Below are 56,459 nucleotides of genomic sequence, written 5' to 3'. Positions count from 1 at the left end.
TACGCCGCGAGACCGAACTCGGTGTCGTTGGCGAGGCGCACGACTTCATCGTCGGACGAGAATTTGAAGATCGGCGCGAGTGGGCCGAAGGTTTCCTCTTTCGCGACTTTCATGTCGGTCGTGACGCCGGTCAGCACGGTCGGCTCGAAGAAACCGTGACCGAGCGCGTGACGCTTGCCGCCCGTGGCGAGCGCGGCGCCTTTCGCGAGCGCGTCGTCGATATGCGACTCCACTTTCTGCACGGCCGCTTCGTTGATGAGCGGACCGAGCGCCACGCCGCTCTCGGTGCCGAGCCCGACCTTGAGGCCGCCGACCGCTGCCGCCAGCTTTTGCGCGAACGCATCGTAGACGCGCTCGTGCACGTAGAAGCGATTCGTACACACGCAGGTCTGCCCGCTGTTGCGATATTTCGATGCAATCGCGCCTTCCACGGCGGCGTCGAGATCGGCGTCGTCGAACACGATGAACGGTGCGTTGCCACCGAGTTCCAGCGTCACTTTCTTGACCGTCGGCGCGCTTTGCGCCATCAGCAAGCGGCCCACGCCGGTCGAGCCGGTGAACGAGAGCTTGCGCACGATCGGGTTGCTCGTCATTTCGCCGCCGATCGCCTTCGGATCGCCGGTGAGGATGTTGAGCACGCCCTTCGGCAGGCCTGCGCGCTCGGCGAGCACGGCCATCGCGAACGCGGAGAAGGGCGTTGCTTCGGCGGGCTTCACGACGATCGGGCAGCCAGCCGCGAGCGCCGGGCCGACCTTGCGCGTGATCATCGCGGCCGGGAAGTTCCACGGCGTGATGGCGGCGCAAACGCCGATCGGTTCCTTCGTCACGACGATGCGCTTGTCGGCGGCGGGCGTCGCGAGCGTATCGCCGGCCACGCGCTTGCCTTCCTCCGCGAACCATTCGATGAACGAGGCAGCATACGTGATTTCGCCTTTTGCCTCGGCGAGCGGCTTGCCTTGCTCGGTCGTGAGGATGAGCGCGAGATCGTCGGCGTTCGCCATCATCAGGTCGAACCAGCGGCGCAGGATGACGGCGCGTTCTTTTGCGGTCTTCTTGCGCCATGCCGGCCACGCGGCGTTGGCTGCATCGATGGCGCGGCGCGTTTCGTTCGCGCCCATCTTTGGTACTGCGCCGAGGGATTCGCCGTTGGCGGGGTTCGTGACTTCGAAGGTTTCGCCGTTGTCCGATTGCTGCCATTCACCGTCGATGTAGGCGGTGTGACGCAGCAGCGTCGGGTCTTTCAGTTGGTCTTTCAAGCTCATGTCTTTGCTGTTCCTTTTTGGGGCTTCTCTATTGTCGCTGGATCCCGTATTCGCGTCGGTCTATTAGCACTGCCCCTGTGCGGGGCGGCAGTCACTTTCTTTGCTGCTGCAAAGAAAGTAACCAAAGAAAGCAGCTCGTTGAGGCCCGCGGTCACACGCAGTTTGGCCATGCTTGCCAGCCGTCAATGGCCCTCGCCTAAGTGTCGCCCTCGAAGGCCCAATCGGGCTTGGCTCGCGCACGGTCTGACACATCGCACTGCTTCACTGACTGGTTCAGCACCAAATAGCTCCGGCCTGCTTCGCGGCCGACCGGTCAATCGGGTTTGCGCACGCTTCTTCGCTGGTGTCCCTTGCATACCCAACGGCAGCGCGTAGCGCTGTGCCGAAGCTATTTCGTGCTGAACCAGCGCGCTCGAACTACTGGCTCGTCAGACCGTGCGCGATCCAAGCCGGATAGGGCCTTTGAGGGCGACACTTAGGCGAGTGCCACGGGCGGCTGGCAAGCGTGACCAAACTGCGTGTGACTGCGGGCGGTGAGAAGCTGCTTTCTTTGGTTACTTTCTTTGCAGCAGCAAAGAAAGTGACCCCCGCCCCGGGGAGGGGCAGTGCCAATAGACCACCGCGAAATCAGGATTCCACAAAATCCGAAGCAACAAACAAACGAAAAAATATACACCGCGAGGCACCGGAAGAACCCGCGCCTCGCGCATAAAAAACCAAACGTTAGACCGCAGCGCCGACAGTCTCCGTCAGCACCTCTTCAAGAATCCCGATAGCCTCATCGAAAACCTCTTCCTGAATGGTGAGCGGAAACAGGAACCGAACAACGTTCGAATAAACCCCGCAAACAAGCAGCAACAACCCGCGCTCCAGCGCGCGCGTCTGCACGAGCTTGGCGAAAGCCGCGTCCGCATCATGCGAACCGGGCTTGCAGAACTCGACGGCGATCATCGCGCCGGGCCCTCGCACATCGGCGATTTGCGGCACATCGGCCTTGAGCGCTTCGAGCTTCGCTTTGAGCTTGTCGCCGAGCACGGTCGCGCGCTCGCAGAGCTTTTCATCGTCGATGATATCGAGCACCGCGTGCGCCGCCGCCACCGCGAGCGGATTGCCCGCATACGTGCCGCCCAGCCCGCCGGGCGCCGCCGCATCCATGATCTCCGCGCGTCCGACGACGCCCGACAGCGGCATGCCGCCCGCGAGCGACTTCGCGATCGTCATCAGATCCGGCACGACGCCATGATGCTCCATCGCGAAGAGCTTGCCGGTGCGCGCAAAGCCGGTCTGCACTTCATCGGCGATGAGCAGAATGCCGTGCTCGTCGCAAATCTTGCGCAGGCCGCGCACGAAATCCGCCGGCGCCGCATTGAAACCGCCTTCGCCCTGCACCGGCTCGAAGATGATCGCGGCGACGCGCGTCGCTTCGATATCCGCCTTGAACAGATGCTCGATCGCGCGCAGCGAATCCGCGACCGACACGCCGTGCAGCGCATTCGGGAACGGCGCGTGATAGACGTCCGACGGGAACGGCCCGAAGCCGATCTTGTACGGCGCGACCTTGCCGGTGAGCGCCATGCCCATTAGCGTGCGGCCGTGGAAGCCGCCCGTGAAGGCGATCACGCCAGGACGGCCCGTCGCCGCGCGCGCGATCTTCACCGCGTTCTCGACGGCTTCCGCGCCGGTCGTGAAAAACGCCGTCTTCTTCGCGTGCGAGCCCGGCGCGCGGGCGCTGATCTTCTCTGCGAGCGACACATACGACTCGTACGGCACGATCTGATACGCGGTGTGCGTGAAGCAGTCGAGCTGCGCGCGGATCGCCTCGACGATCTTCGGATGACGATGCCCCGTGTTGCACACCGCGATGCCCGCCGCGAAATCGATGAAACGACGGCCCTCGACATCCCACAGTTCCGCATTCTCGGCGCGCGCCGCGTAGAAATCGCACATCACGCCCACGCCGCGCGGGGTCGCGGCATTCTTGCGGGCGTGCAGGTCGGCGTTCTTGAGGTTGGTGCTCACAGGGAAATCTCCTTCGCGCGAGGGCGCATGTCGTGGTGGCCGCATCGGCCGACTGAATTCAAAGACGACTATAGTAAGATTTGGCCCTTAAGTTCAGAGCCATTTCAATAAATCTATAGGAGCCAATCCGATGTCCACCCGTGCGAGCGTGCTTTCCGACTGGCTGGCGCAGCGCATCGACCGCACGAACGGCCAGCCGATCTACCGGCAACTGCATCGGCTCCTGCAGCAGGCGATCCTGACGCGCGAGCTCGCGGCGGGCGCGAAAGTGCCGTCGTCGCGGCTGCTCGCGACCGAACTGGGCGTCGGGCGCAATACCGTGACGCAGGTTTACGAGCAGCTCGCGCTCGAAGGCTACGTTTCATCGGCGACGGGACGCGGCACGTTCGTCGCGGACAGCGCGCCCGATGAAATCGTCTTCGACGACGCGCCGCCCGCGGCCATCGTTCCCGCCGATACGCAATCGACACTCTCCACGCGCGGCGCGCGGCTGATTTCGGGCGCGGGCGTGTCGAAACGCCAGGGCGGCGCGTTCATGCCGGGCGTGCCGGACGTGTCGCGCTTTCCGTCGCGCGTGTGGAACCGGCTGCACGCGAAATACTGGCGCAAGCCGCTGCCCGACCTGCTCACCTACGCGCCCGGCGGCGGACATACGGGGTTACGCCACGCGCTTGCGCACTATCTGCGCACGTCGCGCTCGGTGCGCTGCACGCCAGAGCAGATCGTCGTGACGACGGGCATTCATCAGTCGATCGACCTCGCCGCGCGTCTGCTCGCCGATTCGGGCGACACGATCTGGACCGAAGATCCGTGCTACTGGGGCGTGCGCAGCGTGTTGCAGGTGTCGGGGCTCGATCTGAAGGCAATTCCCGTCGATGCCGAGGGCATCGCGCCGACGCCCGACGATCTCGCGTCGCCACCGAGGCTGATTCTCGTCACGCCGTCGCACCAGTATCCGCTCGGCATGGTGATGAGCCTCGCGCGCCGCCGCATGCTGCTCGAATACGCGCGCCAGCACCGCTGCTGGATCATCGAGGACGATTACGACAGCGAGTTCCGCTACGGCAGCCGGCCGCTCGCGTCGCTGCAGGGCATGGACCCGGCGGGGCAGGTGATCTATGTCGGGAGCTTTGGCAAGACGCTGTTTCCGGGGCTGCGCATCGGCTATGTCGTCGTGCCGGAAGCGCTCGCGGACAGTTTCGCGACGGCGAGCGCCGAGCTTTATCGCGAAGGGCAGCTATTGCAGCAGGCGGTGCTCGCGGAGTTCATCGAACAGGGCCATTTCACTTCGCATATTCGACGGATGCGCGCGCTCTACGGCCAGCGCCGCGATGTGATGCTCGCGACGATTGCCGGGCGCTACGGTAACGCGCTGGCGATCGCCGGCGGCGATGCGGGGCTGCATCTTGTATTGAAACTGCCTCAGGATGTCGATGATCGCGCGGTTGCTGCTGCGGCGCTCGCTGAGGATATTGTTGTGCGGCCGCTGTCGGGGTACTACGCGCGTCGGCCGGATGCGGAATCGGGGTTGCTGATTGGTTATGCGTGTGTGCCGGATGAGGAGATTGGGCCGGCTTTTGCGAAACTTGCGGGGGTGATCGACCGGTTTTTGCGCTAGAACCCGGTCGAAACTTCACGATTGGCTTTCGTCCACCCAAAAAAATCGCTCAGGGAACTGGAAAGCGCGGCCCATGTGGAGGATCATGTGCGCCGTTTTCCACGTATCCGCATCACCTCAGCAAAGGCTCCCCCATGACGACTCCCTCCAACCCCCACTTCACCGTCATCGCCGATCTCTCCGAGGACGCACCCTCGCTGCGCGAAATTCGCCACGACATCCACCGTCATCCGGAGCTGTCCTACGAGGAGACGCGCACCGCGGCGCTCGTCGCGGACCGGCTGGAAGAGTGGGGCTGGCAGGTGACGCGTGGTATCGGCGGCACGGGCGTCGTCGGTACGTTGAAAGCGGGCGACGGCACGAAGAGCATCGGCCTGCGCGCCGACATGGACGCGCTGCCGATCATCGAACAGACCGGCAAGCCCTACGCGAGCGAAACGCACGGCAAGATGCACGCGTGCGGCCACGACGGCCACACGACGATGCTGCTCGGCGCCGCACGTCATCTCGCGCGCACGCGGCGCTTCAACGGCACGGCGCATCTGTATTTTCAGCCGGCGGAAGAGCACGGCGTGCCGAGCGGCGCGCAGAAGATGATCGCGGAAGGCCTGTTCGAGCGCTTTCATTGCGACGCCGTATTCGGCGTGCACAACCATCCCGGCGCGCAGCCCGGCACGTTCCTGTTCCGCAAGGGGCCGTTCATGGCGGCGGGCGATCAGGTGTCGATCGCGATCGAAGGCGTCGGCGGGCACGCGGCGCGGCCGCATCTCTCCGTCGATCCAGTCGTCGTGACGGCGAGCATCGTGATGGCGCTGCAGACGATCGTCGCGCGCAATGTCGATCCGGCGCAGCCCGCTGTCGTCACTGTCGGTTCGATGCACGCCGGCACGGTGAACAACGTCATCCCCAGCCGCGCGACGCTCGAACTCTCGGTGCGCTCGTTCGATCCGAAAATACGCGAACTGCTGAAGCGGCGCATCAAGGAACTGGTCGAATCGCAGGCCGCGAGCTACGGCGCGACGGCGACGGTGAAGTATCTGGAAGGCTATCCGGTCGTCGTCAATTCGGACGCGGAAACGGAGTTCGCGATTCAGGTCGCGCGCGAACTGGTCGGCGAACAAAACGTCGTCGCGCACGCGGATCTGCTGATGGGCAGCGAGGATTTCGCGTTCATGCTGCAGCAGCGGCCGGGCTCGTTTCTGCGCCTGGGCAACGGTGCGGGCGAGGACGGCTGCATGGTCCACAACCCGCACTACGATTTCAACGACAAGAATCTGCCGGTCGGCGCTGCGTACTGGGCGCGGCTCGTCGAACGATTCCTCGCGTGATCGAAAGCCTTACGCCGGCAGCCTGAAACTCCCGATCGCCTCGCGCAGCACATCCACCTGATCCTTCAGCGAATGCGCTGCGGCGGCTGCCTCTTCGACGAGAGCGGCGTTCTGCTGCGTCACCTGATCCATCTCGACGACCGCGCGGTTCACCTGCTCGATGCCCGCGCTCTGCTCGTGCGACGCGTGGCTGATCTCGTCGAGAATCTCGTTCACGCGGCGCACCGATTGCACGATCTCGGTCATCGTCGCGCCCGCGTTCGTCACGAGCGACGCGCCTTGCTGCACCGTCTGCGTCGATGTCTCGATGAGCGCCTTGATCTCCTTCGCCGCCGTCGCCGAGCGCTGCGCGAGGCTGCGCACTTCGGCCGCCACGACCGCGAAGCCGCGTCCCTGTTCGCCCGCGCGCGCTGCTTCGACGGCCGCATTGAGCGCAAGAATGTTCGTCTGGAACGCGATGCCGTCGATCACGCCGATGATGTCGCCGATCTGCTGCGAGCTCGCGGTGATGCGCGTCATCGTGTCGATCACGTCATCGACGACGCCGCTGCCGCGCGTCGCCACATCCGCCGCCTGCTCCGCGAGCCGGGCCGCCTGCGCCGCGCTTTCCGCGTTGTTCTTCACGTTGGCGGTCATCTGGTCCATGCTCGACGCCGTCTGCACGAGCGCCGCCGCCTGCTCCTCGGTGCGCTGCGACAGATCGGTATTGCCCGCCGCGATCTCGGACGCGCCCACGTTGATGTTCTCGGTGCCGTTGCGCACGCGTGAAACCGTCTCGACGAGACCGCGCTGCATCGTGTTGAGCGCGTGCAGGAGACTCGTCGTGTCGTTCGGGTGAATGTCGACGGTGCTCGTCAGGTCGCCGCGCGCGATACGGTGCGCCGCGCCGACCGCCAGTTCCAGCTCGCCGCCCAGATTGCGTTTGATGCTGCGCAGGACGATCAGCATCGCGGCCGTCGCGATGCCGCCGAGGACCGCCGTGATCGCGAGCCAGCGCAGCGCGCTCGCCCAGAACGCGCTCTGCACGTCGTCCATGTACATGCCGGTGACGAGATACCAGTCCCACGGCGCGAAGCGCTGCGCATAGGAGAGTTTGCCGACCGGCTTGTCGCTGCCGGGCTTCGGCCACAGATAACTGATGAAGCCGCCGCCTTGCTGATCGCCCGCCTTCACGATATCGACGAACAGGCGATTGCCCGCCGGATCGGTATAAGTCGAGAGATCCTTGCCGTTCATGGCGGGCTTGATTGGATGCATCACCATCGTCGGATGCGAATCGTTGATCGACAGATAGCCGTCCGTGCCGTAACGGATCGCGCCGACCACCTCGAGCGCGCGCTTCTTTGCTTCCTCTTCGGTGAGCGTCTTGTCGGCGGCAAGCGCGGCGTAGTGCGCCGTGACGGCGTACGCCTCGTTGACGAGGGTCTTCAACTGCTCCTTGCGGTCATCGATCATCGACGTCCGGTTTTGCCACGCCCCGATGATCCCGATCGCGATCAGGCCGATCCACAGCACGGCGATCAGCGAGCCGAGCTTCTTGTTCAACGTCATTCTGTTCATGTTGCCCCGTCGCCTCTTTGCGTTGTCTGGTGCGACGGCGCATGCCGCCGCATGCCCGCTTTACGGCAGGCAAAGGCGGCGGATGTAGGGCGGGGATTACCCGTAGCTTTTAGAAACGGCGGATCGGGTCCTTGTCGGGCGGCGCGTCGGGATGCTGCGGCTCGTCCGGGCGATGACCCGGCGAAGGCGGCGTGAGCGGATCGGCTTCCGGATCGCGGTTCGGGTCCGCGATGGGATCCGGAACGGGACTGGTCTGCATATCGAATTTCATGATGTTCCCCGCAAGGTGGAGCGGCGCTACACGGACTCGTGCGGCGCCGGCATGTGCAGCGTGAACGGCTCGCCCGGATGCGCGCCGCCGGTGTTCGAGAGCGCGGCGCGGGCGCGGGCGACGATCGCGTCGCTGCCGGTGTCGCGCGGATGCTCGTCGAGCACGATATGCGGCGTGCCGAGCGCGCGCGCCGTGGCGACGGGCGATGACGCGGCGGCGTCGTCGGAGACGAGCAGGCGCGCGTTGGCGATCAGGCGCGGCAGCGCGGCCGGCGCGACGGCGCCCGCGAGAAAGAGCGCGGCCGTCTGCATCGCGCCGAGGACGCCCGCGGTGCGCTCGGGATCGGGCGCGTCCCCGACGATCGCGATCTGCCAGCCATCGGCGGCAAGCTGGTCGGCGACATCGGCGTAACGTTGCGCGGGCCACACGGGCGCGGCGTGGTGGCTGCCCGGATGAATCAGCACCAGGCGCTCGCGCTCGATGCCGTGGAATGCGGCGAGCTCGTCGTAAGCGCCGGCTTCGTCGCGATCGGCGGCGGGCGGCGTGGCGTGTGCGCATGGCGTCGCGCCCGGCTCGTCGGGGACGAGCGCGGTCGCGAGGTCGTCGCTCAACGTCGAAAGGGGATTGGCTCGCATCCTGGCTCCTGCAATTGGCGTGGGCCTCGTTCGATTTCCGCAAATCCGCGGGGGCGGGCGCTTGGCAAGCACCCGCCATGCCCGGGGCGTGTCGGCGCGTCCTGCCTGAGAAGATGCCTGAGAAGCGCGGGCGGCGGACACAGATTGCGTCCGCAACCGTGACAGTTTGATCGCCGGTTGCGGCATCTGTCACGTATTGAAGGAGGCGCAGCGACGCTCGTCAAGGCGCGAGGTTGGCAGGGTCGATGTAAAAAAGCCGCCGCCTCGCGATGGCGAGGCGGCGGCTTTTGTGCTGCTTTCGTGGACTAGCGCGGCGCGCGGCGCGCTCAGGTTTCCGCGTTGCCGTCGTCGGCGGGCAGGGTCTTCGGCGTGAACGCTTCGGCGCGGCGACGGATATGGTCGACTTCGCCGGTCACGAACGTGCGCTGGTCGGCGGCGAGCGCCTGCTGATACGACGTGCCTTCCGGCACCCGATGCAGCAGCGCGCGCAATTCGCCTTGCGTCGTCTGCTCGACGGGTTCGTAGTCGTACAGGCCGAGTTCGAGTTCGGCGCGTTCATGCAGGATGAACAGGCACGACGCGAACACCGCGACGCCGAGCACTTCCTGCACGCCGAAGCGGAATTCGTGCGGCACCGGCGAGAACGGCAGCCACGCGATGAGCGCGACGCCCGCGAGCGCCACCGCGATGGTCACGTTCAGCAGGATTTGCAGACGCGCGATGATGCGCTCGCGTTCGGTCTTCAGTTGCCCGGCGGTTTTCGGCACGAGCGCGACGAGAGATTGTTGACGGCGGAGTTCTTCGAGCGGGAGAGCGGCCATGGAGGTTGTCGTCGGTCCATCAGTGAGCGCCAAAGCGGCGCGACACCGGTATAACGCGCGGCTTACAGGAACGTTGACGGCGCTTTCTTCTTGTTTCGCCCTGTTTCTTCCTGTTGCATTTAGCGCGTCCGGCTGGCGACCGGCGTGCGGATGGTCGCGGTGCCTTCCGCGATCTGCCGCGCGAAGACGAGCGCTTCGACGATCGTCCCGAAAACTTCCGCGCGCACCTTGTCGTCGGTGAGGCGCATCAGATACGACGGGTGATAGGTCGGCACGATGATATGCCCCTTGTGCTCGATGGTCTTGCCGAGATATTCGGACAGCGCCGTGCGATGTCCCGTCAGCGCCTTGAGCGCTGTAGCCCCGAGCGCGACGACGACCTTCGGCGCGATGCGTCTCAGCTCTTCCTCCAGCCAGTAGCGGCAGGCCTCGCGTTCGCGCTGCGCGGGCGCGAGATGCGCGCGCTCCTCGCCGTGCGCCTCCCATTTGAAGTGCTTCACCGCGTTCGTCAGATAGAGCGATTCGCGGGCAAGCGCGGCCTCGGCGAGCACTTCGTCGAGCAGCTTGCCCGCCGGACCGACGAACGGCGTGCCTTCACGATCTTCCTGATCGCCCGGCTGCTCGCCGACCAGCATCACGCGCGCATCGGCGGGGCCGACGCCCGGCACGGGCTGCGTCGCGTTGCGCCAGAGCGCACAGCGCCTGCACGCGTCGAGCGACGGCGGCTCCGTCAGCAGCGTGCCCTTGATCGGCTCCAGATCCGTGTTGATGGTCACGTCCATCTCGGGCGGCACGTTGCGCGGATGGCGGTCGCGCCGCGAGTAAGGATCGGCGCGGGAGATCAGCGCGGGATCGGTGCGCGCGTTCGCCGGGCTTTTCCAGTAGCGCACCGGCATATGTGACGCCATTTCGGCGGCGTTCGCCTGCGCGGGCGCGAAAGTGCTCTCGTAGTACGCGAGCCAGAGCGCCTCGATGGCGTCGCCGCTCACCGCCTCGCCGCTCATCGCGGTGTCGCCGAAGTCCATCGGCTTTTCCTCCGGCTCGCTCGTGCGGTCCACGCGCAGCAGCGCGCCGTCCCAGAAGGCGGCGCCGTGCGGCGTGGCGATCATCCACGTGGCGTTGCCCATGCGGGTTGCGAAATGCATCGCGGCGTGCTCCAGCAGGTCGTGCTCCGGCTCGAACCAGCTGATGAACTCGGGCGGCCCGAGCGAGGAATCGCGATGCCGGAAGCGCAGCTTGTTGCGCATCTCGCGCTCCTCGGCTTCGACCGATTCGATCATCCGCCGCAGCCGAAGACCGTCCTCGTCATCCGCCGATGCGATCGCGCGATCGCCCTGCGTCCAGCGCCACAGCGCCTTGTAGAGAAACGGCCAGCGATCCGGCGCGCGGTAGCACGCCGCCGTTTCGAGCATGGCGAGGAATTCGCGCGCGACCCTGACCGGCTTCTTCGCGTTCGGGTCCACCGAGCCGGGCGCGGGCGGATAAATGGAGCCGAACACCGTGGCCGAGGCATCGGTTTCGCGCCATTGCACGTCCGCGGGCTGCGCGCCCTCCATGAGGAGCGTGCGCGCTTCGGTACGCCAGGAAGCGAACGACGGATCGATGGTGACGCATTTCATCGGCGGGCGGAATCAGAAAAGTACTGTATATCCATACAGTGATTCTAACGACGCCGACTGGCTTCCGGCAACTATTTGGCGACGATCGTGCCCTTTCACGCCCGGTGTGGCGGGCGCTGAATCATGGGAACGGTCATTGCTGAAATTCATCCATCGCGGCGTTCGATTGCCTGCGGACACATTCACACACGGAGCCGACATGCTTGCCATCGTCATTCCCGCTCACAACGAAGCCGCGCATATCGGCGCGTGCGTGGCGGCTGCGCGTCGCGCGGCGGATCATCATCAATTGCTCGGCGAGGCGACGCGCGTGATCGTCGTCGCCGACAGTTGCGTCGACGAAACCGCCGGCATCGCGCGGGCGATGGGCGCGGAGGTGTCGTGCATCGACGCGCGCAACGTCGGCTTGGCGCGCGCGCATGGCGCGGAGCGGGCGCTGGCGCTCGGCGCGCGCTGGCTCGCATTCACCGACGCCGACACGACCGTCGCCGAAGACTGGCTCGTGCGCCAGCTCGACTGCTGCGCGGACGTGGTGTGCGGCGTGATCGGCGTGCACGACTGGTCGCCGCATCTCGGCGCGGTGCGCGAACATTTCGGGCGCACCTACACCGACGCGGACGGGCATCGGCATATTCACGGCGCAAATCTGGGCGTGTCGGCGAGGGCGTATGTGCAGGCGGGCGGGTTCGCCCCGCTGGAATCGAGCGAGGACGTGGCGCTCGTCGAGGCGTTGATGGCGATCGGCGCGAATATCGAATGGAGCGCATCGCCGCGCGTGGTGACGAGCGCGAGAACAGATTTTCGGGCGAAGAAAGGATTCGGCGCGACGCTGCTCGAAGTCGGCAAGCGTTATCTGCCGATTGGCAGCGACGATGCGGATTCAGCAGATTCCGTGGCGATTGCGGCGTGACGGCGGCCGAGCTTCAAACCTGTCCGAGATCGCTCGGCAAATCGACATCGAGCAGCACGTTCGAATCATCGACTTCGATGACGAACGGCGTGTGCGTCGAAAAGATGCCGCGCGCGCCCGCATCGCCGTCGAGCGCGGCGAGCGCCTCGCGATGCGCCATGCCGAATCCCACCGGATGCCCGCGCTTGCCGTGATAAAACGGCGCGACGAGTTCAGCGCCTTGATCGAGTTGCCGCGCGACGGCTTCATACGTCGAGGCTTCGATCCACGGCATGTCGCCCAGCGCGACGAGCCAGCCATCGGCTTCGGACGTCGCCCGCACGGCCGCAGCGAGCGCCGCGCCCATGCCGCGTTCGGCGTCAGTGCTGAAGATGACGCTGCAACCCGCTTCGTTCAGGACATCGGCAAGCTTTTCGGCGCCCGGCCGGATCACCGCGATTACTTCGGCTGAAACCGCGAGCAGCTTGCGCGCCGACTGGAACACGACGGGCGTGCCGCCGGGCAGCGTGGCGAGCAGCTTGTTGTGGCGTCCGGAGGGATCGAAGCGGGTGCCGAGACCCGCCGCCAGCAGGATGCCGGTCGCGTTCGACGAATAGGTCATCGGAGCTGCTCGCGTGGGAGTTGAATGGGGATTGTGCGGCGCATCGAAGATCGTCGCAAGCATAAAAAAAGCACGCGGCGGTCGTTCAAACGGCCAGCCGCGTGCTTCGTTTCAAGTCACACCATCGTCGGCGGCAAAACCTTGTCGAGCGTGATCGGCAAATCGCGCACGCGCACGCCCGTCGCGTGATACACCGCGTTGCCGAGCGCGCCCGCCACGCCCGTTATCCCGATCTCGCCGATACCCCGCGCGCCGTGCGGATTGATATGCGGATCGGGCTGACCGACGAACGAAATATCCAGCATGCCGATATCCGCGTTCACCGGCACGTGATACTCCGCGAGATTCGCGTTCGTGTAGCGCCCGTAACGCGCATCCATCTCGCTTTTCTCGAAGAGCGCTGAACCGACGCCCCACACGATGCCGCCCATTAACTGGCTGTGCGCGGTTTTCTCGTTGAAGAGCGTGCCGACGTCGTACACCCCGACGATGCGCGGCACGCGAATGATCCCGAGATCGGCATCGACATGCACTTCCGCGAACACCGCGCCGAACGAGTGGAACGCGTACTGCTTTTTCTCGTCACCGGGGCGCGTCGTCGCGACGGCTTCGATCGCACGGCCGCCGTTGCGCGCGATCACGGCGGCCGCCGGATCGCGCCTGTCCGGATTCGACACGCTCACGACCCAGCCGTTGGACACCGTCACGTCCTCGCGCGCGAGACCGGCGACGGGCGATCCGCGATCCGCGAGCGCCATCGCGATGAGCTGATCGCGCGCCTGCATCGACGCCGCGCGCACCGCGGGCGACACGCTCGCCGCCGATTGCGAGCCGCCTGACACCGGCGCTTTCGGCAGCGACGAATCGCCGAGCGCGAAGCGCACGTAATCGAGCGGAAAGCCGAGCGCGTCGGCGGCGACCTGCGTCATGATCGTGTAGGTGCCGGTGCCGAGATCCTGCGTGCCGGAGGCGACCATCGCGGTGCCGTCGGGCAGGATGCGCGCCACCGCCGACGCCTCGCTGCGGTTCGCCGGATACGTCGCCGTGCCGACGCCCCAGCCGACGAGCGAATTGCCTTCGCGCATCGAGCGCGGCGCAGCGTTGCGCCGCGCCCAGCCGAACTTCTCCGCGCCGCGCGTGTAGCACTCCATCAGCGCCTTGCTCGACCAGGGCTTCTTCTCCTGCGGCTCCATGTTCGCGTAGTTCTTGAGGCGAAACGCGAGCGGGTCCATCTTCAACTGATACGCCATCTCGTCCATCGCCGATTCGAGCGCGAACGAGCCGCTCGTCTCGCCGGGCGCGCGCATGAAGGTCGGCGTGCCGATGTCGAGCTTCACGAGCCTGTGCGACGTCGACTGATTCGGCACCGCGTAGAGCATGCGCGTGACGATCGCCGAGGTTTCGGTCCAGTCCTCGAATGTCGATGTGGTGGATATGACGTCGTGACGCATGCCGGTCATGATGCCGTCGTCGCGGGCGCTGACCTGGATGCGCTGCTCGGTGTACGGGCGGTTGCCGATCATGCCGAACATCTGCGGACGTTCGAGCACGAGCTTGACGGGCCGGCCGGTCTGCTTCGACGCCATCGCCGCCAGCACGACATGCGACCACACCGAGCCCTTGCAGCCGAAGCCGCCGCCGACGAACGGGCAGATCACGCGCACGTTGTCATCGGAGATGCCGAAGAACTTCGCCACCGCGCTGCGCGCGCCGGACACGCCTTGCGTCGCGTCGTAGAGCGTGAGCTTCGGACCGTCCCAGCGGGCGACGGTCGCGTGCGGCTCCATCGGATTGTGATGCTCGTAGGGTGTCGTATAGACGGCGTCGAGGCGCGTCGGGCCTTGCCGCAAGCCCGCATCGACGTCGCCGCGCTTCGTCGTAACCGCGCGGCCCATCATCTTTTCCGGCTGATACGCGGATGCCTTCGCGCGTTCGAAATCGGCAGTGGGCATTGCGGCTTCATAGCGCACGTCGACGTAACGCGCGGCGCCCCGCGCGTGCTCCAGCGAATCGGCGACGACGACCGCCACCGGCTCGTTGCTGTAACGCACCTGGTCGGTTTGCAGCAGCGTGAGCTTGCGCACGGCGGGCGGCTGCGCGTCGGGGACGCCGCCGTTGGGCAGACGCATCGCGTTCTGATACGTCATCACGAGCAGCACGCCGGGCATCGATTGCGCGCGGCTCGTGTCGATCGAGGCGATGCGGCCGCTCGCGACCGTGCTCGTGACGAGCACCGCGTGCGCGAGCTTGGCGTCGGTGTTGTCGGCCGAATAGCGCGCCTGGCCGGTGACCTTCAGCACGCCGTCGGTGCGATCGAGCGGTTTTCCGATAAAAGTCATGCGACACCTCCGGCCTGTTGAAGCGCGCGCACGATCGCACGCTGCGCGAGCGCGACCTTGAACGCGTTGTCGCGCTGCGGCGTCGCGCCCTGCACGGCGAGCGCGGCGGCGGTTTGCAGCGTCGCCTTGTCGAGCGATTTGCCGACGAGCGCCTGTTCGGTCGCGTTCGCGCGCCACGGTTTGTGCGCGACGCCGCCCAACGCGATGCGCGCGCTTTTGACGGTGCCGCCGTCCATCTGCAACGCCGCCGCGACGGACACGAGCGCAAACGCATAGCTCGCGCGGTCGCGCACCTTCAGATATTTCGAGTGATCCGCGAAGAGGGGCGGCGGCAGATCGACCGACGTGATCAGCTCGCCCGGCTGCAAGGTGGTGTCGAGGTCGGGCCTGTCGCCGGGCAGACGATGAAACTCCGCGAACGGAATCGCCCGCTCGCCGTTCGGGCCGGTGACGCGCACGACGGCATCGAGCGCGGCGAGCGCGACGCTCATGTCGGATGGATTCGTCGCGATGCATTGACGGCTCGCGCCGAGAATCGCGTGCATGCGATTGTTCCCGTCGATGGCCGCGCAGCCGCTGCCGGGCGCGCGCTTGTTGCACTGGGGAAAGCCGGTGTCATAAAAGTACGCGCAGCGCGTGCGCTGCATCAGATTGCCGCCGACCGTCGCCATGTTGCGCAATTGCGCCGACGCCCCCGCGAGCAGCGCCTGCGACAAGAGCGGATAGCGCTCGCGCACCCACGCGTGATTCGCCGCGTCGCTGTTGCGCACGAGCGCGCCGAGCCGCAGGCCGCCGTCGGGCAGGGCGGTGATGCCGTTGAGCGCATCGATGTGCGTGATGTCGACGAGCTTCATCGGCCGCATCACGCCGCCTTTCATGAGATCGAGCAGATTCGTGCCGCCGCCGATGAACATCGCGCCCGGCTGGCTCGCCGCCGAGAGCGCCGCGCCGATGTCGGCGGCGCGCTGATAGGAGATCGCGTCCATGTGCGCCTCCTTTAGGCGTTGCCCGACGCGACGGCTTTCACTGCCGCGACGATGTTCGGATATGCGCCGCAGCGGCAGATGTTGCCGCTCATGCGCTCGCGGATTTCATCGTCGGAGAGTTGCGCCGGGCGAAAGCGCACGTCGGCGGTGACGGCGCTCGCATCGCCTTTGCGATATTCGTCGATGAGCGCCGTCGCCGAGCACAATTGCCCGGGCGTACAGTAGCCGCACTGAAACGCGTCCTTCTCGATGAACGCACGCTGGATGGGCGCGAGCGTGTCGCCGTCGGGCGCGAGGCCTTCGACGGTCGTGACGGATTCGCCGTCGTGCATCACCGCGAGCGTGAGACACGAATTGATGCGCCGTCCCGCCACGATCACCGTGCACGCGCCGCACTGTCCGCGGTCGCAGCCTTTCTTCGTTCCGGTGAGGTTCGCGTATTCGCGCAGCGCGTCGAGCAGCGTCGTGCGCGCCTCGACCTGCAATTCATACGGATGGCCGTTGATGGTGAGCTTCACGGGCATCATCGGCACGCTGGCGGGCGGCGGCGCTACGGCGGGCGTCGCAGCGCTCTGCTGTTGCGCGTGCGCGAGCGGCGCGGCGCTCACGGCCGCTGCCGCCGCGGCCGACTGGAGGAAACGCCGGCGCGACGGCTTTTGCGCCGCATCGCTGACGTCGTGGGGATGGCTATCGGCTGGTGACATAGGAATCGGTTCTCCTCGCTCGTTCGGAAGAGCGCCGGTCGGACTCGAATCTTCGTGGCTTTTGCTCGCGACCGATTGCGACGGATCGGGCGGAGCGCCGATGCTCGAGTTCACGGGCGGCGCGTGAGGCGCGAGCTCGTGAGCGTCCGTCAACTGTAAGGGAACCGAACGTTCGTCGACCCGCAACCGGTGATGTCTAGCAAATCGGATGCCATGCGGCGGTGTCCCGCATCGAATTCCTGCGCTCGTGCACGTCCACGCTGCAAAGCACAGGAGATCGTTTCGCTGACCGATCCGGCGTAGGTCACGCTTTGTGACGTCAGCGAGCGCGCGCGAGGTTCAAAATTGCATGATTTCGTCGCCGCTATCGTCGAAAAGCGATATCGCGGCCCGGAAGCATCCTTTCAATTCCTGAAGTCAGTCATGTTTGTCGATACGTATCAACGCGCGGCCCAGCTTTACTCGCTGAACCAGCACGCCGACGCACTGGCCGTCTTGTCGCCGCTGCTCGATCGCCCAGACGCCGATGCCGAGGCGCTCAATCTCGCGGCAGCATGCGCTTACGCGATGAATCGCGCGGATCTGGCGCAGGCGTACTGGCAGCGCGCGGTCGACGGGCATCCGGCGCACGCGGGAGTCCGCAACAACCTCGGTAACCTGTACGAGCAACTCAACGGTTTCCTGAAGCGGAAGCGATGTATCGGCGCGCGATCGATCTGAACGCCGATTCCGCCGAAGCGCACTACAACCTCGGGAACGTGCTGGCGCTGCAGGACCGCATCGTGGACGCGGAGCGGTCGTTGCGCAGGGCGCTCGAACTGCGGACGGATCTGGCGCCGGCACATTACAGCCTGGGCAAGTTGCTGATGACGCAGGCGCGCGCCGACGAAGCGCAAACGCATTTTCGCCTCGCAATCGAAGTCCGCCCTGACTGGGCCGACGCGCATTTCAATCTGGGCAACGCACTCGCCGCCTTGCAGCGCCGGGACGAAGCCGAGCGCGCCTATCGCGCGGCCATCGAACTGAATCCCCGCCTGACGAGCGCGTATCAGGCACTGGCGGAACTGCTCGAAACGGATGGACGCGAAGCGGACCTCGAGCGCGTGTATCGCCGTCTGGCCGAACAATTGCCCGAGTTGAGCGCCGCGCATTACAACCTGGGGCAGGTGATCTATCGGATGACGGCCGTCGCCGGGCTCGAGCGCATCGACGAGGCCGAAGCGGCGTACCGTCGCGCGATCGAGATTCAGCCGGATTACACGCAGGCATACATCGCGCTCGGCAACCTGCTCAAGGAGCACCCTGGGCGCGCGCACGAGATGCTGACGACGTTTCGGCGCGCCGTGGAAGTCGATCCGAATTCCGCGGAAGCCAGGATCAATCTGGCCGCAGGGCTCTTGCGCGTCGGAGCGTATGACGAAGCGTGGCCGTTGATGGAATACCGCTACGGCGACGATTCGTCGGGGCGGCGCATCCGCGTGCCGGACTTGCCGTTTCCGCGGTGGCGAGGCGAGCCGCTCGCCGGAAAATCGATGCTCGTTATCCACGAACAGGGATTCGGCGACTCGTTTCAGTTCTGCCGCTATCTGCCGCTGCTGAAGTCGCAAGGGCTCGCGACGCTGTCGGTAGCATGGCCGCAAAAGGATACGCTGCTCGCCTCTGTCGATGGCGTCGACGCCTGTATCAGCGACGATGCATTGCACACTTCGCTGCGACACGACTACTGGGTTTTCATGATGAGTCTGCCCGCGCTCCTCGAAACCAGGACCATTCCGGACGTCACGCCCTATCTCGCCGCGGATAAAGCGCGCATCGAATACTGGCGCGGCCGGCTGCCCGCGCAGTTGCCGAAGGTGGGGATCGTGGCAATGGCGGAACCTCGTGAGTCATCGTTCGAGGCCCGCCGCTGGGTCGGTGCGCAAGCCTGCATGCCGTTGCTCGGCTTGCCCGGCGTGCGCTTCGTCAATCTGCAAAAGGCGCCTTTCGCGCGCGCGCAAATCGAGACCCTGCCGCCGCATCTGCGGCCGCTCGACCTGATGGACGATGTCGAGGACTTCGCCGATACGGCTGCGATCATTGCTTCGCTCGATCTCGTCATCTCCGTGGATACATCGGTTGCGCATCTCGCGGGCGCGCTCGGCAAGCCGGTGTGGATCCTGCTGCCGTCGAACCCGTGCTGGCGCTGGTTGACCGAAGGCGAAGATTGCGTCTGGTATCCGAAAGCGCGCCTGTTCCGGCAGACCAGACCCAACCAATGGGACGATGTGATCGCGCGCGTCGCGGACGCACTCGCCGAGTGGCGCGATCGCAACTAACCGCCTGCCCACGCAAGCGCCGTGATCATTTGATGAGCGCGAGCGCGTCCCTGAAGCGCGGATGCGTGAAGCTGCCGAGCCAGCCGAAAATCGCCGTCTCGACAGTCGTTATTCGCGCGCCATCCTGCCGCGCCCGTTCGAGCGAGACGGCGCGATCTTCCACGCGGCGCGATGCGACCGCGTCCGCAACGAACTCCACGCGATAGCCGAGCCGCAGCAGCCCGAGCGTGGTCAGCAACACGCACACATGCGCCTCCGCGCCGGCGACCCACAACGTCGCGGGCGCGGGCGGCAGTGCGTCGACGAAAGCGGGCGCGAGCGTCGCATCGAACGTGTGCTTTTCGATCACCTTCGCCAGCCGGACATCGCCCAGCAGGGCTTGCGCTGTCCCCCCGAGCCCTTGCGGATTCTGCTCCGTGACGACCACCGGCACCTCCAGCAGATTCGCCGCGCGCAGCAGCGTGCCGACGCGCGCCGTCAGCCGCCCGGCGCCATCCAGATGCGGCAGCAGCCTCGCCTGCATGTCGATGACGACGAGCATGGCGTTACGCCTCGCTCTCCATGATCTGATCGATGAGCCGCGCGTTCTCGCCCGCCGAGCCGATGCCCGCGTGCCTGGCCATCGGCACGAAGAAATGCGTGGCGATCGGCAGCTTCGAGCGTTCGAGCCAGTTGGTCAGATGCGCGGCCAGGCGTTTCGCCGGCGTCCTCAGTTCCTCGCGCAGCACGCCGGGCAGTTTTTCGAAGTGACGCATCTCGGTCTGATACGGCTCGGGCGCGACGCACAGCGCGTTGGGCCGGCCATCGACATCGACGGGAAGCCGCTCCAGCGCCTGATGCAGCAGCGCGACGCCCAGTCCCTCGCCGCGCCACGGCTTGCGCACTTCCCACAGGCTGATGTAGATCACGCGATGCGCATTGAACACCTCGCACAGCTTTTCGGGGCCGAGCGCCTCGGTGGCGGCGAGCGCGAGCGAGAGCATCTCGCCCGAGTAGGTATCGAGCGTATAGACGAGATCGGCGCTGCTCGTGAGCGGCGGCACCTTGACGAGCTGCAGCCGCACCGCCGCCGCGACGATGTCGCTGCCCGCTTCGTGGAACACGGCGAACGCGGTGCCGAGGCGCTCGTCGTCGACTTGCGGATACTCGTGGCGATAGGTCATCGTGAAGAGAAACGGCCCGATCTTCTCGCGATAGGCGAGCGGCCGGTCGACATCGTAATCGTCGACGCCGTCGAGGCCGTAGGGATCGTAGTCGCGTTTCTCGCGCCGCTCGCCATTTGGCGCGGCCGCGGCGAGCGCCGCGAGCGGGCGGCGCGACTCGGGCACGAGATCTTCCGGCAAACCTTCCCATGTGAGACGCAGGAATTCCCGTCCGCCGCGATAGTGCGTCTCGAAGAGCGAGAGCACCTGCTCGCTCGCGGCCGGATCGAGGATGCGCTGCGCGCAATCGTAGGCGCGGTCGAGGAGTTGATCCGCTTCGGCGGGATCGGGCGCGAGGTGCGGCTCGCTGCCTTGCGGCACGGCGGGCAAGCCTTTTGCGAGACGTTCCCTGTGCGCGAGTTCGAGCCACTCGTCGGCGACGCGTTCGGCGATGAATCCGGCCGCGATCCGATAGCCCGTCAACACGATCGACTGGCCGGTGCGCCCGAGCGGAAACACGTACTCGTCGTTCATGGCGTCCTCGACGGTGACGCCGCGAAAGGTTTCGCGCGGCGCGCTCACGTTCGCCGCCGCATCGAAGCGGTCATGCGACAGCACGTGGGCGAGGAGGTCCGACGCGGCGGGACCGAATTCCGATCCGGCGCCGGGAAGCAGCTTCAGCAGGGACAAGGTACGCGTGGTGCCGGTCGTGCTCGATGTGCTCATGAATGCCATCTCCGATCGTGAAGGGTTATCGTAACAAACCGTCGTACTTACGGGAGAGATCGATGAACGTTCAAAACGATGATGAGCGGGCGGCTACGGTTCATGAAGGAGGATGCGCATGCGGCGCGTTCCGTTTTCGCGCGGCGGGCAAGCCGAAGCGCGTTGGGATGTGCCATTGCATGACGTGCCGTCAAGTGCACGGCTCCGCATTCGGAGCTTATGCGATTTACGCGCGCGGCGACGTGATGATGAGCGGCAGCCTTTCGACGTGGCGCAGTTCCGAGCACGGCCGCCGGCATTTTTGCCCGGTGTGCGGCTCGGTCGCCTACATGGAATACACGACGCACGATGAAGTCGATCTGCCGATCGGCGCCTTCGACGAAACCGGCCTCTTCGAGCCGGACTACGAGCTGTGGTGCAAGCATCGCGAGCCGTGGCTGCCGCAGGGCGCGCGTCCGGAGTACGACGAAGAGCGCGCGCACTAGGCGTCATCGATCAAGGCGCTCGCGCAGGCGCGCGAGCCCGAATCCGATAGAGACATCCCTTTGAAGACCGGGACAGGTTTTGTCTCGCCGGAACTGCATGCTCTCGTCAACGGTCCGAGCAATTGCATTCGCGCCCAGAAAATAAGACGATAAGTAACGTGCGCTGTGGAAGTTGCCAGCGAGCGCCGAAAGCGTCTAAGCGCGGCAGCGGCAGGATCGAGAACCTTTGAACCTCATGGCCAGCGAGGAGCATCGATACCATGACGAAGCAACCGGTCAGCGGCAGCGACAAGATTCATCCCGAAGGCGCGACGTGTGTCGGCGATTGCGATCCCTCCGAGCAGATCGAAGTGATCGTGATGCTGCGGCGCAAGGACGAAGCCGGATTCAAGCAGATGATGTCGCGCATCGACGCCGGCGAGGCGCCCGCGCAAGCCGTCTCGCGCGAAGAATTCGACAAACGTTTCACCGCATCCGCGGAAGACGTCGGGAAGGTGAAGGCCTTCGCCGCGCAATACGGCCTGACGGTGGTGCGCGCCGAAACCGAGACGCGCAGCGTGGTGTTGAAAGGCACCATCGAACAGTTCCAGAAAGCTTTCGACGTCAAGCTCGAACGCTTTCAACATCACAACATCGGCGAATATCGCGGACGCTCGGGGCCGGTGAAGGTGCCCGACGACATGCACGACATGGTCACCGCCGTGCTCGGCCTCGACAGCAAGCCGCAGGCGCGTCCGCATTTTCGTTTTCGTCCGCCGTTCAAGCCAGCGCGCGGCGCGGCGCCCGCGTCGTTCACGCCGGTCGATCTCGCGCGTCTCTACGATTTCCCCGATGGCGACGGCGCCGGCCAGTGCATCGCGATCATCGAGCTGGGCGGCGGTTATCGCGACACCGATCTCTCCGCGTATTTCTCGAAGCTCGGCGTGAAGGCGCCGAAAGTCGTGGCGATCGGCGTCGATAACGCGAAGAACGCGCCCACGGGCAACCCCAACGGACCCGACGGCGAAGTGACGCTCGACATCGAGATCGCGGGCGCCATCGCGCCGGGCGCGAGCATCGCCGTGTACTTCGCGCCGAACAGCGACGCCGGTTTCGTCGATGCCGTCAATCGCGCGCTGCACGATTCCACCAACAAGCCGTCCGTGATATCGATCAGCTGGGGCGGGCCCGAGTCGAACTGGTCCTCGCAGTCGATCGGCGCGTTCAACGACGTGCTGCAAAGCGCGGCGGCGCTCGGCGTGACGGTCTGCGCGGCATCGGGCGACAGCGGTTCGTCCGATGGCGCCGGCGACGGCTCGGATCACGTCGACTTTCCGGCGTCGAGCCCGTATGTGCTCGGCTGCGGCGGCACGAGCCTCGTGGCATCCGGCTCGGGCATCGCGAAGGAAGTCGTGTGGAACGACGGCGATCAGGGCGGGGCGGGCGGCGGCGGCGTCTCGGGCGTGTTCGCGTTGCCGGCGTGGCAGGCGGGGTTGTCGGTCACGCGCAATGGCCAGGCGACGAAGCTCGCGAAGCGCGGCGTGCCGGATGTGTCGGGCGACGCATCGCCGCAAACCGGCTACGAGGTGCTGATCGACGGCGAGGATACGGTCGTCGGCGGCACGAGCGCGGTCGCGCCGCTGTGGGCTGCGCTGATCGCGCGGATCAACGCGATCAACGCGTCGCCGTCGGGCTTCGTCAATCCGAAGCTCTACAAGACGAAGGCGGCGTTCCGCGACATCACGGAAGGCAACAACGGCACCTTCTCGGCGGCGGCGGGCTGGGACGCATGCACCGGCATGGGCAGCCCCGACGGCACGAAGATCGCGGCCGCGCTCGTGCCTGCGAAGAGTTGAGGCAAGTGCAAAGGCGTAAGACAGTGAACAACAACCACGACGACGATTCTGGAGCGACGACGATGAACTCCGATCCACTGGCAGCGAGCGACAAACCTTCCGGCGCGGAAGAACCGGCCATGACGGCCGCCGCGAAGAAAGCGCCGAAGAAGACCACGACGGCGAAAAAGGACCAGCCGTATTTCGATCCGGTCGCTTACGGCAACGGCCCCGACGACGCGGTCGCGGCCACCGAAGCCGACGAGAACGCGGCCATCACCCATCACAGCGTGACGGTCGGCGGCGCGAAGATCGCTTATACGGCGACGGTCGGCCATCTCGTGACGGTCGATCCGAGCAGTTCGAAGCCGAGCGCGAAGATGTTCTATGTCGCGTTCACCAAGGACGGCGCGAAGGAGGAAGCGCGTCCGCTCACGTTCTTCTACAACGGCGGGCCGGGCTCGTCGTCGGTGTTCGTGCTGCTCGGCTCGTTCGCGCCGCGCCGCATCAAGACGGCGATGCCGAGCTTCACGCCGCCCGCGCCGTATCAGATGGAAGACAACCCGGACAGCTTGCTCGATCGCAGCGACCTGATCTTCATCAATCCGGTCGGCACGGGCTATTCCGCCGCGATCGCGCCGAACAAGAACCGCGATTTCTGGGGCGTCGATGAGGACGCGGCTTCGATCGCGCAGTTCATCAAACGCTATCTGACGAAGAACAACCGCTGGAATTCGCCGAAGTTTTTGTTCGGCGAATCGTATGGCACGGCGCGCAGTTGCGTGCTCGCGTACAGGCTGCACGAGGACGGCATCGACCTGAACGGCGTCACGCTGCAATCGTCGATTCTCGATTACCGGCAGGCGGGCAATCCGGTCGGCGCGCTGCCGACGGCGGCGGCGGACGCGTGGTATCACAAGAAACTCGGTGTGCATCCGACGCCGACGAATCTTCTGAACTTTGCCGAGGAAGTCGCGGAATTCGCGCGCACGGACTATCTGAACGCGCTGCGCAAGTTTCCGCAAACCGACGACGAGGTGGTCGAGAAGCTGTCCGAATACACGGGCATCGACAAGGCGACGCTGCTCGCGTGGAGCCTCGATATCGCCGCGTACGACAGCCGTGGCAACTCGCTTTTCCTGACGACTTTGCTGAAGTCCAAAGGCGAATCGCTCGGTTCGTACGACGGCCGCGTGACGGCGATTTCGACGGGCATCGCCGGCAAGATCGACCCGAATTCGGGCGGCAACGACCCGACGATGACGGCGGTGAGCGGCGTCTACACGACGATGTGGAACAGCTATCTGAACGAGCAGCTCAAGTTCACGTCGACGTCATCGTTCACCGATCTGAACGACCAGGCGTTCCTCAACTGGGACTTCAAGCATACCGATCCGACGGGCGCGCAGAAGGGCGTGGATTCGAAGGGCAACATCATCCTCTACACGGCGGGCGATCTCGCCGCGGTGATGGCTTTGAATGTCGACCTGAAAGTGCTTTCCGCGAACGGGATGTATGACTTTGTGACGCCCTTTTACCAGACGATCATCGATTTGCAGCAGATGCCGCTGATCGACAAGACCGTGCGGCAGAATCTGTCGGCGACGTTTTATCCGTCGGGGCATATGGTTTATCTCGACGGCGGGTCGAGGACGCAGCTCAAGGCCGATCTGGCGAAGATGTATGACGAAGCCACGGCGAATCATGCGGCTCTCGGGCGGATCATTGCTTTGCAGAAGGTTACTGCGGATAAGTTGGGGGCGTTGTCGCCGGTGGGTTGAAGGTTTTTTTTGCCGCGGGCGGGCTTTGGTGGTTGGTCCGCCTGTGGGTTCGATGGATCCCGGTTTCTTAGTGGTTTATTAGCACTGCCCCTGTGCGGGGCGGCAGTCACTTTCTTTGCTGCTGCAAAGAAAGTAACCAAAGAAAGCAGCTCGTTGAGGCCCGCGATCACACGCAGTTTGGCCATGCTTGCCAGCCGCCGATGGCCCTCGCCTAAGTGTCGCCCCCAAAGGCCCGGTCGGGCTTGGCTCGCGCACGGTCTGACACATCGCACCACAGAACAAACTGGTTCAGCACTAGATAGCTCCGGCCCGCTTCGCGGCCGATGGGTCCATCGGGTTTGCGTGCGCATGCGTACTTGCAACGCTTCCATCTCACTGCATCCGTGGCTCGTTGGTTTCCCTTGCAGACCCATCGGCAGCGCGTAGCGCTGTGCCGAAACTATTTGGTGCTGAACCAGCGCGCCAAAACATTTGGAGCGGCAGACCGTGCGCGAGCCAAGCCCGGTATGTCCTTCGAGGACGACACTTAGGCGAGTGCCGCCTGCGGCTGGCAAGCATGGCCAACGTGCGTGTGACCGCGGGCGGTGAGAAGCTGTTTCTTTGGTTACTTTCTTTGCAGCAGCAAAGAAAGTGACTGCCGCCCCGCACAGGGGCAGAGCCAATAGACCGACACGAATACGGGACCAACCAACAAAAACTGAAAAAAACCGAGTAGGAACACCACTTGCGGGCGAGTGAGAGCAAAACCTCACCCAAAATCCCCCGGAGGAGTCCCCACAATGGCAACAAAGAAACAGCCGCCCGCGAGCGGCGTCGCCCGCACGCCGTCGCAAAGCAACACCAACAACAAAGTCGAATCCCTCGAAACCTTCCGCAGCGACGCCACCAACCAGGCCCTGACGACGAACCAGGGCGTCAAGGTCGCCGATAACCAGAACACCTTGCGCGCCGGCGAGCGCGGCCCCTCGCTCCTCGAAGACTTCATCATGCGTGAAAAAATCACGCACTTCGACCACGAGCGCATTCCTGAACGTATCGTCCATGCCCGCGGATCGGCGGCGCACGGCGTCTTCAAGGTGTACGAATCGCAGGCCGGACTCACCAAAGCCGCGTTTCTGCAAGACCCGTCGAAGGAAACGCCCGTCTATGTGCGCTTCTCGACCGTGCAAGGCTCGCGCGGCTCCGCCGATACCGTGCGCGACGTGCGCGGCTTCGCCGTCAAGTTCTACACGGAAGAAGGCAACTTCGATCTCGTCGGCAATAACATGCCGGTGTTCTTCATCCAGGACGCGATCAAGTTTCCCGATTTCGTCCACGCCGTCAAACCCGAGCCGCATAACGAAATGCCGCAAGGCGGGTCCGCGCACGACACCTTCTGGGATTTCGTCTCGCTCGTGCCCGAGTCCGCGCACATGGTCCTCTGGACGATGTCCGATCGCGCAATCCCACGCAGTCTGCGCACGATGGAAGGCTTCGGCATCCATACCTTCCGCTTCATCGACGCCCAGGGAAAAGGCCGCTTCGTGAAGTTCCACTGGCGCCCGACGATCGGCTCGGCGTCGCTGTTGTGGGATGAAGCGCAGAAGCTCGCAGGCAAGGACGCGGACTTCCATCGCAGGGATTTGTGGGAAGCGATCGACAACGGCGACTATCCCGAGTGGGAGCTCGGCGTGCAGATCGTCGAGGAAGAGGACGAGCACAAGTTCGACTTCGATCTGCTCGATCCCACCAAGATCATTCCCGAGGAACTCGTGCCGCTGAAGATGATCGGCAAACTCACGCTGAACCGGAATCCGGACAACTTCTTCGCCGAGACCGAGCAGGTCGCGTTCTGTCCGGGGCATATCGTGCCGGGCATCGACTTCACGAACGATCCGCTGCTGCAAGGCCGTCTTTTCTCCTACACCGATACGCAGATCAGCCGGCTCGGCGGTCCGAACTTCCACGAGATTCCGATCAACCGGCCGCTCGCGCCATTGCATAACGGTCAACGCGACGCGATGCATCGCCAGACGATCGACAAGGGTCAGGCATCCTACGAGCCAAATTCGATCGACGGCGGATGGCCGAAGGAAACCGCGCCGGCCGCGGCGGGCGGCGGCTTCGAGAGTTACACGGAGCGCGTCGAAGGATCGAAGATCCGCGTGCGCAGCCCGTCGTTCAGGGATCACTATTCGCAGGCGACGCTCTTCTGGAACAGCATGACCGATCCCGAAAAGGATCACATCGTCGGCGCTTATTCGTTCGAACTCTCGAAGGTCGAGCGCAAGCCCATCCGCGAGCGCCAGCTCGGCATCCTCGCGAATATCGACGAGACGCTTACCGCGCGCGTCGCCGCCAATCTCGGCCTGCCCGCGCCCAAGAAAAACGCGGACGCCGACGAACTCGGCAAGTCGTCGGTGACGGAGTCGCCTGCGCTGTCGATCGTCGCGAAGGCGAAGCCTTCGGTCAAAACGCGCAAAGTCGCGATTCTCGCCGCGCCGGGCGCCGATGCCGCGAGCATCAAGGCCGTGCAGGACGCGCTCAAGGCCGAAGGCGCGCACGCGAAGGTCATCTCGCCGACGCTCGGCTCGCCGGCACAAGGCATCGAGACCGACGCCACCATTCTCGGCATGCCGTCGATCATGTTCGACGGCGTGATCGTCGCGGGCGGCAAGGACAGCGCGAAGACACTGTCGCAGTCCGGCGACGCGCGTCATTTCGTGCTGGAAGCGTTCAAGCATCTGAAGGCGATCGGCGCGATCGGCGACGGAGAGGACTTGCTCGCGGCCGCGCATTTGCCGAACGGCGAAGAAGGCGTGGCGGTCGGGAGCGATGCAAAGCAGGTGCTGAAGAGCTTCATCGAAGCGATGAGCAAGCATCGCGTATGGTCGCGCGCCCAGAAGGCGGAGTCGGTTCCGGCCTGATACGTGCGCTAGTCGTGTTTCGCCGCCTGCGCCGGCATGGGCCACCATGCCGTCGGCAGGCGCGCTTCCCGGTGTTTCTCCCACATCCGAATCATCGACATGACGCGCGTTTCGGGGCCGCGATCAACTCTTCGCGTGCAGCGTGCGTTTCGTGTGTTTTAATTGAACCTCCGATCATCTCAAAAAATGCGCGGCGAACCTTGGCCGCGACGGATGGCGCACAGAGGCATGAGTCGAAGGGATACCCGGTTCATCAAGAAAACGAAGCCAGGCGCGGGCCGCACGAGCCGGAGCGCGCGCGTGGCACTGGCGTGGTGCTGCGCAATGCTCGCGCTGATGCCCGGCGCGCCGCACGCCCAGCGCGCCGACTGGCTCGATACGCGCGTCACGCAGGCGACCATCGTCGATACGATCTGCGTGCCCGGTTATGTGGACCGCGTGCTGCCGTCGTTCGAGCTTCAGATGCGGCAGAAGGAGCGGCTCCTGAAGCAACGCAGCATCGATGCGTCGTTCGCGTCGGAATATGCGCTCGATCACCGTATGCCGGTGCTGCTCGGCGGCTCGCCGAATTCACCCGCGAATCTCGATCTGCGCCGCTGGGAAGGGCGCGCGGGTCAGCGGCGAAAGGAACGGCTCGCCGTCTATCTGAAGCGCTGCGTCTGCACCGGCGACATCACGCTGAAAGATGCGCAGACCGCGATGGTGGGTGACTGGCCCAATCGCTATCCGAATCTTTCCAGCATGACGTGCAGCGGCTTCTGACAATCGATTCCGCCAATTGATTCCAGCCATCCGTCCGATTTAGAACATCTATTGAAAAAGGCGGAATGTCGCAGCACGCGGGTGGCTTACGGTATTAGTATGGAGCTATCTCGAAATTCGCCGTGGAGCTGCCATGATGTTCGCGTACCTGTCCCTTTTCGTCGTCGGCACGCTTGCGGCGCGCGTGATCCTGAAGCAGCGCCCGCAGCCCGTGCGTGTGCGCGCAAGAAGGTGACGCCGATGAACCTGATCGTCTGGAACCTTCCGCAACGCTGCGCCGCGCGCGACGTGCGGCGCTTTCTGGAGCACGAGCTCGGCGGCTATGCGAGCGATATCGAAGTCCACGGCGCGGGCACCGCTCAAGCCTACGCGGTCGCGAGGCTCGCCACCGATGTACCTTACATCGGCGAGGCGATCGCGCAAAAGCTGTGTCATCAGCGCTTTCTCGACGAACCCTTGCGCGCCCGGGCATCTCCATCGGGTGACGCGTCCATCCGTCTGCATTGATTCCCGTGCGCGCCGCGCGCTAGTGGCGCGCCCGGCGGCCGGAATGAACTTTGCTGAAGCTCCTCTGACGAACGTCATGTAGCGGCGAAGCCGGTGTTCGTGCGCACCGGCTTTTTTGTCGATGCGCGCATTCGCGCACGCGCCGCTCGTTGTCAGAACGCAAAGCGGATCATTCATATCGATGCAGCAGGCAGGAAAGAACAAGACGCCGTTCGGCGCAAGGATTTTCGTGGGCGCGGCAGCGGGCGCGCTCGTTTCGATGGCGACAGCGGTTCATGCGCAGCCTCAGGCTGCATCGGGCGCATCGGGGACGGTCGCGCAGGGTAGCGTGACGGCGATGCCCGTCGCGCCCACGCCGCCGATGCCCCATACCGCGAGCATCCCGCACGTCGCGAGTGCTCCCGAGCGCGCGCTTCCGGCGATGCCGGTGCCGATGCCCGCGCAAGCGTCTTCGGAAGCGTCGGCGGCTGCCGAGGCTTCGGCCGCATCGGCGGCGAGTGCGGCGTCGGCGGCGAGCGCCGCGAGCGCGGCATCCGAAGCGCAGGCGCCTGAAGTGCCCTTGCCCGCGGAGCCGCCCGAACCCAACCTCGCGCAGCGCACCGACATGCCGCCAACGGGCGCCTATGCGATGCGGCAGGACTTCGCGCAGCAGGTCGATCGGCGGCTCACGGTGCCCGTCGCGGATCAGCAAGCCTACGGCCGTCTGCTGCAACATACGCTCGACGAAGACGGCCACGGCGATCTCGCCAACGAGTTCGTCGTGCTGGTCGATCGCAGTGCGAACGTGCAGGCGATCTTCGTCTACTTCCGCGGCAAGGCGGGCGATGCATGGTCGATGATCGGCGCGTCGCCGGTATCGACGGGCCGGCCCGGCACCTACGATCACTTCGTCACGCCGCTCGGGGTCTTCCAGCACGTGCCGGGCAACATGGACTTTCGCGCCGAGGGCACGCTGAACGAGTTCAAGATTCGCGGCTACGGCGCGCGCGACATGCGCATCTACGATTTCGGCTGGGCCGACGGCGAGCGCGGCTGGGGCCGTGGCGGCAAGTCGCCGATGCGCTTCCAGATGCACGCCACCGATCCCGAGAAGCTGGAGCCGCTGCTCGGCATGCGCCACTCGAAGGGCTGTGTGCGCATTCCGTCGACGCTCAACACCTTCTTCGATCATCACGGCATTCTCGATGCGCAATACGAGGCGCGCGCATCCGAAGGCGAGTCGATGTGGGTCCTGAAGGCTACGCGCAAGACGACGCCCTGGGCGGGCCACTATCTCGTCGTCGTCGATACGGGCCGGAAGACGCGGCCGGCGTGGTCGCCGGGTCCGGGCAAGGCGGTGCGCGCGCACATCCCGGCGGGCGCGGATACAGTCGATTGAACCGCGTCCGAAGCGCTATTTCGCGCGCGCGAGCAGCACGCCCGCGAGCGCGACGCCGAAGCCCGCGAGTTGCACGGCGTTGAGCGTCTCGCCGAACGCAAGAAAGCTTTCGAGCGCGGCGAGCGGCGGCGCGAGAAAGAGCAGGGCGGTCGCGCGCGATGCGTCGCCGCGCCGGACCATCCACACGAGCAGTGTCGTCGCGACGCCCGAGAGCATCACGATGCCCCATGCGAGTGAGAGCCACGTCGTCATCGACGCAATGAAGCGATGCTCGCCGAGCGCCATCGCGAGCACGAGCGCGACGATCGCAGCGCCCGCGTTCTGCAATGCGCTGGCGCTGCGGATATCGGCGCGTGCGAGCGAGGTCTTCTGATACAGCGTGCCCGCGGTGATCGCGACGATGGACAGCAGCGCGACCATCACGACGATCGATTGCGACGGGTGCCCGCCTCCTGCATGTTCGACGTGCGCGCCGCTCGCCGCGATTTTCGGCGCGAGCACGAGCGCGACACCGGCGAGGCCGAGCGCGAGCCCGCTCCATGCGCGCGGCGAGAGCCGTTCACCGAAGAGCCGCGCGGCGATGGCGGCCGTCAGAAGCGGCTGCAGCGCGCCGAGCAGCGCCATGATGCCCGCGCCGAGTCCTTGCGCGACGGCCCAGTAGCCCGCGCCGAGATAGACCCCTTGCAGCAGCGCGCCGGCGAACAAGTGCCGGCCGATGTCGCGGCCTTTCGGCCAGGGCGCACGCGTGATGATGGCGATCGCGAAAAACAGCAGCGTCGTGCCGGCGAAGCGCGCGAGCAGATACAGATTCGGATCGACGTAAGGCGTGATCGCCCGTGCGACGATGAAGCCCGTCGACCAGAGAAACACGAAGACGGGAGCGGCGAGGATCGAAACCATGTGAGGCATGCGGCAAGACGGGATGCCGCAGTATGCGATCGATGGCTTGCGGGCGTCTTGTCTAACCGTGCACTCGTCGGTGCGGGCTCGTCATTCGATGGTGAAGGTGTCGAGCGGCTGGTTGGCGCGTGCATCGCCCTCGAAGCGTCGCGATAGTTGCGCGTGCAAGCGCTTGGCTTCGTCGAGCGTGAGATCGATCCAGTAGGGATCGCCGGCTGCGTCGTTCAAGCGCCCAGGAGGGAACTGGATTTCGATTACCACGCCTTTTTTGTACATCTTGATGCCTCGTTTGGAGCTTCTTGCGAAGCGAAACAGTCTAGCGGATGAATGTTCGGGGATAGCTTTCCCTGCGGAAAGAATGCATTGCTTTCGGCATGGTTGGGTTTTTGGCTGGATCCCGTTTTCGTGTCGGTCTATTTGTGTTGCCCCTGTGCGGGGCGGCAGTCACTTTCTTTGCTGCTGCAAAGAAAGTGACCCCCGCCCCGCACAGGGGCAGTGCCAATAGACCGACACGAAAACAAGATTCCCCGAAAGCCCAGCAAAAAACCCCCTTCACATCGATGTCACAGACCTCTGCAATGCTTGGGGGTTGAAGGTCACCCCGCCCATCCATCACCTCTACAAGAGACACCCAAAAATGACCCGCGATTTCCGCTTCGCGCGCACCGTGCTGCCGGCGTTCGCCGCCGCCTTCACCCTGTTTGCCGCGATGCCCGTCCACGCCGCCGACGCTGTCGTCCTGTACACCGCCGACGGCCTCGAGAATCTCTACAAGGACGTGCTTCCCGCATTCGAAAAGAAGGAAGGCGTGAAGGTCAACATCGTCACGGCGGGCAGCGGCGAAGTGGTGAATCGCGCGACCGTCGAGAAGGATTCGCCCAAGGCCGACGTGCTCGTCACGCTGCCGCCGTTCATCCAGCAGGCGCAGCAAGGCGGCCTCCTGCAACCCTATCAGAGCGTGAACTACAAGAACGTGCCCGCCATCGCCAAGGCGCAGGACGGCGCATGGGCCACGTTCGTCAACAACTACTTCTCGTTCGCGATCAATCCGGAAGTCACGAAGACCGCGCCGAAAACCTTCGCCGATCTGCTGCATCCGAACTACTCCGGCAAGATCGCGTATTCGAATCCGGCGACGGCAGGCGACGGCATGGCCGTCATCATCCTGACCTCGGCGCTGATGGGCGAGGACAACGCGTTCGACTACCTCAAGTCGCTCGAGCAAAGCGCGAAGTTCCATACGAAGGGCACGGGCTATCTCGACGTGCTGCTCTCGCGTAACGAGATCGCGTTCGCCAACGGCGATCTGCAAATGGACCTCGACGATGCCGCGAACGGCGGTCTCTCGATCAAGCCGCTCTTCCTGTCGCACAAGGCAGGCGAAGCGCCGACCACGTTCCAGTTGCCGTATGCGATCGGCCTCATCAAGAGCGGTCCGAATCAGGCGGCCGGCAAGAAGCTGATCGACTATCTGATGTCGTCGGAGGTGCAGTCGAAAGTGCCCGATATCTACGGCATTCCGGGCCGCACCGACGTGCCGCTCGCCGGCAAGAACGGCGAAGCCGTCAAGCAGGCGATCTCGGGCGTGAAGCTGATTCCCGTCGACTGGAACGAAGTCATGCAGAAGAAGGCGGGCTGGACCGAGCGCTGGAAGACCGAAGTCATCGGCAACACGGGCAAGCAGACCGACGTCGTCAAGCCGAAGTCGTAACGTGAGCGCTCTTCCCAAAGAAATGTCCGGCGTCCACTCGACGCCGGGCGTGCATATCGATCGTCTGACGGTGCGATTCGGTACGCGCACCGTGCTCGACGATCTCTCGCTTCGCATCGGTCGCGGCGAATTTCTCACCGTGCTCGGCCGAAGCGGCTGCGGCAAGACCACGTTGCTGCGCTTCATCGCGGGCTTCGTGAAGGCCGATGCGCTCGCGGGCACGCTCACCGTAGCGGGCCGCGATCTCACGCACGTGCTACCGCATCAGCGCAATCTCGGGCTGCTGTTCCAGAGCTACGCGCTCTTTCCGCATCTGTCCGTGTTCGATAACGTCGCGTTCGGGCTGCGCGCGCGCAAGCTGAAGGCGGGCGAGGTCGCGAGGCGCGTCGCCGATGCGCTCAAGCTCGTGCAGCTTTCCGATGCCGGTCACGTGATGCCCGCGCAGCTTTCCGGCGGCATGCAGCAGCGCGTCGCGCTGGCGCGTGCGCTCGTCATCGAACCGGATGTGCTGCTGCTCGACGAACCGCTCTCCGCACTCGATGCGAACCTGCGCGCGTCGGTGCGCAGCGAGTTGAAGGCGTTGCATGAGCGCTTGCCGAATCTGACGATCGTCTGCGTAACGCACGATCAGGACGATGCGCTCGTGCTCTCCGATCGCACGCTCCTGATGCGCGATGGCCGTATCGCGCAACTCGGTGCGCCGCGCGAGTTGTACGATGCGCCCAACGATGCCTTCGTCGCGCGCTATCTCGGCGCGGCGAACCTGTTGCCGCCGCGCGTGGTGTATCCCGTCGGCGATGCACGGCACGACGAGCGCGAACGTCTCGCGTGCATCCGTCCCGAGCGCTTCACGATCGTGCCGCTGGGCGAAGGTCCGTTGCACGGCACCATCGCGTCCGTCGAATGGTATGGCGCGGCGCTTTCCATTACCGTCGCGCTCGATGCGTCGCCCGACGAGCCCGTGCTCGTGACGACGCAACGCGGCCATTCGCGCATGCCCGATAAAGGCACGCGCGTGTCCCTTCGCTTCGAGGCTGACGATGTCGTCCTTGTTCGTTCCTGACAGCGTCGCGCGCAACGAAGGCGGCATCAGCGATGCGGATCTCTCCGCGCAATTCGCCGCGCATGCCGAAGAAGCGAAGCGCCGCGAGCGCAAAGGGCAATGGCATCTGCTCTTCATACTCGTGTTCGTGCTCGGGCCGCTCGTCGTCTATCCGCTCGCGCGGCTCGTGATGCTCAGCGTGACCGGCACGAACGGTTTCACGCTGCATGCGTACACCGCGTTCTTCGGCAACCCGGAAACGCGCGGCATGATCGGCACGACGCTCGGCATTCTCGTCGCGAGCGCGAGCATCGCTTCGTTGCTCGGCGTCGCGATCGCGTCGATGTTGTTCTTCAGGCCGTTCGCGGGCGCGCGTCTGCTCACGCGCTTCCTCGAATTGTTCGTCGCGTTTCCGTCATTTTTGGTCGCGTTCACGCTGATCTTTCTCTACGGCTCGCAAGGGTCCGTCAGCATCGGCTTGCAGCGGATCTTTTCGCTCGATGCGACGCCGCTCGATTTCCTCTTCGGCATCGGCGGCGTGATTCTCGCGGAAGTCGTGTTCTATGCGCCGTTCGTCGTCCGGCCGACGCTTGCATCGTATGCGACCCTCGACATGCGGCTCGTCGAAGCAGCGAAAAGTCTCGGCGCCGATGGCTGGATGGTCGCGACGAAGGTCGTCTTGCCGCTCGCGTGGCCGGGCATCGCCGCGGGCACGATTCTCTGCTTCCTGCTCACGCTAAACGAATTCGGCATCCTGCTCGTGCTCGGCAGCGCGCATCTGATCACCTTGCCGATCGCGATCTATAGCGCAGCGACCGTCGATCTCGATCTTCCCACCGCGGCCGCCGGCTCGGTCGTGATGCTGCTGATGTCGCTGTCGCTCTATGCGCTATACAGGCGCGTCAATCGTCGCGCGGGAGTCCGCTGACATGCAGCTTTCGGTTTCGTCGCGATTCACGCCCGGCGCGTTCCTGCGCTTCGCGTTCACGGGCTTCGTCGCGCTCTTGTGCTTCTGGCTGTTTGTGCTGCCCGTGGTCGTCGTCGCCTTGTCGAGCGTCGCGTCGCACTGGTCGGGAACGATCCTGCCGGATGGCTTCAGCACGCGCTGGTTCGCGCGGCTTTCGTCGAGCGATCTCGATGCGGTGACCACGAGCCTCGAAGTCGGTCTCGGCGTCGCGTTCATCGGCACGGCGCTCGGCTTGTGGCTTGCGCTCGCGCTGGAAGGGCGCGACCGGCGCGGTCTCGGCGCGCTCGTCGATGCCGTCGCGATGATGGGCAGCGGCGTGCCGAGTGTCGTGCTCGGGCTCGCGGTATTGATCGCGTATCACAAGCGTCCGCTCGATCTGTCCGGATCGGCCGCGATCGTCGTGCTGGTGCAGCTCGCGCTCGTGCTGCCGTTCTGCTATCGCTGCGCTGCCGCCGCGCTGCGTCCCGAGCTCACGATCCTGCGCGAAGCCGCCGCGAGTCTCGGCGCGCCGCCGCGGATGGTGCTCGTGCGCGTGGTATTGCCGCAACTCGTGCCCGCGATCCGCGCGAGCCTTGCGCTCGGCTTCGCGCTTTCGCTCGGCGAGCTGGGCGCGACGTTGACCGTCTATCCGCCCGGTTTCGCGACGGTGCCGATCGTCGTCGTGGGGCAGGTCAATCGCGGCTACTATCTGCCGGCATCGGCGCTCTCGCTGATCCTGCTGGCGGTCTCGCTTGCGGCGCTTCTGCTGATCGCGGCTCGCGCGCCGCGCCGCTGACCGCATCCATATCATACGGAATCCGAATCAAATTTCGTCCTCTCGACAGGCCCGTGCGGTTGCCAGAAGCAATCCGCGGGCCTCGTCCCGGTTTCGGCGTGTCATACCAAAATAAATAAAACTGGCGTAACCTGCACGTTCAGGCACGTCCGCACCCGCTTGACCGGATCAGCGCGCCAATATGGGGCAACCGGTGTGAACTCCCGTCATGCTTTCGCGGTCGTTGCATATGTCGCAAAAACCGGAGGTTCCGATGACATCCGTCGACCTGGAATTCGACCAGCTCAACAGCACTGTCGATGCGCTCAGGCGCTCCATCTCGAACCGCCTGATGTACGGCGTCGGCAAAGATGCAGTCACCGCGCAGCCGCGCGACTGGCTCCATGCCGCCGAACTGGCGGTGCGCGATCGTCTCGTCGCACGCTGGATGCGCACCACGCGGCTGCAGTACGAGCAGGACGTGAAACGCGTCTACTACCTGTCGATGGAGTTTCTCATCGGCAGAACTTTCAGCAATGCGCTGCTCGCGCTCGGCATCTATGACGAGGTGCGCGACGCGCTGGCCGGCCTCGGCGTCGATCTCGCGACGCTCGAAGACCTGGAGCCGGACGCCGCGCTCGGCAATGGCGGCCTCGGGCGCCTCGCGGCCTGCTTCCTCGATTCGATGGCGACCGTCGGCGTGCCCGGCTTCGGCTACGGCATCCGTTACGAATACGGGATGTTCCGGCAGACGATCGTCGATGGCAATCAGGTCGAGATGCCCGATTACTGGCTGCGCGCGGGCAATCCGTGGGAGTTTCCGCGGCCCGAGGTCGTGTACACCGTGCACTTCGGCGGCCGCACCGTGCAGCACGAAGATCGCACCGACTGGATCGACACCGAGCACGTCAACGCGATGGCCTACGACACGGTCATCCCCGGCTTCGCGACGACGGCAACGAATACGCTGCGTCTGTGGTCCGCTCGCGCGACCGACGAGTTCGACCTGTCCGCGTTCAATCAGGGCGACTATCGCCGCGCGGTGGAGGCGAAGAACACGTCCGAGCATGTGTCGCGGCTGCTGTATCCGGACGACTCGACGCAGGCCGGCCGCGAACTGCGTCTGCGTCAGGAATACTTCTTCGTCTCCGCGACGATGCAGGATCTGATTCGCCGCTATCAGCGCACGCACACACATTTCGGGCGGCTCGCGGAAAAGGTCGCGGTGCATCTGAACGACACGCACCCGGTCCTCGCGATTCCGGAACTGATGCGTCTTCTCGTCGACAGGCATCATCTGCCGTGGGACAAGGCGTGGAAGCTCATCCAGCAGATGTTCTCCTACACGAACCACACGCTGATGCCCGAGGCGCTCGAAACGTGGGACGTCGAGATGCTCGCGCGCCTGTTGCCGCGGCATCTGGAGATCATCTTCGAGATCAACGCGCAGTTCCTCAAGCAGGTCACCGAGAAGTTCGGACGTGATGTCGAACTGATCCGCCGTATCTCGCTTGTCGACGAATACGGTCAGCGGCGCGTGCGCATGGCGCATCTCGCGATCGTCGCGAGCCACAAGGTGAACGGCGTATCGAAGCTGCACTCGCAACTGATGGTGCAGAACATCTTCTCCGACTTCGCGCGCATGTATCCCGAGCGCTTCACCAACGTGACGAACGGCGTCACGCCGCGACGCTGGCTCGCGCAGGCGAGTCCGTCGCTGTCCGCGCTCATCGACAAGCGGCTCGGACCGCGCTGGCGCACCGATCTCTTCGAGCTCGGCCGCCTGCGCGAATGGCGCGACGATCCCGAGTTCTGCAAGGCCTTTCACGACGCGAAGTTCGCGAGCAAGCTGCGTCTGGTGGAACGCGCCAAGCGCGACGCCAACGCGATCATCAATCCGGAAGCGTTGTTCGACCTGCAGGTGAAGCGCATCCACGAGTACAAGCGGCAACTGCTCAACATCCTGTACGTGATCGTGCGCTACAACCGCATCCGCGAGAATCCGGAGCAGGACTGGACGCCGCGCGTCGTGATGTTCGCGGGCAAGGCGGCGTCCGCGTACAAGATGGCGAAGAACATCATCAAGCTCATCAACGATGTCGCGAAGCGGATCAACGCGGACCCGCTCATCGGCGACCGGCTGAAGGTCGGCTTCATTCCGAACTACGGCGTGAGCGTGGCCGAGCTCATCATTCCGGCGGCCGATCTGTCCGAGCAGATTTCGATGGCCGGCACCGAGGCTTCAGGTACCGGTAACATGAAGCTCGCGCTGAACGGCGCGCTGACCATCGGCACGCTCGATGGCGCGAACATCGAGATCTGCGATGCGGTCGGGCGCGAGAACATCTTCATCTTCGGCAACACCACCGATGAGATCGAGTCTTTGCGCGCGGCGGGTTATCGGCCGCGGCAGATTTACGAGGAGAACGCGGAACTGAAACTCGCGCTCGACCAGATCCGCCTCGGGCATTTCTCGCCGGAAGAGCCGCATCGCTTCTACGATATCTTCCACACGCTCGTGGACTGGGGCGATCACTACATGGTGCTCGCCGACTTCGACAGCTTCGACAAGACGCAGACCGAAGTCGATCTCAAGTTCCGCGACAAGGACGCCTGGACGAAGAGCGCGATCGAGAATGTCGCGGGCATGGGCATCTTCTCGTCGGATCGCACGATCGCGGAGTATGCGCGCGATATCTGGCACGTCGAGCCGCTACAGGTGACCTGACGACGCGTTCAGTGCCGCGTGACACGGATCACGCGGCCGAGCGTCGCGTTGGGGAAATGCGCGGTGAGCGTGCCGATGACGTCGTTGATGTCTTCGCTGTCGGTCTCGACATAGAGCGTCGTGCAGTCGTGGAGGCGGCTCGTCTCGACGACGTACGCCTGCGCGAGCGCGCCGAACGCATACGCGAGCACTTCGCGCGCGGGTGACGAGTCGAGGCCCGGAACGGTCAGATCGAACGCGACGCAGTGTCGCGTTTCACGGCGGCGCGGCGAGCCGCCGCTGAGCGTATGGGCAAGAATGGTCGAATCGGAGGAGGTGCGGAGGTCCATCGATGTAAGCCGTCCAGCGACGGCTCGTAGTGGCAACGCTTGAACTCTAGCGCCGCGTGCCTAAAGGCCGGGCTAAAGAAACGCGCCGCCGTATAAACGCCGCATCAAATTCACGCTTGCGGTTTGGCGGCTGCGCTCGCTGCATGTTTCGCGACAGCTTCGCCGACGAGCGTCGCCACTTTGTCCGCGAATTCCTGATCCTTCGTGATGAGCACTTCGCGCTCGCCATCGGGTGTCGCGACCATCAGCTGAAAGATCACGTCCTGCGTGATCCACGTGAGATAACCCACCACGATGGTCATCACGCCGAGCACGAGCGCCGGGCCGGAGCCCGTGACGATACCCGCGACGAGCGCGACGAGCCCGATCACCGCGATGATGACGGGCAGCGGCTTCTGACGCGGGATCTTCACGACGCGCGCGGTGCGCAAATCGCGCAGCGGAATCATCTGCCCCGACGCCGACAGGCCGGCGCGCGAAAGCGTGACGCCACGTTCGTTGAAAGGAGTGTCCATAAGTATTTCGTGTTTTTTGCAGCCGATGGAACCGGGGAGCGTACCAGACCGGGTGTATCGGCGGCAGATTCCTGAAAGCGCGACGGGCGACTTTGGACAATCTTTGGCACTGGCAGATGCCAGGCGATTTGCATATCGGAAAATTACGATATATACTTCGCAACAAGACGATTCGGAAAGCCTGTGCTTGCCATTCGTCAGACGCACGAGCAACGAAATGGACATCGACGCAATTCACAAGGCCCTCGCCAACCCCCTTCGCCGTGAGATTCTCGAATGGCTGAAGGAGCCGGAGCGGCATTTTCCTGCACAGGAACTGCCGCTGTCGCATGGCGTCTGCGCGGGCCAGATCGATGGGCGCTGCGGTATGTCGCAGTCCACCGTTTCGGCGCATCTCGCGACTTTGCACAAAGCCGGACTTGTCACCACGAAGCGCGTTGGACAGTGGGTGTTTTTCAAGCGCGACGAAGCGGTCATTCAGGCGTTCCGCGATTCCATCGGGAATCTCTGAGTCTGCTTGCCGTACGGTGAACGTCTGCTTTCAATTTCATTAGGACACCAATTCATGTCGACACTCTTCGATCCGCTCAAGCTTGGCGCACTCACGCTCAAGAACCGCATCATCATGGCGCCGCTTACGCGTCAGCGCGCAGGCGTCGAGCGCGTGCCCAACGCGCTGATGGCGCAGTACTACGCCGACCGCGCATCCGCCGGTCTGATTCTGAGCGAGGCGACTTCGGTTACGCCGCAAGGCGTCGGCTATGCGGATACGCCCGGCATCTGGTCCGACGAACAGGTCGAAGGCTGGAAGCTCGTGACGAAGGCCGTGCACGACGCGGGCGGCAAGATCTTCCTGCAACTGTGGCACGTCGGCCGCGTCTCCGACCCTGTGTTCCTGAATGGCGAACTGCCGGTCGCGCCCAGCGCGATCGCGGCGGGCGGCCATGTGAGCCTCGTGCGTCCGCAGCGTCCGTTCGTGACGCCGCGCGCGCTCGAACTCGATGAAATCCCGGGTGTCGTCGCCGCGTTCCGCAAGGGCGCGGAAAATGCGAAGCGCGCGGGCTTCGATGGCGTCGAAGTGCATGGCGCGAACGGCTATCTGCTCGACCAGTTCCTGCAGGACAGCACCAACCAGCGCACCGATGCTTACGGCGGTTCGATCGAGAATCGCGCTCGCCTGCTGCTCGAAATTGTCGATGAATGTATCGATGTCTGGGGCGCGGATCGTGTCGGCGTGCATCTCGCGCCGCGCGCGGATTCGCACACGATGGGCGACAGCGATCGCGCGGCCACGTTCGGTCATGTCGCGCGTGAGCTCGGCCGCCGCAAGATCGCGTTCATCGCGGCGCGCGAGCATGAAGCGGCGGACAGCCTCGGGCCGCAATTGAAGAAGGCATTCGGCGGCGTGTATATCGCCAACGAAGGCTTCTCGAAGGCAAGCGCCGAAGCGATCATCGCGCGCGGCGATGCGGACGCGGTCGCGTGGGGCAAGCCGTTCATCGCGAATGCGGATCTCGTGCGCCGCTTCGAGCTCGACGCCGGTCTCAACGAGTGGAATTCGTCGACGTTCTATGCGCCCGGCGCGGAAGGCTACACCGACTATCCGTTGCTCGAAACGACGGAATAAGACGCTGCGCAGTCTGCGTCTCGATGTGAAAACAGCGGCCTCGGCCGCTGTTTTGCTTTCTCGACGACTCGGCAGCCGAAGCTTAGAACTTGTGGCGGATGCCGACGCGGAACGCGAGCTGGTTGTTCTCGCCCAGACCCGACGTGCCGAAGTAGCTCGACGACGAAGAGCCGATCGACGCCTGATTCTCCACGCCGTTGTTCGAGCCCGACGCCTTCTGATAGACCGCGAGCGCGTACACGTCGGTGCGCTTGCTCAACGCGTAGTCGAAGCTCGCGTCGATCTGGTGCCAGTGGCCCTTGAAGTTGTCGTACAGGTCCATGTAGGTATAGCCGAGACCTGCCGTCATCGCGGACGTGAAGGCGTACTTGCCGCCGATGTCGAACGCGTTCAGACGCGAGCTCGAACCGACGATCGGCTCGAAGCGCGTGTTGGTCCACAGGCCGAAGACCGTCGCCGCGCCGAACGCGTAGTTCGCGCCGATGCCGAACGTGCGCAGATCCTTAGCGTTGTTGGTCGTGCCGGTCGTGTTGATGTTGGCGATCGTCGAGCTGAATGCCGGCGTCGAAGCCGTCGGATAGCGGATGTCCGTGTATGCCGCGCCGATGCCGAACGGGCCGGCCTTGTAGTTCAGGCCGAAGCTGTAGGCGCGCGACGAACCCTGGGTCGTCGTGGTGCCGACCGTCGTGTTGGGCGTGCCCGCGAACGCGCCGGCCGTGTTCGAGAAGCCGTACATCGCGCCGAACGTGAAGCCGTAGAAGTTCGCGCTCGAGAACTTGACCGCGTTGTTGATACGGCTCGACGTCAGCTGGTCGAAGTCGTTCATGTGGTACGCGTAGTTGCCCGCGACGGTCTGGCCGCCGATCGAATAGTTCGAGCCGAGGTAGTCGGTGCTGAAGCTGTACTGACGGCCCAAGGTCAGCGAGCCGACGTTGTTCTGCGCGAGACCGACGTAGGCCTGACGGCCGAATTCCGCGCCGCCCTGACCGAGCACGCCCGTGCCGCTGTTGAAGCCATTTTCCAACGTGAAGATCGCCTTCAGGCCGCCGCCGAGATCTTCGGCGCCTCTCAGGCCCCAACGGCTGCCTTGCGCGACGCCGTCGTCGTACTTCACGAGGGAATCACCGGCGCGCGTCGGGCTGGTGGAGCTGTTGTTCACGTAGCTGATGCCGGCGTCGATGATGCCGTACAAGGTGACGCTGCTTTGCGCGTGGGCGGACGTGGCGGCGAGGGCGGCAAATGCGGCGAGCGCGGCGGTCGCCAAGAGATTCTTCTTCAAAACAAGCTCCGAGAGTTGGTTCGCGGTGTGGTTGCTGACAGTGTCTGCGGTGCGTCGCGCTCTGATGGCGCGTGGCTGCGACGGGCGCAAATGTAGCGATCGCCGAAGAAAGAAATATGACAGTGCTTTCAAACGGCTTGCCGTGTGTCGCGCGTACAACACCGCGGAACGGGCACGGTATGCTTGCGGTTCGATGACACGCGAGCGAAATCATGGACGAGCAAGGAATCCGCGAACTGGAGGAGCGCCTGAAGAAGGCGATGTTGACGTCGGACGTGGACGCGCTCGATGCGCTATTGGCCGACGACCTGAGCTTCGTCGATGCGACCGGCAAGGTGTGGACCAAGGCCGACGATCTCAACGGTCATCGCTACGGCATGCAGCGCATCGAGAAGCTGGAGGTGGAAGAGCAGAGCGTGCGCGTGTACGGCGGCTTTGCCGTCACGGTGACGCGGGTGGCGCTGTCCGGAACGTTCGCGGGCGCGCCGTTCGCGGGCAGCCTGCGCTACACGCGAACCTGGGGAGACATTGGCGGCGCGTGGAAGATCGTCGCCGCGCAATGCTGTCTCGCGCCGTTCTGACGCGATCGCTTACGCCGAGAGCAGCGACCCCGTGCGATACGCCTTCGCGCCCGCGATGCGCGCCACTTCGAGGCCGGCCGTCGCGAAGCGCGTGATATGCCGTGCATACATCACGCCCGAGGTCGTGCATTTGAGCGTGGTGACGGTGTCGGTGAGCGGATCGACGATGTCGGCGATCGGCTGGCCCGCTTCGATGAACGCGCCCACGTCCGCGCGGAACACGAGCACGCCCGACGCGGGCGCCACGATCGGCTCGGCGCCCGCGAGCGGCGTCGCGGGATGCTCGAGCGGCGGCAGTTCCGGCACGGGCGCATCGATCACGCCGCGATGGATCAGGTAGTTGACGATCGCCTGCGCGTCCTTGTCGGCGAACGCGTATGAGACATCGTGCCCGCTGCGCAACTCGACCGTCACCGAAATGCCGCCGTTCGTGATCGGGAAACGCTCGCCGTAACGCTGGCGCAGATCCGACCAGCAAAAGCTGTGGATCTCGTCGAACGGATTGCCGACCGAATTCAGCGCGAGCAGCGAGGCCTTCGCATCGAGATAGCGCGCGAGCGGCTCCACTGCGTCCCAGATGTCCGGGTTGGTGTAGAGATGCATTGCGGCGTCGAGATCGCAGTGCAAGTCGAGCACGACATCGGCGTCGAAGGACAGCTTTTGCAGCGCGAGGCGTTGCGATTCGAGCTCCGTGTGCGGCGTCTGCTCGTCGAGGGCTTCCTTCATCGCGGCGCGCACAGCGAGCGTGTTGGCGCCGGCGTCCTTGCCGAGCCGCGCTTCGATGCGCGGCGCGATCAGCGCGGCGAGATCGTAGAAATTCCGATTGAAATTGTGGCCGCTGTTGGACTCGAAGCGGCCCATCAGCGTGCCGTGCAGATGCTGCGAGAGGCCGATCGGATTCGGCACCGGCACGATCACCACTTCGCCGCGCAGCTTGCCCGCCGCCTCGAATTCCGCGAGCTGGCGGCGCAGACGCCACGCGACCAGCATGCCGGGCAGTTCGTCCGCGTGCAGCGAGGACTGGATATAGATCTTCTGGCCGCCGCCGGGGCCGTAATGAAAGCTCGTGATGTTGCGGGAAGTGCCGAGCGTCGGCGAGATCAGGGGGTGAGTTCTGGTTTGCATGTTGGTCGCGCGCACGCGAATGCGCAGGTCTTGCCTCTGGGAATTGCCGGGCGCCGCAGTGTCTCCGTCCGTCGGCGTCCTACAGGACGTTCGATCTTAGCCGAAATCGGCGCGCCGGGCGCCCAAAAGGAAAACGGGCTCCGCGCCCTTGAGCGCGAAGCCCGTTCGTCAGCCGGTCGGGCGTGAATGTGAGGCTTAGCCGCCGTACACGTCGAAGTCGAAGTACTTCTTCTCGATCTTCTTGTACGTGCCGTCCTTGATGATGTCGGCGATTGCCTTGTCGATCTTCGCCTTCAGGTCGGTGTCTTCCTTGCGCAGACCGATGCCCGCGCCGTTGCCGAGCGTCTTCGGATCGTCGATGTTCTTGCCGGCGAAGTCGAAGCCCGCGCCGCGCGGCGTCTTCAGAAAGCCGATTTCCGCCTGCACGGCGTCTTGCAGCGCTGCGTCGAGGCGGCCCGAGGTCAGGTCGGCATAGACCTGGTCCTGGTTCTGGTACGGCGTGACCGTCGCGCCCTTCGGCGCCCAGTAGGTCTTGGCGTAGGTTTCCTGAATCGTGCCTTGCTCGACGCCGACGTTCTTGCCCTTCAGGCTTTCAGCCGTCGGCAGGATGTTGCTGCCTTTCTTCGCGACGAGGCGAGTCGGCGTGTTGAAGAGCTTGCTCGAGAAAGCGATCTGCTCGGCGCGTTGCGGCGTCATCGACATCGACGAGAGCACGCCGTCGAACTTCTTCGCCTTGAGCGCGGGGATCATGCCGTCGAAATCGTTTTCGACCCACACGCATTTCGCTTTCAGACGCGAGCAGATTTCATTGCCGAGATCGATGTCGAAACCGACCAGCTTGCCGTCGGAACCCTTCGATTCGAACGGAGGATAGCTTGCGTCGACGCCGAAACGAATCGTCGAATAGTCCTTCGCAAGCGCAGGCGTGACGGCCGTGAGCGACGTGGCGGCGAGAAGGGACATCGTCAGTGCCGCGAGCAGTTTCTTCACTGTTTTAACTCCAAAGGGTGGTCAGTTCAGCCCGGAAGGTCTCGTATCCGGGCGTCCGGCGTGTCGATGAACGCCGGAGCATGGTTATTCCGCGGACCGCGTCCGCTCAGAATCGGCAGAAGATTACCAAGCCAAAATAGTTCGGGGGCTAGTAAAAGCCCCGATAGCCGCGGCTTTAGAGATTTCCCTCGTGTCAGCGCTTCCTGAGTGGATGGTCTTTCAGGAACCACGAGAGCGCGAACGCGATGAGCGCGACGCACGCGGCGACGAGGTAGACCGTGTGCATCGAGCCCGCGAACGCGTGCAGGTAGTCGTCGTGCAACGCCGGCGGCAGATGCGCGACCGCCTGCGGTCCGAGCGATTGCGGCAACTCGGTGCCGGGCGGCATCAGCGTTTCGAGACGCGAGCGCAGGCTATTTGAAAAGATCGCGCCGAACGCCGCCACGCCGACCGAGCCGCCGATCGAGCGAAAGAGCGTCGCGCTGGAGGTCGCCACGCCCATCAGCCGGAATTCGACGACGTTCTGCACCGCGAGCACGAGCACCTGCATCACCATGCCGAGCCCGAGGCCGAGCAGCGCCATATAGACGTTCATGAGCGCGAGCGGCGTGTCTAAGTTGAGCGTCGAGAGCAGCAGCATCGCGGCGGAGACGAGCGCCGTGCCCATGATCGGGAAGAATCGATACTTGCCGATCTTGCTGATGATGCGCCCGCTCACGATCGACGACAGCAGCACGCCGCCCATCATCGGCGTGATTTGCAGTCCGGCCTGCGATGGCGTCGAGCCCTTCACGACCTGCAGATAGAGCGGCAGGAACGTGACGGCGCCGAACAGCGCGCAACCGACGATAAAGCCGATCAGCCCCGCCAGCACGAAGGTGCGCTCCCTGAAGAGCGAGAGCGGCATGATCGGCTCGGCGGCGAGGTGTTCCTCGTAGATGAAGCCGCCGATGCACACGAGCCCGAGCAACAGCGTGCCCCAGAGCTGCGGCGAGGTCCACGGCAGTAGCGTGCCGCCTTCGCTCGTGAACAGGATGATGCAGGTCAGCGCCGCGGCGAGAAAACCCGCGCCCATATAGTCGACGCGATGATTCACATGCGCGGTATGCGGCTTGAACACGAGCTGGATCACGGCGAGCGCGATCAGGCCGAGCGGCAGATTGATGTAGAAGATCCAGCGCCACGAAAGATGCTCGACGAGAAAGCCGCCGAGCAGCGGGCCGACGACGGTCGCGACGCCGTACACGCCACCGAACAGGCCCTGGAAGCGGCCGCGCTCGGCGGGCGGGATGACGTCGGCGATGGCGGCCATCGTGATGACCATGAGGCCGCCGCCGCCGAGCCCTTGCAGCGCGCGCAGCGCGATCAGCTGCGTCATGTTCTGCGCGATGCCGCAGAGAATGGAACCGGCGAGAAAGATCAGGATCGACGCCTGAAGCACGACCTTGCGGCCGAACTGGTCGCCGAACTTGCCGTAGAGCGGGACGACGATCGTCGAGCTGAGCAAATAGGACGTGACGACCCACGAGAGGTTTTCGAGCCCGCCGAGATCGCCGACGATGGTCGGCAGCGCGGTCGACACGATGGTCTGGTCGAGCGCGCCGAGCAGCATCACGAGCATGAGCGCCGTGAACAGCAGCCCGACAGGCGGTTTCGACGCGATGCCTGTTTCGTCGGACGCTTTCGCGCCCGCGACGGCGGTTTGGTGCAAAGATGTCATGTCGACTGAGCGAATCCGCCGCCGGACGTGTCGCCCGGCAGATCGGATCGATTGCAATTAATTAACGTGAAAGTTAATATAGACGACGGAAGGAATCTCGTCAAATCCTTATATGGCAAACGATGTGTTGAACACTGGTGCGGGCGCGTCCGCGAGCCCGTCGCCGCGCAAGAAACCCGGGCGCCCGAGCGGCGCGCACGGCGAGCAGGCCCGTGAACAGTTGCTGGATATCGCGCTTGCGCTGTTCGCGCGGCAGGGCATCGGTGAAACGACGCTCGGCGCGATCGCGCGCGAGGCGGGCGTCACTCCGGCGATGGTTCACTATTACTTCAAGACACGCGACCAGTTGCTCGACATGCTGATCGACGAGCGTTTCGTGCCGTTGCGCGTTGAACTCGCGCGCGTGTTCAACGATCCGGATTCGGAGCCCGTCGATACCTTGCGCGCTTTCGTGGAAACGCTTGTCGCGACCGTCGACAAATATCCGTGGTTCGCGGCGCTTTGGGTGCGCGAGATGATCAGCGACGGCGGGCTTCTGCGGCAGCGCATGGCCGAGCGCTTCGGCGACACGCACAAGGATCGCGGGATCGAGCGCATCGCCGGCTGGCAGAAGGAAGGGAAACTGAATCCGTCGCTGGAGCCGTCGCTCGTGTTCGCGTCGCTGTTTGGACTGACGGTGTTTCCGCTCGCGACGTCGCGCTGGCGCGGGGAAGGAAGCCGGACTGTCAGCGCGGAGCAACTCGCGCGGCACGTCGTCGCGCTGTTGATGAACGGGATTCAGCCGTATTGAGCGTGCCGTTCGTCGTGCTGGGCGCCACGCACCCGACGAAAAAAGGCGTGTAACGCTGCAAGTTGACATCCTGTATGCCAAAATCCGCAGGACGTACCCAATCGGCGGCCAATATTCGAATATGTCCGATACGCTCAACACAGTCGAAGCAGATCATGCGATGCGCAACTGGACGTACCGGTCGACGGGGCAGATTCCGATCGGTTCGGACCTGCACAAGCGGATGTTCTGCGAGATGCTGCTGACGACGCACAATCCGTACAAGCCCGCCGTCATCGACTGGCCGAAGCTCGACCCTGCGGCGCTGAAGCGCGTGACTTCGCTGCCTATCTGGGATATCGCCGTGCAGACCGAAGGGCGCGCGTCGATTCGCGTGGCGACCTACGCGGGCACCGTCGCGGATCCGCAGTTGCGGGAAGCCTTGCGCATGAATGGCGGCGAGGAGGCGCGGCACAAGCTCGTGCTGTCGAAGCTGGTCGAGGCGTACGGCATCACGCTCGCGCCGGAGCCGCCGTATCCCGCGCCCGCCGATCCGCTGCGCGCCTGGATGCTCACCGGCTACAGCGAGTGCATCGACAGTTTCTTCGCGTTCGGGCTTTTCGAGGCGGCGCGGCAATCGGGCTATTTCCCCGAAGAACTCGTCGAGACCTTCGAGCCGGTCATTCAGGAAGAGGCGCGGCACATTCTGTTCTTCGCGAACTGGGTCGCGTGGTATCGGCGCAGCCTGCCGTGGTATCGAAAGCCGTGGTTTCTGGCGAAGATCGCGGGAGTCTGGTTCTCGCTGATCCGCGACCGCATTTCGCTCGCGCGCGGTTTCGACAAGAGCGGTGCCGCGCAGGACATGAATTTTCCGGCGAATGTAGGCGATTCGGTGGCGGGCGATGTATCGGCTCGCTCGCTGATCGAACTGTGTCTCACCGAAAACGACCGCCGCATGGGCGGCTACGACGCGCGGCTCTTGCGTCCGGTCACCGTGCCGAAGCTCGCGCGCTTCGCGCTGCGCTTCATCAGGAAATAGGCTTCTCGCGCGCGGCGCTCGTTTCGAAGCGCCGCGACGCTTCCTCCACGTCTTGCCGGAACTGCGCGAGCGCGGCCAGTTGCGCATTCGGCGGCTGCAGCGCCGTCCACAATACTTCCACCAGTTCGTTCGCCGTCGTTTCGATCTGGGTCTGACTCAGACGACGCTTCGCAAGGGTCGCGTCCCACAACACGTGCTCCATCGGGCCGAATACGAGCGAGCGCAACAGGCGCAACGGCATGTCGTTGCGCACATGGCCGAGCGTCTGGCCGCGCGCCAGCACGTCCATCAGCGGCGCGGTGTAGCGGCGTTGCAGTTCCGTCAACGTATCCGACAGATCGTGCTGTTTGCTGCGGCCTTCCGACAGCACCAGCGCGCACAGTCCCGTGCCGTTCATCAGCATCAGCCGCATATGCGTCCTGACGATGAACGCGAACTGCTGGCGCACCGAGCCGTCGCGCGGCAGGCCGGTCTCGAAGGCATCGATGATTTCGTCGTACCAATCGGCGATCACGCGCGCGCACAGTTCGCGCTTGCCGCTGAAATAGCTGAACACGGTCGCTTCCGAGATGCCCGCGCGTTGCGCGATCTCCGCGCTCGTCGCCGCGTCGTAGCCTTTCTCGGCGAAGACGTCGCGGCCCGCTTGCAGGATGTCTTTCACGCGCTGCTGCGATTTGACGCCCGTGGGCGTGCGGCGGCTGGTAGTGGTATGCGTGGACATGATGGCAAGCGTGCGAAATAAATGTGAGCGTAGCTCAAAAATCTATTGACGGCTAGGCGATTTGAGCGTGAAATTGCCCCATCCCGTGGATTGTTGCCCTGTGTGAGTGAAACTCAAATTTCAGGGCGCACCGAAAACATCGCATCTGGAGGAGACATTCATGAGCAACGTACCCGGACTGAATTTCGCGCTGGGCGAAGACATCGACATGCTGCGCGACTCGCTCGCCAATTTCGCTGCGAAGGAAATCGCGCCGCGCGCGGGCGAAATCGACCATAGCGACCAGTTTCCTATGGATCTCTGGAAAAAATTCGGCGATCTCGGCGTGCTCGGCATGACCGTCTCCGAGGAATACGGCGGCGCGAACATGGGCTACACCGCGCATATGGTCGCGATGGAGGAAATTTCGCGGGCGTCGGCGTCGGTCGGGCTGTCCTATGGCGCGCATTCGAATCTGTGCGTGAACCAGATTCATCGCAATGGCACGGAAGCGCAAAAGCAGAAGTATCTGCCGAAGCTGGTGTCGGGCGAGCATATCGGCGCGCTCGCGATGAGCGAGCCGAACGCAGGCTCGGACGTCGTCAGCATGAAGCTGCGCGCCGAAGAAAAGGGCGATCACTACGTGCTCAACGGCACGAAGATGTGGATCACCAACGGCCCGGACTGCGACACGCTCGTCGTGTACGCGAAGACGGACATCGAAGCCGGTCCGCGCGGCATCACGGCGTTCATCGTCGAGAAGGGCATGAAGGGCTTTTCCGTCGCCCAGAAGCTCGACAAGCTCGGCATGCGCGGCTCGCATACCGGTGAACTCGTGTTCGAGAACGTCGAAGTGCCGAAAGAGAACATCCTCGGTCAACTGAATGGCGGCACGAAGGTGCTGATGAGCGGCCTCGACTACGAGCGCGCCGTGCTCGCGGGCGGCCCGACCGGCATCATGCTCGCGTGCATGGACGCGGTCGTGCCGTATATTCACGATCGCAAGCAGTTCGGCCAGGCGATCGGCGAATTCCAGCTCATCCAGGGCAAGGTCGCCGACATGTACTCGACGCTGCAAGCCTGCCGCGCGTATCTCTACGCGGTCGGCCGCCAGCTCGACACGCTCGGCTCGGGCCACGTGCGCCAGGTGCGCAAGGACTGCGCGGGCGTCATCCTCTACACCGCCGAAAAAGCCACGTGGATGGCCGGCGAAGCGATTCAGGTGCTCGGCGGCAACGGCTACATCAACGAGTATCCGGTCGGCCGGCTGTGGCGCGATGCGAAGCTCTATGAAATCGGCGCGGGCACGAGCGAGATCCGCCGCATGCTGATCGGCCGCGAACTGTTCGCCGAGACGATGTGAGGCGCGCGACATGACGATCATCGAATCGAAACTGAATCCGCGCGGCGAGGAATTCCGCACGAACGCGGCTGCGCTCGAAGCGCTCGTCGCGGACCTCAAGCAGAAGATCGCGAAGATCGCGGAAGGCGGCGGACAGGCCGCGCGCGACCGGCACGTGTCGCGCAACAAGCTGCTGCCGCGCGATCGCATCGCGCAACTGCTCGATCCGGGCACGCCGTTTCTGGAACTGTCGCAACTTGCCGCGTACGGCATGTATGACGACGACGCGCCGGGCGCGGGCATCATCACGGGCATCGGACGCATCGCGGGACAGGAATGCGTCGTCGTGTGCAACGACGCGACCGTGAAAGGCGGCACGTACTATCCCGTGACCGTGAAGAAGCATCTGCGCGCGCAGGAAATCGCGGAGCAGAACCGCTTGCCGTGCGTGTATCTCGTCGATTCGGGCGGCGCGAACCTGCCGAATCAGGACGACGTATTCCCCGATCGCGATCACTTCGGCCGCATCTTCTACAACCAGGCGAACATGTCGGCGCAGGGCATCTCGCAGATCGCCGTGGTGATGGGTTCGTGCACGGCGGGCGGCGCGTATGTGCCCGCGATGAGCGACGAATCGATCATCGTCAAGAATCAAGGCACGATCTTTCTGGGCGGCCCGCCGCTCGTGAAGGCCGCGACGGGCGAAGAAGTCAGCGCCGAGGATCTCGGCGGCGGCGATGTGCATACACGTCTGTCGGGCGTCGTCGATCATCTCGCGCAGAACGATGCGCATGCGCTCGGCATTGCGCGCAGCATCGTCGGCAATCTGAATCGCGTGAAAACGCCGACGCTCGCGTTGAAAGAGCCGCTGCCGCCGCGTTTCGACCCGCAGAGCGTCTACGGCGTGATTCCCGTCGATACGCGCAAGCCCTTTGACGTGCGCGAAGTGATCGCGCGCATCGTCGACGATTCCGCCTTCGACGAGTTCAAGGCGCGCTACGGCACGACGCTCGTGTGCGGCTTCGCGCATATCTGGGGGCATCCGGTCGGCATCGTCGCGAACAACGGCATTCTCTTCAGCGAATCCGCGTTGAAGGGCGCGCATTTCATCGAACTGTGCGCGCAACGCAAGATTCCGCTCGTGTTCCTGCAGAACATCACGGGCTTCATGGTCGGCCGGAAGTACGAGAACGAAGGCATCGCGCGCAACGGCGCGAAGATGGTGACGGCGGTGGCCACGGCGAAGGTGCCGAAGTTCACGGTGATCATCGGCGGCTCGTTCGGCGCGGGCAACTACGGCATGTGCGGCCGCGCGTATTCGCCGCGCTTCCTGTGGATGTGGCCGAACGCGCGCATCTCGGTGATGGGCGGCGAACAGGCCGCGTCCGTGCTCGCGACCGTGCGGCGCGACGGCATCGAGAAGAAGGGCGGCGCGTGGTCGAAGGAAGAAGAAGAGGCGTTCAAGGCGCCGATCCGCGATCAGTACGAGGCGCAGGGGCATCCGTACTACGCGAGCGCGCGTCTGTGGGACGACGGCGTGATCGATCCCGCGCAAACGCGCGACGTGCTGGGTCTCGGCCTGGCGGCGACGATGAACGCTCCCATCGAAGACACGCGCTTCGGCGTATTCCGGATGTAATGCCATGTTCAATAAAATACTGATTGCGAATCGCGGCGAGATCGCATGCCGTGTCGCGGCGACGGCGAAGCGCCTGAACGTCGGCAGCGTCGCCATCTATTCCGATGCGGACGCGAAAGCCAAGCACGTCGATGTCTGCGATGAAGCGGTGCATGTCGGCGGATCGGCTGCATCGGAGAGTTATCTGCGCATCGAGCGTATCGTCGATGCCGCGAAGAAGACCGGCGCGCAGGCGATTCATCCGGGTTACGGCTTTCTGTCGGAGAACGAAGACTTCGCCAATGCGTGCGAGAAGGCGGGGCTCGTCTTCATCGGACCGCCCGTCGATGCGATTCGCGCGATGGGTTCCAAGGCGGCCGCGAAAGCGCTGATGCAATCCGCGTCCGTGCCGCTCGTGCCGGGCTATCACGGCGACGACCAGGACCCTTCGCTGCTCCAGCGCGAAGCGGACCGCATCGGCTATCCGGTGCTGCTGAAAGCGAGCGCGGGCGGCGGCGGCAAGGGCATGCGTGTCGTCGAGAAGAGCGAGGACTTCGCGGCGGCGCTCGCATCGTGCAAGCGCGAGGCGGCGTCGAGCTTCGGCAACGATCGCGTGCTGATCGAAAAGTATCTGCTGCGCCCGCGTCACGTCGAAGTGCAGGTGTTCGCCGACAAGCATGGCAACGCGGTCTATCTGTTCGATCGCGACTGTTCGGTGCAGCGTCGCCATCAAAAGGTGCTGGAAGAAGCGCCCGCGCCGGGTCTGAACGATGAAACCCGCCGCGCGATGGGCGAAGCCGCGGTTGCGGCGGCGCGCGCGGTGGATTATGTCGGCGCGGGCACGGTCGAATTCATCATGACGCAGGACGGCCAGTTCTACTTCATGGAGATGAACACGCGTCTCCAGGTCGAGCATCCGGTGACGGAGATGGTGACCGGGCTCGATCTCGTCGAATGGCAACTGCGCGTGGCGGCGGGCGAGCCTTTGCCGCTCAAGCAGAACGAGCTGAAGGTGCACGGCCACGCGATCGAGGCGCGCATCTACGCGGAAAATCCGTCGCGCGGCTTCCTGCCGTCGACGGGCACGCTCAAGCACGTGCGCATGCCGCACGCGGTGGAGTTTTCGATCGATGGCGACGTGCGTGTGGACAGCGGCGTGCGTCAGGGCGATTCGATCACGCCGTTCTACGATCCGATGATCGCGAAGCTGATCGTGCATGGGCGCGATCGCCGCGATGCATTGGCGCGTATGGCGCGCGCGCTGGCGGAATGCGAGATCGTCGGGTTGTCGACGAACGTCGAGTTCCTGCAACGTATCGTGAAGAGCGAGCCGTTCAGCGCGGGCGATCTCGACACGGGCCTGATCGAGCGTCATCACGATGCGCTTTTTGCACCCACGCACGTTTCGCGCAACAAGGGGCTTGCGCTCGCGTGCGCGGCGCTGCTCACGCGCGAGGGCGGCGAGGCGCATGGCCAGTCGCCGTGGGATGCGCTGTCGCACTGGCGCATGGCGGGCGGCTATAGCCAGGATTTGAACTGGCGCGCGCTCGATACGGACGAAACGCTGAAGGTCGTCTTCACGAAGAACGGCGAAAAGCGTCTCACGCTGAACGATAAAAGCGCGCGCTTCGACTGGTCGCACAGCGGCGCGACGTCATTCGCGGTCCAGCTCGACGATGCGCTGATCAAAGGTCACGTCTTCACCGATGGCGACATCTTCCACGTGTTCCACGAAGGCGCTGCGTTCCAGTTCGAGTGGCAGAACCTGATGGCCCACGCGGGCGATGCCGAGCACGAAGGCCGTCTGACCGCGCCGATGCCCGGCAAGGTGATCGCGGTGCTCGTGGAGACCGGCGCGACGGTCGAGAAGGGCGCGCCGCTCATGGTGATGGAAGCGATGAAGATGGAGCACACGATCGTGGCGCCTTCGTCGGGCAAGATCGGCGAGATTCTGTTCGAAGTCGGCGATCAGGTCGCCGACGGCTCGCAGTTGCTCGTGCTGGAGGTCGAGCAGGCGGCTAGCGCCTGACCTTGGCGGGCGTGCCGAGCAGCGTTTCTTCGCTCTCGGTGCGCACCAGAATCTCCACGCGGCGGTTCAATGCGCGGCCTTGCGCCGTGTCGTTGCTGGCGATCGGCCGCAGCCATGCCATGCCTTTGGTCGCGATACGCTCGGCGGGTACGCCGCGCGCGATCAGCGCCCGCCCGACCGCCTGGGCGCGCGCATCGGAAAGCGTGTGGTTATAAGCCAGCGTGCCCTGGTTGTCGGTGTGACCTTCGATCAGAATCGGCCGCATGCTGCGCTTCAATACCTGAGCGGCGCGATCGAGCATGGGCGAATAGCCCGCGCGGATGCTCGATTCGTCGGTATCGAAAAGCGGCGCCTCGGGCAGCCGCATCTCCACGCCGCCTTTGACGGGCAGCATCGTGATGCCGTTTTGCGCGTTCAACCGATCTTCATTCGACCGGTTGAGGCCAGTCGAACATCCGGCGAGCCATATCAGCGACAGGCATGCACCAGCCATTGCGCGCCAGGTTGTTTCCTTCATTTGCAAGATCCATCCTTCGATGCCGAGTCTCGATTATAGGGAGCGCAAAACGTGCCTTTTGTAAATAAAGTTGCATGACTGCGCGCATCGAGTGGAATGATTCGTGCGTGATTACAATTCTGGCGAACGATTCATGTTTCGCCACCAATCGAACATCACGAAGAAGGACCATTCACTCATGCCGATCCAACCGCGCAACGACTCGACACCGGACTCATCCGAGCGCACCCGCAAGATGCAGCGCACGGCGTCCGCGGTGCTTTACGCGGTGCTCGTGCTGGTCGCGCTCTATACGGCGCGCACATTCATTCCGGCCGTCGTGTGGGCGAGCGTGATCGCGATCGCGCTATGGCCCGCGTTTGGCTGGCTCGAACGTCGGCCGATGTTCAAGCGGCATCACAATCTGCTCGCGGTCCTGCTGACGGCGGCGATCGGCCTGCTGTTCGTCGTGCCGTTCTTCATCGTCGCGGCCCAGACGGTGAACGAGGCGCGCGACATGATCCACTGGTTCCACGAAGTGTTGCGCACCGGCATTCCGATGCCCGCGTTCATCGAACATCTGCCGATGGGCTCGCAACAGGTCGGGCGCTGGTGGCAGGAGAATCTGGCGACACCGCTCGAAGCGTCGCCGGCGGTGAAGAATCTGCACAGTGCGACCGTCGTCGCGATGACGCGGCACTTCGGCGGGCGCGTGGTTCACGGCGTCGTCATCTTCGGCTTCATGCTGATGACGCTCTTCTTCGTGTTTCTGGCGGGCTCGAAGCTCGGCGAACAACTGCTCGCGGGCTCGCGCCGCGCGTTCGGTCCGGATGGCGCCGCGCTCGTGCGGCGCATGGCCGAGTCGGTGCGCAGCACGGTGGTAGGGCTCGTCGTCGTGGGGCTGGGCGAGGGCGCGCTGCTCGGAATCGCCTATGCGGTCACGGGCGTGCCGCACGCCACCTTGCTCGGTATGCTGACGGCCGTCGCGGCGATGCTGCCGTTCTGCGCGCCGATCGTGTTTCTAGGTTCGGCATTGTGGCTGCTCGCACAGGGCTCGATGGTCGCGGCAATATGCGTCGCCGTGTTCGGGATGATCGTCGTGTTCGTGGCCGAGCACTTCGTGCGGCCGGTACTGATAGGCGGATCGGCACGGCTGCCGTTTCTGCTCGTGCTGTTCGGCATTCTCGGCGGCGCGGAAACGTTCGGGCTGATCGGGCTGTTCATCGGCCCGGCGCTGATGACGATTCTCGTCGTGCTGTGGACGGACTATGTCCTCGACCGGCGCTAGTACGACTCAGACTCGTGAATCAGCCGCGTTCCTGCACGCATACCCAGGGCGAAGTGACAACCGCCCACAATTCCGGATCGCGCGCGGCGAGATCGGCGGCCGTTTCGGCCTGCATGCGCTCGACCAGCCCGCCTGCGAGCCATTGCGTGACCTGTTGCGTGTCGTCGGTGGCGACGGCTTCCGCGACGCTCACGAGATCGAGATCGCGCTTCACCCAGATGAGCTTGCCCTGCGCGAAGAAGCGCTCCAGTTCGGACCAGCCGATCTGGGCGGTTTCACCGAGGAGCTTGACGTAGAGCGGGCTGGGCGTGGGAGCGTCGGACATGGGAGAAAGCGCAGAAAAGACAAAAGGCGACCGACACTATAACGCAGTGCCGGACGCCCTTCGTTTCAAACGACTGCTGCGAGAAAGCTTTACAGG

The 56,459-nt window shown here is 64.5% G+C and carries 51 protein-coding genes (2 of these 51 only partly in view); 26 read left to right on the top strand and 25 right to left on the bottom strand.

Annotated features, from left to right (window positions below; translation table 11 throughout):
- On the bottom strand, positions 1-1,262 hold the 5' portion of the coding sequence (locus IAG25_RS12730; RefSeq protein ID WP_187605173.1) for an NAD-dependent succinate-semialdehyde dehydrogenase. Its footprint begins 199 nt before the window's first position; 1,262 of the gene's 1,461 nt are visible here — the first part of the coding sequence; its start codon is at positions 1,260-1,262; the stop codon falls past the left edge of the window.
- A gap of 723 nt (positions 1,263-1,985) precedes the next feature.
- Positions 1,986-3,326 (bottom strand): 4-aminobutyrate--2-oxoglutarate transaminase, encoded by a 1,341-nt coding sequence (gabT, locus tag IAG25_RS12725; protein ID WP_187605172.1) that lies wholly within the window; start codon positions 3,324-3,326, stop codon positions 1,986-1,988.
- Between the two features lie 85 nt (positions 3,327-3,411).
- On the opposite strand from gabT, the gene pdxR reads away from it, so the two are divergent.
- A complete protein-coding gene (gene pdxR / locus IAG25_RS12720) occupies positions 3,412-4,899 on the top strand; it encodes a MocR-like pyridoxine biosynthesis transcription factor PdxR (RefSeq protein ID WP_187605171.1) in 1,488 nt (495 codons plus the stop codon).
- A 134-nt stretch (positions 4,900-5,033) separates the two neighbouring features.
- Positions 5,034-6,227, top strand: a complete 1,194-nt coding sequence (locus IAG25_RS12715) for a M20 aminoacylase family protein (RefSeq protein WP_187605170.1) — start codon at positions 5,034-5,036, stop codon at positions 6,225-6,227.
- Positions 6,228-6,236: 9 nt separating this feature from the next.
- Here the strand turns inward: IAG25_RS12715 and IAG25_RS12710 are convergent, their stop codons facing one another.
- The 5 genes from IAG25_RS12710 to IAG25_RS12690 all read right to left on the bottom strand — a co-directional run bounded on the left by IAG25_RS12710 (position 6,237) and on the right by IAG25_RS12690 (position 11,133).
- Positions 6,237-7,778 carry a methyl-accepting chemotaxis protein gene (locus IAG25_RS12710; protein WP_187605607.1) on the bottom strand — a complete coding sequence of 514 codons (1,542 nt, stop codon included), beginning with the start codon at positions 7,776-7,778 and terminating at the stop codon, positions 6,237-6,239.
- A 118-nt stretch (positions 7,779-7,896) separates the two neighbouring features.
- Positions 7,897-8,058, bottom strand: coding sequence for a hypothetical protein (locus IAG25_RS12705; protein WP_187605169.1), 162 nt, complete (start codon positions 8,056-8,058; stop codon positions 7,897-7,899).
- 26 nt (positions 8,059-8,084) lie between these two features.
- Positions 8,085-8,693 carry a glycosyltransferase family 9 protein gene (locus IAG25_RS12700; RefSeq protein ID WP_187605168.1) on the bottom strand — a complete coding sequence of 203 codons (609 nt, stop codon included), beginning with the start codon at positions 8,691-8,693 and terminating at the stop codon, positions 8,085-8,087.
- 326 nt (positions 8,694-9,019) lie between these two features.
- Entirely contained in the window at positions 9,020-9,514 is a 495-nt protein-coding gene (locus IAG25_RS12695) for a hypothetical protein (RefSeq protein WP_187605167.1), read from the bottom strand.
- A 119-nt stretch (positions 9,515-9,633) separates the two neighbouring features.
- Positions 9,634-11,133 carry a UdgX family uracil-DNA binding protein gene (locus IAG25_RS12690; RefSeq protein WP_187605166.1) on the bottom strand — a complete coding sequence of 500 codons (1,500 nt, stop codon included), beginning with the start codon at positions 11,131-11,133 and terminating at the stop codon, positions 9,634-9,636.
- A 199-nt stretch (positions 11,134-11,332) separates the two neighbouring features.
- On the opposite strand from IAG25_RS12690, the gene IAG25_RS12685 reads away from it, so the two are divergent.
- The gene (locus IAG25_RS12685) at positions 11,333-12,043 is read left to right on the top strand and encodes a glycosyltransferase (RefSeq protein WP_187605165.1); all 711 of its coding nucleotides are present in this window, start codon (positions 11,333-11,335) and stop codon (positions 12,041-12,043) included.
- Between the two features lie 13 nt (positions 12,044-12,056).
- Here IAG25_RS12685 and IAG25_RS12680 read toward each other — a convergent pair whose 3' ends face one another.
- From IAG25_RS12680 to IAG25_RS12665, 4 genes are all read right to left on the bottom strand, one after another.
- Positions 12,057-12,644: a nucleotidyltransferase family protein gene (locus IAG25_RS12680; protein WP_187605164.1), complete on the bottom strand. Its 588-nt coding sequence runs from the start codon at positions 12,642-12,644 to the stop codon at positions 12,057-12,059.
- A gap of 116 nt (positions 12,645-12,760) precedes the next feature.
- On the bottom strand, positions 12,761-14,983 hold the full coding sequence (locus IAG25_RS12675) for a xanthine dehydrogenase family protein molybdopterin-binding subunit (RefSeq protein ID WP_187605163.1): 2,223 nt from the start codon (positions 14,981-14,983) through the stop codon (positions 12,761-12,763).
- Entirely contained in the window at positions 14,980-15,969 is a 990-nt protein-coding gene (locus IAG25_RS12670; protein ID WP_187605162.1) for an FAD binding domain-containing protein, read from the bottom strand. Before IAG25_RS12670 ends, IAG25_RS12675 begins: the two co-directional genes overlap by 4 nt.
- 11 nt (positions 15,970-15,980) lie before the next feature.
- Complete coding sequence (locus tag IAG25_RS12665) at positions 15,981-16,673, bottom strand: (2Fe-2S)-binding protein (protein ID WP_187605161.1); 693 nt, start codon at positions 16,671-16,673, stop codon at positions 15,981-15,983.
- A 423-nt stretch (positions 16,674-17,096) separates the two neighbouring features.
- On the opposite strand from IAG25_RS12665, the gene IAG25_RS12660 reads away from it, so the two are divergent.
- Together IAG25_RS12660 and IAG25_RS12655 are read left to right on the top strand one after the other, a co-directional pair.
- On the top strand, positions 17,097-17,393 hold the full coding sequence (locus IAG25_RS12660) for a hypothetical protein (RefSeq protein ID WP_187605160.1): 297 nt from the start codon (positions 17,097-17,099) through the stop codon (positions 17,391-17,393).
- Positions 17,369-18,988, top strand: coding sequence for a tetratricopeptide repeat protein (locus IAG25_RS12655; protein WP_187605159.1), 1,620 nt, complete (start codon positions 17,369-17,371; stop codon positions 18,986-18,988). Before IAG25_RS12660 ends, IAG25_RS12655 begins: the two co-directional genes overlap by 25 nt.
- Before the next feature lie 25 nt (positions 18,989-19,013).
- Here IAG25_RS12655 and IAG25_RS12650 read toward each other — a convergent pair whose 3' ends face one another.
- Together IAG25_RS12650 and IAG25_RS12645 are read right to left on the bottom strand one after the other, a co-directional pair.
- Positions 19,014-19,529 (bottom strand): isochorismatase family protein, encoded by a 516-nt coding sequence (locus tag IAG25_RS12650; protein WP_187605158.1) that lies wholly within the window; start codon positions 19,527-19,529, stop codon positions 19,014-19,016.
- Between the two features lie 4 nt (positions 19,530-19,533).
- On the bottom strand, positions 19,534-20,856 hold the full coding sequence (locus tag IAG25_RS12645) for an inositol monophosphatase (protein ID WP_187605157.1): 1,323 nt from the start codon (positions 20,854-20,856) through the stop codon (positions 19,534-19,536).
- A gap of 62 nt (positions 20,857-20,918) precedes the next feature.
- Here IAG25_RS12645 and IAG25_RS12640 point away from each other — a divergent pair, with 62 nt between their 5' ends.
- The 7 genes from IAG25_RS12640 (at position 20,919) to IAG25_RS12610 (ending at position 30,489) form a co-directional block, all read left to right on the top strand.
- A complete protein-coding gene (locus tag IAG25_RS12640) occupies positions 20,919-21,341 on the top strand; it encodes a GFA family protein (protein WP_187605156.1) in 423 nt (140 codons plus the stop codon).
- A 260-nt stretch (positions 21,342-21,601) separates the two neighbouring features.
- Positions 21,602-23,176 (top strand): S53 family peptidase, encoded by a 1,575-nt coding sequence (locus IAG25_RS12635; RefSeq protein ID WP_187605155.1) that lies wholly within the window; start codon positions 21,602-21,604, stop codon positions 23,174-23,176.
- Positions 23,177-23,295: 119 nt separating this feature from the next.
- Complete coding sequence (locus IAG25_RS12630) at positions 23,296-24,936, top strand: S10 family peptidase (RefSeq protein WP_375336521.1); 1,641 nt, start codon at positions 23,296-23,298, stop codon at positions 24,934-24,936.
- Between the two features lie 779 nt (positions 24,937-25,715).
- Positions 25,716-27,842: a catalase HPII gene (gene katE / locus IAG25_RS12625; protein WP_187605153.1), complete on the top strand. Its 2,127-nt coding sequence runs from the start codon at positions 25,716-25,718 to the stop codon at positions 27,840-27,842.
- Between the two features lie 228 nt (positions 27,843-28,070).
- On the top strand, positions 28,071-28,604 hold the full coding sequence (locus IAG25_RS12620; protein WP_187605152.1) for a hypothetical protein: 534 nt from the start codon (positions 28,071-28,073) through the stop codon (positions 28,602-28,604).
- A gap of 240 nt (positions 28,605-28,844) precedes the next feature.
- Positions 28,845-29,111 carry a hypothetical protein gene (locus tag IAG25_RS12615; protein WP_035501600.1) on the top strand — a complete coding sequence of 89 codons (267 nt, stop codon included), beginning with the start codon at positions 28,845-28,847 and terminating at the stop codon, positions 29,109-29,111.
- A gap of 181 nt (positions 29,112-29,292) precedes the next feature.
- The gene (locus tag IAG25_RS12610) at positions 29,293-30,489 is read left to right on the top strand and encodes a L,D-transpeptidase (RefSeq protein WP_187605151.1); all 1,197 of its coding nucleotides are present in this window, start codon (positions 29,293-29,295) and stop codon (positions 30,487-30,489) included.
- Positions 30,490-30,504: 15 nt separating this feature from the next.
- Here the strand turns inward: IAG25_RS12610 and IAG25_RS12605 are convergent, their stop codons facing one another.
- Together IAG25_RS12605 and IAG25_RS12600 are read right to left on the bottom strand one after the other, a co-directional pair.
- Positions 30,505-31,389, bottom strand: coding sequence for a DMT family transporter (locus IAG25_RS12605; protein ID WP_187605606.1), 885 nt, complete (start codon positions 31,387-31,389; stop codon positions 30,505-30,507).
- Between the two features lie 90 nt (positions 31,390-31,479).
- Positions 31,480-31,665 (bottom strand): hypothetical protein, encoded by a 186-nt coding sequence (locus IAG25_RS12600; protein ID WP_187605150.1) that lies wholly within the window; start codon positions 31,663-31,665, stop codon positions 31,480-31,482.
- A gap of 361 nt (positions 31,666-32,026) precedes the next feature.
- Between IAG25_RS12600 and phnS the strand changes: the two genes are divergently transcribed.
- From phnS to IAG25_RS12575, 5 genes are all read left to right on the top strand, one after another.
- On the top strand, positions 32,027-33,100 hold the full coding sequence (gene phnS, locus IAG25_RS12595) for a 2-aminoethylphosphonate ABC transporter substrate-binding protein (protein ID WP_187605149.1): 1,074 nt from the start codon (positions 32,027-32,029) through the stop codon (positions 33,098-33,100).
- Positions 33,101-33,122: 22 nt separating this feature from the next.
- A complete protein-coding gene (gene phnT, locus IAG25_RS12590) occupies positions 33,123-34,163 on the top strand; it encodes a 2-aminoethylphosphonate ABC transport system ATP-binding subunit PhnT (RefSeq protein ID WP_187605605.1) in 1,041 nt (346 codons plus the stop codon).
- Positions 34,141-35,070, top strand: coding sequence for a 2-aminoethylphosphonate ABC transporter permease subunit (gene phnU / locus IAG25_RS12585; RefSeq protein ID WP_187605148.1), 930 nt, complete (start codon positions 34,141-34,143; stop codon positions 35,068-35,070). The genes phnT and phnU overlap by 23 nt, the downstream gene beginning before the upstream one ends.
- A gap of 1 nt (position 35,071) precedes the next feature.
- The gene (gene phnV, locus IAG25_RS12580) at positions 35,072-35,884 is read left to right on the top strand and encodes a 2-aminoethylphosphonate ABC transport system, membrane component PhnV (protein ID WP_187605147.1); all 813 of its coding nucleotides are present in this window, start codon (positions 35,072-35,074) and stop codon (positions 35,882-35,884) included.
- A gap of 253 nt (positions 35,885-36,137) precedes the next feature.
- Positions 36,138-38,591, top strand: a complete 2,454-nt coding sequence (locus IAG25_RS12575; protein WP_035501602.1) for a glycogen/starch/alpha-glucan phosphorylase — start codon at positions 36,138-36,140, stop codon at positions 38,589-38,591.
- A gap of 8 nt (positions 38,592-38,599) precedes the next feature.
- Here IAG25_RS12575 and IAG25_RS12570 read toward each other — a convergent pair whose 3' ends face one another.
- On the bottom strand, positions 38,600-38,920 hold the full coding sequence (locus IAG25_RS12570) for a hypothetical protein (RefSeq protein WP_187605146.1): 321 nt from the start codon (positions 38,918-38,920) through the stop codon (positions 38,600-38,602).
- Between the two features lie 110 nt (positions 38,921-39,030).
- The gene (locus IAG25_RS12565; RefSeq protein WP_187605145.1) at positions 39,031-39,435 is read right to left on the bottom strand and encodes a DUF6232 family protein; all 405 of its coding nucleotides are present in this window, start codon (positions 39,433-39,435) and stop codon (positions 39,031-39,033) included.
- A gap of 217 nt (positions 39,436-39,652) precedes the next feature.
- Between IAG25_RS12565 and IAG25_RS12560 the strand changes: the two genes are divergently transcribed.
- Together IAG25_RS12560 and IAG25_RS12555 are read left to right on the top strand one after the other, a co-directional pair.
- Positions 39,653-39,946, top strand: coding sequence for an ArsR/SmtB family transcription factor (locus IAG25_RS12560; protein ID WP_035501416.1), 294 nt, complete (start codon positions 39,653-39,655; stop codon positions 39,944-39,946).
- A 54-nt stretch (positions 39,947-40,000) separates the two neighbouring features.
- On the top strand, positions 40,001-41,062 hold the full coding sequence (locus IAG25_RS12555) for an alkene reductase (RefSeq protein WP_187605144.1): 1,062 nt from the start codon (positions 40,001-40,003) through the stop codon (positions 41,060-41,062).
- 82 nt (positions 41,063-41,144) lie between these two features.
- On the opposite strand, the gene IAG25_RS12550 is transcribed toward IAG25_RS12555, so the two are convergent.
- On the bottom strand, positions 41,145-42,341 hold the full coding sequence (locus IAG25_RS12550; protein WP_187605143.1) for a porin: 1,197 nt from the start codon (positions 42,339-42,341) through the stop codon (positions 41,145-41,147).
- Between the two features lie 212 nt (positions 42,342-42,553).
- On the opposite strand from IAG25_RS12550, the gene IAG25_RS12545 reads away from it, so the two are divergent.
- A complete protein-coding gene (locus tag IAG25_RS12545; protein ID WP_187605142.1) occupies positions 42,554-42,922 on the top strand; it encodes a nuclear transport factor 2 family protein in 369 nt (122 codons plus the stop codon).
- 9 nt (positions 42,923-42,931) lie between these two features.
- Here the strand turns inward: IAG25_RS12545 and IAG25_RS12540 are convergent, their stop codons facing one another.
- The 3 genes from IAG25_RS12540 to IAG25_RS12530 form a co-directional block, all read right to left on the bottom strand.
- On the bottom strand, positions 42,932-44,047 hold the full coding sequence (locus IAG25_RS12540) for a succinylglutamate desuccinylase/aspartoacylase family protein (protein ID WP_187605141.1): 1,116 nt from the start codon (positions 44,045-44,047) through the stop codon (positions 42,932-42,934).
- 195 nt (positions 44,048-44,242) lie between these two features.
- Positions 44,243-45,037 carry an ABC transporter substrate-binding protein gene (locus IAG25_RS12535; protein ID WP_187605140.1) on the bottom strand — a complete coding sequence of 265 codons (795 nt, stop codon included), beginning with the start codon at positions 45,035-45,037 and terminating at the stop codon, positions 44,243-44,245.
- Positions 45,038-45,230: 193 nt separating this feature from the next.
- Entirely contained in the window at positions 45,231-46,757 is a 1,527-nt protein-coding gene (locus IAG25_RS12530; RefSeq protein ID WP_187605139.1) for an MDR family MFS transporter, read from the bottom strand.
- 124 nt (positions 46,758-46,881) lie between these two features.
- Here IAG25_RS12530 and IAG25_RS12525 point away from each other — a divergent pair, with 124 nt between their 5' ends.
- Together IAG25_RS12525 and IAG25_RS12520 are read left to right on the top strand one after the other, a co-directional pair.
- On the top strand, positions 46,882-47,547 hold the full coding sequence (locus IAG25_RS12525) for a TetR/AcrR family transcriptional regulator (protein WP_309243937.1): 666 nt from the start codon (positions 46,882-46,884) through the stop codon (positions 47,545-47,547).
- Between the two features lie 121 nt (positions 47,548-47,668).
- Entirely contained in the window at positions 47,669-48,565 is an 897-nt protein-coding gene (locus IAG25_RS12520; RefSeq protein WP_187605137.1) for a ferritin-like domain-containing protein, read from the top strand.
- Here IAG25_RS12520 and IAG25_RS12515 read toward each other — a convergent pair.
- On the bottom strand, positions 48,555-49,286 hold the full coding sequence (locus IAG25_RS12515) for a TetR/AcrR family transcriptional regulator (RefSeq protein WP_187605136.1): 732 nt from the start codon (positions 49,284-49,286) through the stop codon (positions 48,555-48,557). The genes IAG25_RS12520 and IAG25_RS12515 overlap by 11 nt on opposite strands.
- A gap of 160 nt (positions 49,287-49,446) precedes the next feature.
- On the opposite strand from IAG25_RS12515, the gene IAG25_RS12510 reads away from it, so the two are divergent.
- Genes IAG25_RS12510 through IAG25_RS12500 form a run of 3 tightly spaced genes read left to right on the top strand, consistent with a single transcriptional unit; the run spans position 49,447 to position 54,254 of the window.
- On the top strand, positions 49,447-50,628 hold the full coding sequence (locus tag IAG25_RS12510) for an isovaleryl-CoA dehydrogenase (protein ID WP_035501604.1): 1,182 nt from the start codon (positions 49,447-49,449) through the stop codon (positions 50,626-50,628).
- 10 nt (positions 50,629-50,638) lie between these two features.
- The gene (locus IAG25_RS12505) at positions 50,639-52,246 is read left to right on the top strand and encodes a carboxyl transferase domain-containing protein (protein WP_187605135.1); all 1,608 of its coding nucleotides are present in this window, start codon (positions 50,639-50,641) and stop codon (positions 52,244-52,246) included.
- Positions 52,247-52,250: 4 nt separating this feature from the next.
- A complete protein-coding gene (locus tag IAG25_RS12500; RefSeq protein ID WP_187605134.1) occupies positions 52,251-54,254 on the top strand; it encodes an acetyl/propionyl/methylcrotonyl-CoA carboxylase subunit alpha in 2,004 nt (667 codons plus the stop codon).
- Here IAG25_RS12500 and IAG25_RS12495 read toward each other — a convergent pair.
- Complete coding sequence (locus IAG25_RS12495) at positions 54,244-54,771, bottom strand: OmpA family protein (RefSeq protein WP_187605133.1); 528 nt, start codon at positions 54,769-54,771, stop codon at positions 54,244-54,246. The two genes, IAG25_RS12500 and IAG25_RS12495, sit on opposite strands and share 11 nt — an antisense overlap.
- 178 nt (positions 54,772-54,949) lie before the next feature.
- On the opposite strand from IAG25_RS12495, the gene IAG25_RS12490 reads away from it, so the two are divergent.
- On the top strand, positions 54,950-56,038 hold the full coding sequence (locus tag IAG25_RS12490) for an AI-2E family transporter (RefSeq protein ID WP_187605132.1): 1,089 nt from the start codon (positions 54,950-54,952) through the stop codon (positions 56,036-56,038).
- Positions 56,039-56,057: 19 nt separating this feature from the next.
- Here IAG25_RS12490 and IAG25_RS12485 read toward each other — a convergent pair whose 3' ends face one another.
- The gene (locus IAG25_RS12485) at positions 56,058-56,363 is read right to left on the bottom strand and encodes a DUF2288 domain-containing protein (RefSeq protein WP_187605131.1); all 306 of its coding nucleotides are present in this window, start codon (positions 56,361-56,363) and stop codon (positions 56,058-56,060) included.
- 89 nt (positions 56,364-56,452) lie between these two features.
- Positions 56,453-56,459, bottom strand: the 3' portion of a protein-coding gene (gene pcaG / locus IAG25_RS12480) for a protocatechuate 3,4-dioxygenase subunit alpha (protein WP_187605130.1). 602 nt of this gene lie beyond the right edge of the window; only the last 7 of its 609 coding nucleotides appear in the window; its start codon lies beyond the right edge, outside the window; it ends in the stop codon at positions 56,453-56,455.

Source organism: Caballeronia sp. EK, from assembly GCF_014384845.1.
GTDB classification, from domain to species: domain Bacteria; phylum Pseudomonadota; class Gammaproteobacteria; order Burkholderiales; family Burkholderiaceae; genus Caballeronia; species Caballeronia jiangsuensis.
This window is presented reverse-complemented; position numbering and strand designations above follow the sequence as displayed.

What these genes read in the sequence shown, in the direction of transcription:
- gabT (WP_187605172.1), bottom strand. Translation starts at nt 3,326, where the DNA reads ATGCGGCCACCACGACATGCGCCCTCGCGCGAAGGAGATTTCCCTGTG.
- pdxR (WP_187605171.1), top strand. Translation starts at nt 3,412, where the DNA reads ATGTCCACCCGTGCGAGCGTGCTTTCCGACTGGCTGGCGCAGCGCATC.
- IAG25_RS12715 (WP_187605170.1), top strand. Translation starts at nt 5,034, where the DNA reads ATGACGACTCCCTCCAACCCCCACTTCACCGTCATCGCCGATCTCTCC.
- IAG25_RS12710 (WP_187605607.1), bottom strand. Translation starts at nt 7,778, where the DNA reads ATGACGTTGAACAAGAAGCTCGGCTCGCTGATCGCCGTGCTGTGGATC.
- IAG25_RS12705 (WP_187605169.1), bottom strand. Translation starts at nt 8,058, where the DNA reads ATGAAATTCGATATGCAGACCAGTCCCGTTCCGGATCCCATCGCGGAC.
- IAG25_RS12700 (WP_187605168.1), bottom strand. Translation starts at nt 8,693, where the DNA reads ATGCGAGCCAATCCCCTTTCGACGTTGAGCGACGACCTCGCGACCGCG.
- IAG25_RS12695 (WP_187605167.1), bottom strand. Translation starts at nt 9,514, where the DNA reads ATGGCCGCTCTCCCGCTCGAAGAACTCCGCCGTCAACAATCTCTCGTC.
- IAG25_RS12690 (WP_187605166.1), bottom strand. Translation starts at nt 11,133, where the DNA reads ATGAAATGCGTCACCATCGATCCGTCGTTCGCTTCCTGGCGTACCGAA.
- IAG25_RS12685 (WP_187605165.1), top strand. Translation starts at nt 11,333, where the DNA reads ATGCTTGCCATCGTCATTCCCGCTCACAACGAAGCCGCGCATATCGGC.
- IAG25_RS12680 (WP_187605164.1), bottom strand. Translation starts at nt 12,644, where the DNA reads ATGACCTATTCGTCGAACGCGACCGGCATCCTGCTGGCGGCGGGTCTC.
- IAG25_RS12675 (WP_187605163.1), bottom strand. Translation starts at nt 14,983, where the DNA reads ATGACTTTTATCGGAAAACCGCTCGATCGCACCGACGGCGTGCTGAAG.
- IAG25_RS12670 (WP_187605162.1), bottom strand. Translation starts at nt 15,969, where the DNA reads ATGGACGCGATCTCCTATCAGCGCGCCGCCGACATCGGCGCGGCGCTC.
- IAG25_RS12665 (WP_187605161.1), bottom strand. Translation starts at nt 16,673, where the DNA reads ATGTCACCAGCCGATAGCCATCCCCACGACGTCAGCGATGCGGCGCAA.
- IAG25_RS12660 (WP_187605160.1), top strand. Translation starts at nt 17,097, where the DNA reads ATGTTTGTCGATACGTATCAACGCGCGGCCCAGCTTTACTCGCTGAAC.
- IAG25_RS12655 (WP_187605159.1), top strand. Translation starts at nt 17,369, where the DNA reads ATGTATCGGCGCGCGATCGATCTGAACGCCGATTCCGCCGAAGCGCAC.
- IAG25_RS12650 (WP_187605158.1), bottom strand. Translation starts at nt 19,529, where the DNA reads ATGCTCGTCGTCATCGACATGCAGGCGAGGCTGCTGCCGCATCTGGAT.
- IAG25_RS12645 (WP_187605157.1), bottom strand. Translation starts at nt 20,856, where the DNA reads ATGAGCACATCGAGCACGACCGGCACCACGCGTACCTTGTCCCTGCTG.
- IAG25_RS12640 (WP_187605156.1), top strand. Translation starts at nt 20,919, where the DNA reads ATGAACGTTCAAAACGATGATGAGCGGGCGGCTACGGTTCATGAAGGA.
- IAG25_RS12635 (WP_187605155.1), top strand. Translation starts at nt 21,602, where the DNA reads ATGACGAAGCAACCGGTCAGCGGCAGCGACAAGATTCATCCCGAAGGC.
- IAG25_RS12630 (WP_375336521.1), top strand. Translation starts at nt 23,296, where the DNA reads ATGACGGCCGCCGCGAAGAAAGCGCCGAAGAAGACCACGACGGCGAAA.
- katE (WP_187605153.1), top strand. Translation starts at nt 25,716, where the DNA reads ATGGCAACAAAGAAACAGCCGCCCGCGAGCGGCGTCGCCCGCACGCCG.
- IAG25_RS12620 (WP_187605152.1), top strand. Translation starts at nt 28,071, where the DNA reads ATGAGTCGAAGGGATACCCGGTTCATCAAGAAAACGAAGCCAGGCGCG.
- IAG25_RS12615 (WP_035501600.1), top strand. Translation starts at nt 28,845, where the DNA reads ATGAACCTGATCGTCTGGAACCTTCCGCAACGCTGCGCCGCGCGCGAC.
- IAG25_RS12610 (WP_187605151.1), top strand. Translation starts at nt 29,293, where the DNA reads ATGCAGCAGGCAGGAAAGAACAAGACGCCGTTCGGCGCAAGGATTTTC.
- IAG25_RS12605 (WP_187605606.1), bottom strand. Translation starts at nt 31,389, where the DNA reads ATGGTTTCGATCCTCGCCGCTCCCGTCTTCGTGTTTCTCTGGTCGACG.
- IAG25_RS12600 (WP_187605150.1), bottom strand. Translation starts at nt 31,665, where the DNA reads ATGTACAAAAAAGGCGTGGTAATCGAAATCCAGTTCCCTCCTGGGCGC.
- phnS (WP_187605149.1), top strand. Translation starts at nt 32,027, where the DNA reads ATGACCCGCGATTTCCGCTTCGCGCGCACCGTGCTGCCGGCGTTCGCC.
- phnT (WP_187605605.1), top strand. Translation starts at nt 33,123, where the DNA reads ATGTCCGGCGTCCACTCGACGCCGGGCGTGCATATCGATCGTCTGACG.
- phnU (WP_187605148.1), top strand. Translation starts at nt 34,141, where the DNA reads ATGTCGTCCTTGTTCGTTCCTGACAGCGTCGCGCGCAACGAAGGCGGC.
- phnV (WP_187605147.1), top strand. Translation starts at nt 35,072, where the DNA reads ATGCAGCTTTCGGTTTCGTCGCGATTCACGCCCGGCGCGTTCCTGCGC.
- IAG25_RS12575 (WP_035501602.1), top strand. Translation starts at nt 36,138, where the DNA reads ATGACATCCGTCGACCTGGAATTCGACCAGCTCAACAGCACTGTCGAT.
- IAG25_RS12570 (WP_187605146.1), bottom strand. Translation starts at nt 38,920, where the DNA reads ATGGACCTCCGCACCTCCTCCGATTCGACCATTCTTGCCCATACGCTC.
- IAG25_RS12565 (WP_187605145.1), bottom strand. Translation starts at nt 39,435, where the DNA reads ATGGACACTCCTTTCAACGAACGTGGCGTCACGCTTTCGCGCGCCGGC.
- IAG25_RS12560 (WP_035501416.1), top strand. Translation starts at nt 39,653, where the DNA reads ATGGACATCGACGCAATTCACAAGGCCCTCGCCAACCCCCTTCGCCGT.
- IAG25_RS12555 (WP_187605144.1), top strand. Translation starts at nt 40,001, where the DNA reads ATGTCGACACTCTTCGATCCGCTCAAGCTTGGCGCACTCACGCTCAAG.
- IAG25_RS12545 (WP_187605142.1), top strand. Translation starts at nt 42,554, where the DNA reads ATGGACGAGCAAGGAATCCGCGAACTGGAGGAGCGCCTGAAGAAGGCG.
- IAG25_RS12540 (WP_187605141.1), bottom strand. Translation starts at nt 44,047, where the DNA reads ATGCAAACCAGAACTCACCCCCTGATCTCGCCGACGCTCGGCACTTCC.
- IAG25_RS12530 (WP_187605139.1), bottom strand. Translation starts at nt 46,757, where the DNA reads ATGACATCTTTGCACCAAACCGCCGTCGCGGGCGCGAAAGCGTCCGAC.
- IAG25_RS12520 (WP_187605137.1), top strand. Translation starts at nt 47,669, where the DNA reads ATGTCCGATACGCTCAACACAGTCGAAGCAGATCATGCGATGCGCAAC.
- IAG25_RS12515 (WP_187605136.1), bottom strand. Translation starts at nt 49,286, where the DNA reads ATGTCCACGCATACCACTACCAGCCGCCGCACGCCCACGGGCGTCAAA.
- IAG25_RS12510 (WP_035501604.1), top strand. Translation starts at nt 49,447, where the DNA reads ATGAGCAACGTACCCGGACTGAATTTCGCGCTGGGCGAAGACATCGAC.
- IAG25_RS12505 (WP_187605135.1), top strand. Translation starts at nt 50,639, where the DNA reads ATGACGATCATCGAATCGAAACTGAATCCGCGCGGCGAGGAATTCCGC.
- IAG25_RS12500 (WP_187605134.1), top strand. Translation starts at nt 52,251, where the DNA reads ATGTTCAATAAAATACTGATTGCGAATCGCGGCGAGATCGCATGCCGT.
- IAG25_RS12495 (WP_187605133.1), bottom strand. Translation starts at nt 54,771, where the DNA reads ATGAAGGAAACAACCTGGCGCGCAATGGCTGGTGCATGCCTGTCGCTG.
- IAG25_RS12490 (WP_187605132.1), top strand. Translation starts at nt 54,950, where the DNA reads ATGCCGATCCAACCGCGCAACGACTCGACACCGGACTCATCCGAGCGC.
- IAG25_RS12485 (WP_187605131.1), bottom strand. Translation starts at nt 56,363, where the DNA reads ATGTCCGACGCTCCCACGCCCAGCCCGCTCTACGTCAAGCTCCTCGGT.